Annotated in this window: 54 protein-coding genes (2 of these 54 cut by a window edge); 27 read left to right on the top strand and 27 right to left on the bottom strand. The window is 73.8% G+C overall.

Annotation, left to right across the window (positions count from 1 at the left end; translation table 11 throughout):
- Positions 1 to 1001, top strand: the 3' portion of a protein-coding gene (locus V2J85_RS10950) for an NUDIX hydrolase (RefSeq protein ID WP_261952664.1). 31 nt of this gene lie to the left of the window's left edge; the window shows 1001 of its 1032 coding nt (coding positions 32–1032); its start codon lies off the left edge, out of view; its stop codon occupies positions 999 to 1001.
- A 516-nt stretch (positions 1002 to 1517) separates the two neighbouring features.
- Here the strand turns inward: V2J85_RS10950 and V2J85_RS10945 are convergent.
- Positions 1518 to 2867 (bottom strand): dipeptidase, encoded by a 1350-nt coding sequence (locus V2J85_RS10945; protein ID WP_261952665.1) that lies wholly within the window; start codon positions 2865 to 2867, stop codon positions 1518 to 1520.
- Between the two features lie 184 nt (positions 2868 to 3051).
- Here V2J85_RS10945 and V2J85_RS10940 point away from each other — a divergent pair, with 184 nt between their 5' ends.
- Positions 3052 to 4275, top strand: coding sequence for a geranylgeranyl reductase family protein (locus V2J85_RS10940; protein ID WP_315975396.1), 1224 nt, complete (start codon positions 3052 to 3054; stop codon positions 4273 to 4275).
- A gap of 342 nt (positions 4276 to 4617) precedes the next feature.
- On the opposite strand, the gene V2J85_RS10935 is transcribed toward V2J85_RS10940, so the two are convergent.
- Positions 4618 to 5058 (bottom strand): nitroreductase family deazaflavin-dependent oxidoreductase, encoded by a 441-nt coding sequence (locus V2J85_RS10935; RefSeq protein WP_261952667.1) that lies wholly within the window; start codon positions 5056 to 5058, stop codon positions 4618 to 4620.
- Between the two features lie 201 nt (positions 5059 to 5259).
- On the opposite strand from V2J85_RS10935, the gene V2J85_RS10930 reads away from it, so the two are divergent.
- From V2J85_RS10930 to V2J85_RS10915, 4 genes are all read left to right on the top strand, one after another.
- Positions 5260 to 5967: a TetR/AcrR family transcriptional regulator gene (locus tag V2J85_RS10930; protein ID WP_261952668.1), complete on the top strand. Its 708-nt coding sequence runs from the start codon at positions 5260 to 5262 to the stop codon at positions 5965 to 5967.
- Positions 5968 to 6207: 240 nt separating this feature from the next.
- Positions 6208 to 6363 carry a hypothetical protein gene (locus V2J85_RS10925; RefSeq protein WP_330821493.1) on the top strand — a complete coding sequence of 52 codons (156 nt, stop codon included), beginning with the start codon at positions 6208 to 6210 and terminating at the stop codon, positions 6361 to 6363.
- 9 nt (positions 6364 to 6372) lie between these two features.
- Entirely contained in the window at positions 6373 to 7788 is a 1416-nt protein-coding gene (locus tag V2J85_RS10920) for a sensor histidine kinase (protein WP_330821492.1), read from the top strand.
- Positions 7785 to 8450 (top strand): response regulator transcription factor, encoded by a 666-nt coding sequence (locus V2J85_RS10915; protein ID WP_261952671.1) that lies wholly within the window; start codon positions 7785 to 7787, stop codon positions 8448 to 8450. The genes V2J85_RS10920 and V2J85_RS10915 overlap by 4 nt, the downstream gene beginning before the upstream one ends.
- Here V2J85_RS10915 and V2J85_RS10910 read toward each other — a convergent pair.
- The 3 genes from V2J85_RS10910 to V2J85_RS10900 all read right to left on the bottom strand — a co-directional run bounded on the left by V2J85_RS10910 (position 8411) and on the right by V2J85_RS10900 (position 10943).
- Entirely contained in the window at positions 8411 to 8728 is a 318-nt protein-coding gene (locus V2J85_RS10910; protein ID WP_261952672.1) for a DUF6332 family protein, read from the bottom strand. The genes V2J85_RS10915 and V2J85_RS10910 overlap by 40 nt on opposite strands.
- Before the next feature lie 17 nt (positions 8729 to 8745).
- Positions 8746 to 9522, bottom strand: coding sequence for a maleylpyruvate isomerase family mycothiol-dependent enzyme (locus tag V2J85_RS10905; RefSeq protein WP_330821491.1), 777 nt, complete (start codon positions 9520 to 9522; stop codon positions 8746 to 8748).
- 158 nt (positions 9523 to 9680) lie between these two features.
- The gene (locus V2J85_RS10900) at positions 9681 to 10943 is read right to left on the bottom strand and encodes an MFS transporter (protein WP_419836767.1); all 1263 of its coding nucleotides are present in this window, start codon (positions 10941 to 10943) and stop codon (positions 9681 to 9683) included.
- A gap of 17 nt (positions 10944 to 10960) precedes the next feature.
- On the opposite strand from V2J85_RS10900, the gene V2J85_RS10895 reads away from it, so the two are divergent.
- A complete protein-coding gene (locus V2J85_RS10895) occupies positions 10961 to 12181 on the top strand; it encodes an ROK family protein (RefSeq protein ID WP_261952674.1) in 1221 nt (406 codons plus the stop codon).
- A 418-nt stretch (positions 12182 to 12599) separates the two neighbouring features.
- Here V2J85_RS10895 and V2J85_RS10890 read toward each other — a convergent pair whose 3' ends face one another.
- From V2J85_RS10890 to V2J85_RS10880, 3 genes are read right to left on the bottom strand one after another with little or no spacing between them, the layout of a single operon-like run.
- A complete protein-coding gene (locus tag V2J85_RS10890; protein WP_419836766.1) occupies positions 12600 to 13538 on the bottom strand; it encodes a phosphotriesterase family protein in 939 nt (312 codons plus the stop codon).
- Positions 13535 to 14128, bottom strand: coding sequence for a DUF4865 family protein (locus tag V2J85_RS10885; protein WP_330821489.1), 594 nt, complete (start codon positions 14126 to 14128; stop codon positions 13535 to 13537). Before V2J85_RS10885 ends, V2J85_RS10890 begins: the two co-directional genes overlap by 4 nt.
- A gap of 49 nt (positions 14129 to 14177) precedes the next feature.
- Positions 14178 to 14849, bottom strand: coding sequence for a TetR/AcrR family transcriptional regulator (locus V2J85_RS10880; protein WP_330821488.1), 672 nt, complete (start codon positions 14847 to 14849; stop codon positions 14178 to 14180).
- A 249-nt stretch (positions 14850 to 15098) separates the two neighbouring features.
- On the opposite strand from V2J85_RS10880, the gene V2J85_RS10875 reads away from it, so the two are divergent.
- Entirely contained in the window at positions 15099 to 15437 is a 339-nt protein-coding gene (locus V2J85_RS10875; RefSeq protein ID WP_261952678.1) for an SHOCT domain-containing protein, read from the top strand.
- A gap of 198 nt (positions 15438 to 15635) precedes the next feature.
- On the opposite strand, the gene V2J85_RS10870 is transcribed toward V2J85_RS10875, so the two are convergent.
- Positions 15636 to 16154: an ATP-binding protein gene (locus V2J85_RS10870; RefSeq protein WP_261952679.1), complete on the bottom strand. Its 519-nt coding sequence runs from the start codon at positions 16152 to 16154 to the stop codon at positions 15636 to 15638.
- Between the two features lie 174 nt (positions 16155 to 16328).
- Positions 16329 to 16616 carry a hypothetical protein gene (locus V2J85_RS10865; RefSeq protein WP_261952680.1) on the bottom strand — a complete coding sequence of 96 codons (288 nt, stop codon included), beginning with the start codon at positions 16614 to 16616 and terminating at the stop codon, positions 16329 to 16331.
- Between the two features lie 403 nt (positions 16617 to 17019).
- Between V2J85_RS10865 and cds1 the strand changes: the two genes are divergently transcribed.
- Complete coding sequence (gene cds1 / locus V2J85_RS10860) at positions 17020 to 18117, top strand: L-cysteine desulfhydrase Cds1 (protein WP_261957217.1); 1098 nt, start codon at positions 17020 to 17022, stop codon at positions 18115 to 18117.
- 79 nt (positions 18118 to 18196) lie between these two features.
- On the opposite strand, the gene V2J85_RS10855 is transcribed toward cds1, so the two are convergent.
- Both V2J85_RS10855 and V2J85_RS10850 read right to left on the bottom strand, forming a co-directional pair.
- Positions 18197 to 18670, bottom strand: coding sequence for an SRPBCC family protein (locus tag V2J85_RS10855; RefSeq protein WP_330821487.1), 474 nt, complete (start codon positions 18668 to 18670; stop codon positions 18197 to 18199).
- Between the two features lie 171 nt (positions 18671 to 18841).
- Complete coding sequence (locus V2J85_RS10850; RefSeq protein WP_261952682.1) at positions 18842 to 19687, bottom strand: DeoR/GlpR family DNA-binding transcription regulator; 846 nt, start codon at positions 19685 to 19687, stop codon at positions 18842 to 18844.
- Positions 19688 to 20291: 604 nt separating this feature from the next.
- Between V2J85_RS10850 and V2J85_RS10845 the strand changes: the two genes are divergently transcribed.
- Positions 20292 to 22583, top strand: a complete 2292-nt coding sequence (locus V2J85_RS10845) for a hypothetical protein (RefSeq protein ID WP_330821546.1) — start codon at positions 20292 to 20294, stop codon at positions 22581 to 22583.
- Here V2J85_RS10845 and V2J85_RS10840 read toward each other — a convergent pair.
- From V2J85_RS10840 to V2J85_RS10815, 6 genes are all read right to left on the bottom strand, one after another.
- Positions 22553 to 24985, bottom strand: a complete 2433-nt coding sequence (locus tag V2J85_RS10840; RefSeq protein WP_330821486.1) for a right-handed parallel beta-helix repeat-containing protein — start codon at positions 24983 to 24985, stop codon at positions 22553 to 22555. The genes V2J85_RS10845 and V2J85_RS10840 overlap by 31 nt on opposite strands.
- Before the next feature lie 176 nt (positions 24986 to 25161).
- Positions 25162 to 25764, bottom strand: a complete 603-nt coding sequence (locus V2J85_RS10835; protein ID WP_330821485.1) for an Rv1733c family protein — start codon at positions 25762 to 25764, stop codon at positions 25162 to 25164.
- A 164-nt stretch (positions 25765 to 25928) separates the two neighbouring features.
- Positions 25929 to 26369, bottom strand: a complete 441-nt coding sequence (locus V2J85_RS10830; protein WP_410011177.1) for an ATP-binding protein — start codon at positions 26367 to 26369, stop codon at positions 25929 to 25931.
- Positions 26363 to 27259 carry an MEDS domain-containing protein gene (locus V2J85_RS10825; protein ID WP_261952685.1) on the bottom strand — a complete coding sequence of 299 codons (897 nt, stop codon included), beginning with the start codon at positions 27257 to 27259 and terminating at the stop codon, positions 26363 to 26365. The genes V2J85_RS10830 and V2J85_RS10825 overlap by 7 nt, the downstream gene beginning before the upstream one ends.
- A 68-nt stretch (positions 27260 to 27327) precedes the next feature.
- The gene (locus V2J85_RS10820) at positions 27328 to 28152 is read right to left on the bottom strand and encodes an MOSC domain-containing protein (RefSeq protein WP_261952686.1); all 825 of its coding nucleotides are present in this window, start codon (positions 28150 to 28152) and stop codon (positions 27328 to 27330) included.
- A 47-nt stretch (positions 28153 to 28199) separates the two neighbouring features.
- Complete coding sequence (locus tag V2J85_RS10815) at positions 28200 to 28661, bottom strand: DUF6643 family protein (RefSeq protein WP_261952687.1); 462 nt, start codon at positions 28659 to 28661, stop codon at positions 28200 to 28202.
- Between the two features lie 257 nt (positions 28662 to 28918).
- Between V2J85_RS10815 and V2J85_RS10810 the strand changes: the two genes are divergently transcribed.
- A complete protein-coding gene (locus V2J85_RS10810) occupies positions 28919 to 30310 on the top strand; it encodes a TerD family protein (RefSeq protein WP_330821484.1) in 1392 nt (463 codons plus the stop codon).
- A 21-nt stretch (positions 30311 to 30331) separates the two neighbouring features.
- Here V2J85_RS10810 and V2J85_RS10805 read toward each other — a convergent pair whose 3' ends face one another.
- Entirely contained in the window at positions 30332 to 31480 is a 1149-nt protein-coding gene (locus V2J85_RS10805) for a glycosyltransferase (RefSeq protein ID WP_261957220.1), read from the bottom strand.
- 160 nt (positions 31481 to 31640) lie between these two features.
- Between V2J85_RS10805 and V2J85_RS10800 the strand changes: the two genes are divergently transcribed.
- The 3 genes from V2J85_RS10800 to V2J85_RS10790 all read left to right on the top strand — a co-directional run bounded on the left by V2J85_RS10800 (position 31641) and on the right by V2J85_RS10790 (position 33695).
- Positions 31641 to 32444 (top strand): glutamate racemase, encoded by an 804-nt coding sequence (locus V2J85_RS10800; protein WP_261952689.1) that lies wholly within the window; start codon positions 31641 to 31643, stop codon positions 32442 to 32444.
- 53 nt (positions 32445 to 32497) lie between these two features.
- Complete coding sequence (locus V2J85_RS10795; RefSeq protein ID WP_261952690.1) at positions 32498 to 33136, top strand: hypothetical protein; 639 nt, start codon at positions 32498 to 32500, stop codon at positions 33134 to 33136.
- Positions 33137 to 33212: 76 nt separating this feature from the next.
- Positions 33213 to 33695, top strand: a complete 483-nt coding sequence (locus tag V2J85_RS10790) for an NUDIX hydrolase (RefSeq protein ID WP_330821483.1) — start codon at positions 33213 to 33215, stop codon at positions 33693 to 33695.
- A 48-nt stretch (positions 33696 to 33743) separates the two neighbouring features.
- Here the strand turns inward: V2J85_RS10790 and V2J85_RS10785 are convergent, their stop codons facing one another.
- The gene (locus V2J85_RS10785; RefSeq protein WP_261952692.1) at positions 33744 to 34289 is read right to left on the bottom strand and encodes a hypothetical protein; all 546 of its coding nucleotides are present in this window, start codon (positions 34287 to 34289) and stop codon (positions 33744 to 33746) included.
- 239 nt (positions 34290 to 34528) lie between these two features.
- Here V2J85_RS10785 and V2J85_RS10780 point away from each other — a divergent pair, with 239 nt between their 5' ends.
- The 3 genes from V2J85_RS10780 (at position 34529) to V2J85_RS10770 (ending at position 37770) form a co-directional block, all read left to right on the top strand.
- Positions 34529 to 35323 (top strand): 3-hydroxybutyrate dehydrogenase, encoded by a 795-nt coding sequence (locus V2J85_RS10780; protein ID WP_261952693.1) that lies wholly within the window; start codon positions 34529 to 34531, stop codon positions 35321 to 35323.
- Between the two features lie 83 nt (positions 35324 to 35406).
- The gene (locus V2J85_RS10775; RefSeq protein ID WP_330821482.1) at positions 35407 to 37362 is read left to right on the top strand and encodes a helix-turn-helix domain-containing protein; all 1956 of its coding nucleotides are present in this window, start codon (positions 35407 to 35409) and stop codon (positions 37360 to 37362) included.
- A 210-nt stretch (positions 37363 to 37572) separates the two neighbouring features.
- Positions 37573 to 37770, top strand: coding sequence for a CsbD family protein (locus tag V2J85_RS10770; RefSeq protein ID WP_261952695.1), 198 nt, complete (start codon positions 37573 to 37575; stop codon positions 37768 to 37770).
- A 78-nt stretch (positions 37771 to 37848) separates the two neighbouring features.
- On the opposite strand, the gene V2J85_RS10765 is transcribed toward V2J85_RS10770, so the two are convergent.
- Positions 37849 to 39240 (bottom strand): MFS transporter, encoded by a 1392-nt coding sequence (locus V2J85_RS10765; protein ID WP_261952696.1) that lies wholly within the window; start codon positions 39238 to 39240, stop codon positions 37849 to 37851.
- A 112-nt stretch (positions 39241 to 39352) separates the two neighbouring features.
- On the opposite strand from V2J85_RS10765, the gene V2J85_RS10760 reads away from it, so the two are divergent.
- The 8 genes from V2J85_RS10760 (at position 39353) to V2J85_RS10725 (ending at position 48533) form a co-directional block, all read left to right on the top strand.
- Positions 39353 to 39517, top strand: a complete 165-nt coding sequence (locus V2J85_RS10760) for a hypothetical protein (RefSeq protein WP_330821481.1) — start codon at positions 39353 to 39355, stop codon at positions 39515 to 39517.
- A gap of 121 nt (positions 39518 to 39638) precedes the next feature.
- Complete coding sequence (locus V2J85_RS10755; RefSeq protein WP_261952698.1) at positions 39639 to 40328, top strand: DUF6215 domain-containing protein; 690 nt, start codon at positions 39639 to 39641, stop codon at positions 40326 to 40328.
- 164 nt (positions 40329 to 40492) lie between these two features.
- Positions 40493 to 41407, top strand: a complete 915-nt coding sequence (locus V2J85_RS10750) for a cyclase family protein (RefSeq protein WP_330821545.1) — start codon at positions 40493 to 40495, stop codon at positions 41405 to 41407.
- A gap of 170 nt (positions 41408 to 41577) precedes the next feature.
- On the top strand, positions 41578 to 43158 hold the full coding sequence (locus tag V2J85_RS10745; protein WP_261952699.1) for a GMC oxidoreductase: 1581 nt from the start codon (positions 41578 to 41580) through the stop codon (positions 43156 to 43158).
- 166 nt (positions 43159 to 43324) lie between these two features.
- Positions 43325 to 44164: an SDR family oxidoreductase gene (locus V2J85_RS10740; RefSeq protein WP_261952700.1), complete on the top strand. Its 840-nt coding sequence runs from the start codon at positions 43325 to 43327 to the stop codon at positions 44162 to 44164.
- 51 nt (positions 44165 to 44215) lie between these two features.
- Entirely contained in the window at positions 44216 to 45664 is a 1449-nt protein-coding gene (locus V2J85_RS10735) for a cytochrome ubiquinol oxidase subunit I (RefSeq protein ID WP_261952701.1), read from the top strand.
- Positions 45661 to 46701, top strand: coding sequence for a cytochrome d ubiquinol oxidase subunit II (locus V2J85_RS10730; RefSeq protein WP_261952702.1), 1041 nt, complete (start codon positions 45661 to 45663; stop codon positions 46699 to 46701). The genes V2J85_RS10735 and V2J85_RS10730 overlap by 4 nt, the downstream gene beginning before the upstream one ends.
- 50 nt (positions 46702 to 46751) lie before the next feature.
- Positions 46752 to 48533 (top strand): cation:proton antiporter, encoded by a 1782-nt coding sequence (locus V2J85_RS10725; protein ID WP_330821480.1) that lies wholly within the window; start codon positions 46752 to 46754, stop codon positions 48531 to 48533.
- Positions 48534 to 48548: 15 nt separating this feature from the next.
- On the opposite strand, the gene V2J85_RS10720 is transcribed toward V2J85_RS10725, so the two are convergent.
- From V2J85_RS10720 to V2J85_RS10710, 3 genes are all read right to left on the bottom strand, one after another.
- Positions 48549 to 50387: a glycoside hydrolase family 15 protein gene (locus tag V2J85_RS10720; RefSeq protein ID WP_261952704.1), complete on the bottom strand. Its 1839-nt coding sequence runs from the start codon at positions 50385 to 50387 to the stop codon at positions 48549 to 48551.
- 126 nt (positions 50388 to 50513) lie between these two features.
- The gene (locus V2J85_RS10715; protein ID WP_261952705.1) at positions 50514 to 51464 is read right to left on the bottom strand and encodes a DUF389 domain-containing protein; all 951 of its coding nucleotides are present in this window, start codon (positions 51462 to 51464) and stop codon (positions 50514 to 50516) included.
- Between the two features lie 113 nt (positions 51465 to 51577).
- Positions 51578 to 52108 carry a hypothetical protein gene (locus V2J85_RS10710; RefSeq protein ID WP_330821479.1) on the bottom strand — a complete coding sequence of 177 codons (531 nt, stop codon included), beginning with the start codon at positions 52106 to 52108 and terminating at the stop codon, positions 51578 to 51580.
- 413 nt (positions 52109 to 52521) lie between these two features.
- Here V2J85_RS10710 and V2J85_RS10705 point away from each other — a divergent pair, with 413 nt between their 5' ends.
- Both V2J85_RS10705 and V2J85_RS10700 read left to right on the top strand, forming a co-directional pair.
- On the top strand, positions 52522 to 53085 hold the full coding sequence (locus tag V2J85_RS10705) for a hemerythrin domain-containing protein (protein WP_330821478.1): 564 nt from the start codon (positions 52522 to 52524) through the stop codon (positions 53083 to 53085).
- Between the two features lie 171 nt (positions 53086 to 53256).
- A complete protein-coding gene (locus V2J85_RS10700) occupies positions 53257 to 55413 on the top strand; it encodes a SpoIIE family protein phosphatase (RefSeq protein WP_330821544.1) in 2157 nt (718 codons plus the stop codon).
- Positions 55414 to 55441: 28 nt separating this feature from the next.
- Here the strand turns inward: V2J85_RS10700 and V2J85_RS10695 are convergent, their stop codons facing one another.
- From V2J85_RS10695 to V2J85_RS10685, 3 genes are all read right to left on the bottom strand, one after another.
- On the bottom strand, positions 55442 to 55642 hold the full coding sequence (locus V2J85_RS10695) for a hypothetical protein (RefSeq protein ID WP_261952708.1): 201 nt from the start codon (positions 55640 to 55642) through the stop codon (positions 55442 to 55444).
- 38 nt (positions 55643 to 55680) lie between these two features.
- Positions 55681 to 56118, bottom strand: coding sequence for a nuclear transport factor 2 family protein (locus tag V2J85_RS10690; protein WP_330821477.1), 438 nt, complete (start codon positions 56116 to 56118; stop codon positions 55681 to 55683).
- Positions 56119 to 56197: 79 nt separating this feature from the next.
- On the bottom strand, positions 56198 to 56236 hold the final stretch of the coding sequence (locus tag V2J85_RS10685; RefSeq protein ID WP_330821476.1) for a zinc-binding dehydrogenase. Its footprint extends 882 nt past the window's final position; 39 of the gene's 921 nt are visible here — the last part of the coding sequence; the start codon falls outside the window, past its right edge — the gene reads right to left on this strand; the stop codon is at positions 56198 to 56200.

Below are 56236 nucleotides of genomic sequence, written 5' to 3'. Positions count from 1 at the left end.
CGGGCAAGACCACTGCGGCTCATGAACTGCTCGACCTGCTTCCCGGAAGCACGCTCTACGACCCCGAACTCCTGGGTAGCGGGCTGCGGTTGATGCTGCCGGCCAAGCGGTTCGAGGAGGTCGACGACTACCAGGACCTGCCGTCCTGGCGCCGCATGGTCGTCGACACCGCGGCGGCGCTGCTCACCGAGGTCCCCGGCCCGCTGGTCACGCCCATGACGCTGCTGCGGCAGGAATACCGCGATGAGATCTTCGGTGCCCTCGCCGCCCGCCGAATACCCGTGCGGCACGTTCTCCTCCATGCGGAGGAAACGATCCTGCGTGCGCGGATAGCGCACCGGGAGGAAACCGGAGGAGACGACGCGGCCACTGCGTCCGTCCGCCGCTGGTGCCTGGCGCACCTCGGCCCGTACGCCGACGCGCTGCCCTGGCTGACGACCGACGCCCACGTCGTCGACACCACCCACCTGACGCCCCGGCAGACCGCCGAACGCGTCGCCGAGGCGCTCCGCACCGGCGCCGGCGCCTGCGACATCGTGCAGACCCCCGAACCGACCGCCGAGACCCTCGCCGCCGGCGTCCTGCTCTTCGACGACCAGGACCGGGTGCTGCTGGTCGACCCCACCTACAAGGCGGGCTGGGAATTCCCCGGCGGCATCGTGGAACGCGGCGAGGCCCCCACCCACGCCGGCGTCCGCGAGGTCGCCGAGGAACTCGGCATCGAACTCCCGTGCGCGCCCCGCCTGTTGGTGCTCGACTGGGAGGCACCCCGCCCGCCCGGATACGGCGGCCTGCGGCTGCTCTACGACGGCGGCATGCTGAGCGACGACCGGATCAGCAAGCTGCTGCTGCCCGGCGCGGAACTGCGCGCATGGCGCTTCGTCACCGAGGCCGAGGCGGAGACGCTGCTGCCCCCGGTCCGCTGGAACCGCCTCCGCTGGGCACTCCGGGCGCGGGAACGGGGGTGCCCGCTTCATCTCGAGGCGGGTGTTCCTGTTTGACCCCACGTACTCGGCTGCAGCGCCGTGGTGGTACCTCGCCGTTGTGCGCTTTGCGGCGCCTCCCACGTACTTGGCTGTCCCGCCGTGGTTGTTGTTCGCCGTTGCGCCTGCGGCGGGCTGGGTGGGTTGTTGGGTGCGGTGACGGGCCTCCGGGGCCGGTTGTGTGGACTGCTGACGCTTTACGTCCACACAACCGGCCCCTCCGGCCCGTCCCCTCCCGTGAGAGGGGAAGTTAAGGACGGTGGGGGTGCAGGTAATGCCCACCTGCGCGCAGGCAACAGATCAGGCCCGCCCCCAACCAGCTCTCACCTCCCACTCACGGGAGGGGCTGGACCGGAGGACGAAGTCTGGAGGGCCGGCACCGCACCCGACAACACCACGCCCGCCGCCAGGCGCAACGGCGAGACGACCCGCGGCGCCGCAGACAGGTACGTACGGGGCGCCGCAAAGCGCACAACGGCGAGCAACAACCGCGGCGGGACGGCCAGGTACGTGGGAGGCAAAAGCCAAGCGCAGCTACACGTACCGCTGGAGGAACAGCGCCTCAGCCAGGGTGAGGCGCTGCAGTTCCTCCGGCGACACGCTTTCGTTCACCGCGTGGATCTGCGCCTCCGGCTCGCTCAGTCCGATGAGGAGGATCTCCGCGTCGGGGTAGAGCCCGGCGAGGGTGTTGCACAGCGGGATGGAGCCACCCATGCCCGACGTCTGCATCTCCGTGCCGTCGTAGGCCTCCCGCAGCGCCGCCGCCATCGAGGCGTACGCCGGGCTGCTGGTGTCCGCGCGGAACGGCTGGCCCTGGCCGACCTGCTCCACCGCCACCCGCGCGCCCCACGGCGCGGCGTTCTCCAGATGCGCCGCCAGCAGCTTCGTGGCCGCCGCCGCGTCCGTGCCCGGCGGGACCCGCAGGCTCACCAGGGCCCGTGCCCCGGCATGGACGGACGGGGTGGCGCCGACCACCGGCGGGCAGTCGATGCCCAGCACCGTGACGGCCGGGCGGGCCCAGAGCCGGTCCGCGACCGACCCGTTGCCGATCAGCTCGACGCCGTCCAGGACCTTGGCGTCCCGGCGGAACTCCTCCTCCGGATACTGCAGGCCCTCCCAGGTCGCGTCCCCGGTCAGCCCGTTCACCGTCGTCGAGCCGTCCTCGGCGCGCAGCGAGTCCAGGATCCGGATCAGCGCCGCCAGCGCGTCCGGGGCCACGCCGCCGAACTGGCCGGAGTGCAGATTGCCCTCCAGGGTGTCGACCTGGACCTGCACCAGGGTCATCCCGCGCAGCGTCGCGGTCACCGTCGGCAGGCCGACCCGGAAGTTCCCGGCATCGCCGATGACGATGGCGTCCGCGGCCAGCAGCTCCGGGTGCGCCTCGGCGTACCGCTCCAGCCCGCCGGTGCCCTGCTCCTCGGAACCCTCCACGATCACCTTGACGTTGACCGGGACCCCGCCGTGCTCCTTCAGCGCGCGCAGCGCCGTCAGATGCATGATCAGGCCGCCCTTGCAGTCCGCGGCGCCGCGGCCGTACCAGCGGCCGTCCCGTTCGGTCAGCTCGAACGGCGGGGAGATCCAGGCGGCCTCGTCCAGCGGCGGCTGCACGTCGTAGTGGGCGTAGAGCAGGACGGTCTTCGCGCCCTCGGGGCCGGGCAGGTAGCCGTAGACGGACCGGGTGCCGTCCGGGGTGTCGAGCAGCGCCACGTCCTGGAAACCGTCCGCCCGCAGCGCCGCGGCGATCCACTCGGCGGCCGCCTCGCACTCGCTCGGGGGGAACTGGGCCGGATCGGCGACCGACTTGAAGGCCACCAGCTCGGCCAGTTCGGTCCTGGCGCGGGGCTGCAGTGCGGCGACGGTCTGCGCGAGCGGGCTGTCGGACATGGAACGCTCCTTGTGGGCGCGGCGTGTGGGGACCGGCCGCCCGGCCTCGTGAGCCGGCCGGGCCGGACGCAGGGCCCGGTGTCCCGTAGGGGCCCTGCGGGTGTGCATTCCACCGATCTTCCCACAGGCCCCGTGCGCAACAGCGGCCCGTAGGATGCGAGGGCGGAACGCAGCCAGGCATCGAATGGGAGCAGAAGCACAGGTGAGCAGCGAGCGGGCAGCCGAGGGCAACCAGCAGGTGTGGGACGTCGTGGTGGTGGGCGCGGGGCCGGCGGGCGCCTCGGCCGCACACGCCGCGGCGTGTACGGGGCGCCGGGTGCTCCTCCTGGAGAAGGCCGATCTGCCGCGCTACAAAACCTGCGGTGGCGGCATCATCGGCCCCTCGCGCGACTCCCTCCCGCCCGGTTTTGACCTGCCGCTGCGCGATCGCGTGCACGCCGTGACGTTCTCGCTGAACGGCCGGCTGAGCCGCACCCGACGCTCCAAGCACATGCTCTTCGGGCTGATCAACCGCCCCGAATTCGACGCCCGGCTGGTCGAGTCGGCCAAGGACGCCGGCGCCGAGGTCCGTACGGGCGTCACGGTGTCCCGGGTCGAGCAGCACGGCGCCGAGGTCCCGGACCGCCGTACGGTCGCGGTGGTCCTGGGCGACGGCGAGGTGGTGCTGGCGCGCGCCGTCGTGGGCGCGGACGGCAGCGCCGGGCGGATAGGAGCGCACGTCGGGGTCAAGCTCGACCAGGTCGACCTCGGGCTGGAGGCGGAGATTCCGGTGCCCGAGCCGGTCGCCGAGGACTGGGCGGGCCGGGTGCTCCTCGACTGGGGTCCGCTCCCCGGCAGCTACGGCTGGGTCTTCCCCAAGGGGGACACGCTCACCGTCGGCGTCATCTCGGCGCGCGGCGAGGGCGCGGCGACCAAGCGGTACCTGGAGGACTTCATCGGCCGGCTGGGCCTGGCGGGCTTCGAGCCGAGCATCTCCTCGGGCCATCTGACCCGCTGCCGCGCCGATGACTCGCCGCTCTCCCGCGGCCGGGTGCTGGTGTGCGGCGACGCGGCCGGCCTGCTGGAGCCGTGGACCCGGGAGGGCATCTCGTTCGCCCTGCGGTCCGGACGGCTCGCGGGGGAGTGGGCGGTCCGGGTCGCGGAGGCGCACGACGCGGTCGACGCCCGTCGCCAGGCGCTCAATTACGCCTTCGCGATCAAGGCGGGCCTCGGGGTGGAGATGGGCGTGGGCCGGCGCATGCTCCAGGTCTTCTCCCGCCGCCCCGGCCTGATGCACGCCGCGGTCACCGGCTTCCGCCCGGCCTGGCACGCCTTCGCGAAGATCACCCGTGGGACGACCACCCTCGCCGAGATCGTCCGCACGAACGGCGTGGCCCGCCGCGCGCTGGAGGCGCTGGACCGGGCGTGAGGCGGGCCGGATGAGTCCGTCCTGGGCGGTGTGCCGGGCTTGGGTGGGATCGCCGGGGGCGTCCCGGGGGGTCCCGGGGGGGCTGGGGGATTCGCGGGGGGCGTTCCGGGGGCCGGGTGGGATCCCCGCGGGAACGTTCCGGGGGCTGGGTGGGGTGCCCGGGAGTGCGTCATGGGCGGGATGCCCAAGGGTGCGTCCAGTGTGGGATGTCCAGGGGCGCGTCGCGGGCGGGATGCCCAGGGGTGCGTTCAGGGTGGGATGCTCAGGGGTGCGTCGCGGGCGGGATGTCCAGGGGCGCGTCGCGGGTGGGACGTCCGGGGGAGCCCGGGGTCCGCTTCAGGCTCAGGCTTCGGTGATGTGGAAGACGGGGTGGCGGAGCGCCGCGGCGCGGAGTTCGTCGTCGGTGGAGGTGGCGGTGACCTCGCCGAAGTACGCCTTCACCTCCCAGCCCCAGCGTTCCAGGTAGGCGCGCAGCAGCTCCGGGGTCTCGGCGGGCGGCAACTCGACCGCGGTGAACGGTCGGACCCGCCGTCCGAGCCGCAGTTCGCCGCCGCCGGCCGCGCGGAGGTTGCGCACCCATGCGGAGTTGCCGCGGGCCGAGACGAGATAGCGGCCGTTCCCGTACGTCATGGGGTTGACCGGGACTCGGCGCCATTCGCCGCTCTTCCGGCCCCGGACCGACAGGTCCGCCGAGCCGGCGAGGCTGATGCCGCGGCGCGCGAGCCAGCCGACGGCCCCGTTGAGACGGGCGGCGAGGCGGCTGGGCTTGAGGAAGCGGGACATGGGACGGGCTCCTCGGGCTCGGGGGACTCTGGTCGTGCGTGGGCGCATGGTGGGCGGCGTGGGAACCGCCAGGAAACGCTGATCTGATTCGAGAGCAGTGCTCTCGCTTCGCTCGTGAGCAGTGTGCACGTAATCGGTGCACCGAAGCAAGAGCACTGCTCTCGTTGGTGTGCGGTGATCTGAAGGTGGCACACTGCTCACATGACTGCGATCCGAGGAGCCAGGGAACGGGCCCGTAGCGAAATCACCGAGGCCATCAAGGCGGAGGCGCGCGCTCAGCTCGCCGCCGAGGGTGCCGCGAAGCTGTCCCTCCGCGCCGTCGCCCGCGAACTGGGCATGGCCTCTTCCGCCCTCTACCGCTACTTCCCCAGCCGCGACGACCTGCTCACGGCGCTGATCGTCGATGCCTACAACGCGATCGGTGAGGCCGCGGAGCGCGCCCGGGACCGCTGCGGTGCCGCGACCGCGAGCCCCGTGGACCGCTGGACCGCGATCTGTACGGGCGTCCGCGCGTGGGCGCTGGCCCATCCGCACGAGTACGCGCTGATCTACGGCTCACCCGTACCCGGCTACCGCGCCCCGCGCACCACCACGGAGCCCGCCGCCCGCGTCGGCCTTGCGCTGATCGGCGTGGTCCGCGACGCCCATGCCGCCGGTGCTCTGAAGGAGCCCGCCGAACCGCTGCCCGACCCGGTGGTGGCCGATGCCCTGGCGCTCGGTGCCGAGCTCGGGATCGAGCTGCCCGGCACGGTACTGGCCCGGCTGGTCGGGGCCTGGGCCCAGCTCTTCGGGCTGCTGAGCTTCGAACTGTTCGGCCAGTTCCGGAACGTCATCGAGGCCCGTACGGAATTCTTCGAGCAGGCCGCCCTCCAACTGGCCCGCAGCGTCGGCCTGACCACCCCGCGCTGAGCCGGCCGCACCCCCGTCTGACCCCGGCCCGCCGATGCCCGCTCACCACACCGCGGCGACCCGTCGTACGGCGACCCGTCGTACGGCGGTCCGTCGTGCGGCTGCGCCCGTCCCGGGGCCGTCGTACCGCTGCGGTCGTGCCGCGGCATGGGCCCTTCCGTCGCTGCGACGGTGCCGCCGGCGTCGCCCGTCCCCCCGCCGCGGTCGTGTCGCCGGAGCGTCGGCCGTTCCGTCGCGCTGTTGGCCGTCGCGCCGCTCGCCATGGCGTCAGTCGCCATCGCGCCGCTCGCCATCGCGCCGCACGCCATCGCACCGCTCGCCATTGCGTCGTACTCCCGCGGGAGTACGGCCGGTCACTGCGTCCGGCTGACGCCGCCGCGCCCCGCCGCGGTCTAGCGTTGCGGCATGGAGAACGCACGGCCGCCGTGGGCGCGGCGCTGCCTCGGCCCGGCGTGGGAGCGGTGGCTGTCGGCCCCGCCCGGCCCCGGGCACGACCGTCCCGTCGCCCGGCTGCCCTGGCTGTCGACGTTGGCCGTGACCGTTTTCGTGACCGTCGGTTCCGGCTTCGCCGCGCACCAGCAGCCGGATCGCGCCCCGCTGGACGCGTTCGGGCGCGCACTCCTGGTCGGCGGCGCGGTCCTGCTGCTGTTCCGGCATCGCGCCCCACGCACCGTCGCCCTCGGCACCGCAGCGGCCACCGCGGCCTACCTCGCCGCCGGTTACCCCTACGGGCCGGTCTTCCTCACGCTCGCCCTCGGTGCCTTCGCCGCGCTCGTCGCCGGGCACCGCGCGGTCGCCTGGTGCGCGCTGGGCGGGGTGTGGGCCACCCATCTCCTCGTCACCCACTGGCTCTACCGCTGGCTGCCGCCCCCGCACGACGGCCCCGCCCCCTGGGGCGACGAACTCTTCGTCACCGCTTGGGTGGTGGCCGTCGTGGCACTCTCCGAACTGGTCCGGGTACGCCGCGAGCAGCTCGCCAAGGCCCGGGCCGAGCGGGCCGCCGCGGAACGCCGCCGGGCCGACGAGGAGCGGCTGCGGATCGCCCGCGAGCTGCACGACGTCCTCGCCCACAGCATCTCCGTCATCAACGTCCAGGCGGGGGTCGGCCTGGCGCTGCTGGACCAGGATCCGGAGCAGGCGCGCACCGCGCTGACCACCATCAAGGCGGCGAGCAAGGAAGCGCTCGGCGAGGTCCGCCAGGTCCTCGACACCCTGCGCACCCGGGGTGCCGCGCCGCGCTCCCCGGCCCCCGGGCTGGACCGGCTGGCCGAACTCACCGAGCAGGCCCGGCACGCCGGCCTCGCCGTGGACGTCACCACCGAGGGCACTCCGCGCCCGCTGCCGCCCGGCACCGACCTCGCCGCCTTCCGCATCGTCCAGGAGGCGCTCACCAACATCGTCCGGCATTCCGGTTCGCGCGCCGCCCGGCTACGGCTCCGCTACGTGCCCGGGGAACTGGAGATCCGGGTCGACGACGACGGCCCGGCGACCTCCACCGCGGGTGAGCCGGCCGGCGGCGGCAACGGGCTGGTCGGCATGCGGGAGCGGGCCGCGGCACTCGGCGGCACCGTCGAGGCCGGCCCCCGCCCGGACGGCGGCTTCCGCGTCCGGTCCCGCATCCCGCTGCCCGATGATGCGGCGGAGGGCGCGCCCGCCACCATGTCCCCGGCCCCCACCGCGTCCCCGGCCCCCACCCCGGGACCGGCCCCCGACCCGGAGCCGACGCCGGACCAGAAGCCAGCCCCCGCCACGAAACCGCGCCCCACCCCGGAGCCGACGCCGGACCAGAAGTCGGCCCCCGCCACCGAGGAGGAGTCGTGATCCGCGTACTGCTCGCCGACGATCAGTTGCTGGTCCGGGCCGGCTTCAAGGTGCTGCTGGACGCCCAGCCCGGAATCGAGGTCGTCGCCGAGGCTGACGACGGGCAGCAGGCGCTGGCCGCGGTCCGCGAACACCGCCCGGACGTCGTCCTGATGGACATCCGGATGCCGGTGCTCGACGGGCTGGCCGCCACCCGGCGGATCACCGAGGACCGGCAACTGGCCGACGTCAAGGTGGTCATGCTGACCACCTTCGAGCTGGACGAGTACGTCTTCGAGGCCATCCGCTCGGGCGCCTCCGGCTTTCTGGTCAAGGACACCGAACCGGAAGAATTGCTGCGGGCCGTGCGGGCGGTCGTGGCCGGTGACGCGCTGCTCTCGCCCGGAGTCACCCGCCGGCTGATCGCGGAGTTCGCGGCCCGCTCCAAGGAACCGGCCGCCGCGGACGCCCTGTCCGCCCTGACCGAGCGGGAGCGCGAGGTGATGGCGCTGGTCGGCATCGGCCTCTCCAACGAGGAGATCGCGCGACGCCTGGTCGTCAGCCCGCTGACCGCCAAGACCCACGTCAGCCGCACCATGGTCAAACTGGGCGCCCGCGACCGCGCCCAACTCGTCGTGCTGGCCTACGAGTCGGGGCTGGTACGGCCCGGCTGGCTGGGCTGACCGGACCGCCACACGACGTCCCGGGCACTCGGCCGCCCGCCGGACGCGACGTACGGCCGGCGCAAGACCCGTACCACCTGGAAGACGAACAGCCCACCGCCGACCACGGCACCAGCCGTGAGCCACGGCCCCTTCCATGCGCCGGGCAAGCCGGCCCACAGCACCGCACTGCCCAGCACCAGGAATCCGGCGGCACCCAGGAACCCGCCGCTGACCAGTGCGAACATGATCTCGACGGTGATCGCGTCACGCTCGGCGCGGCTACGGGTGGGCGACATACCCTCCCCCTCCCCTCTCAGATGCCCCCCTTCTCGCGCCACAGCTCGGCCAGGGCCTGCTCGCCCGTGACCGTGAGGGCGTCCCACGGCAGGCGGTTCCACAGGGCCAGGTACAGCTCTTCGGCGGGGGCCTCGATCGTGCAGTCGGCGGGCTTGGCGTCGTCCGGCGGCTCGTTCACCGGGGCACCCGGGGCCGGGGCCGTACGGATCGCGCGCGGCGGGGCGTCGGAGAGGTGGACGGTCCAGTCGGCGCCGGGCACGTTCGTCGCGCGCACCCGAACCGTCCGCGGGACGTCCGTACGCAGCTTGCTGCGCTCCAGGGAGTGAATGCCCGTCAGGAGCTCGTCGACTCCGTCGGCGGCGAAGGCGGACGGCAGGGGCGTGAGGGAGGCGGCTGCCGCCTGCTGGGCGTCGACGCGGTGCACCGACGTCTCGTGCGCCTGCCGGCGGGCCCAGAACGCCAGCGGGGCGTCCGCCGGCAGGAGCGTCCAGGCCGCCAGATCGCGCGGGGCGCCGTGCAGCGCCAGGACGAGCTGGTGGTGACCCTCGCGGAGCCAGGGCACGAGTTCGTCGTCGGTCAGCTCCGGTGCCTCCGCGGGCCGTATGGGCTCCTGCAGCCCCTGCGTCACGATCTCCGTCGCCCAGCGGTGGACCCGCCCTACATGGACGACCAGGTCCCGCATCCGCCACTCGGGGCAGGCCGGAATGGCCGCGTCCGGGCCGGCTTCCTGGGCGGCGTCGGCGAGCAGGCCGCCGTCCAGACGCAGCGTTTCGACGAACTCAGTGATCTCCATGCCCACGAGTGTGCCAGCCGCCACTGACAACGGACCGGCGCGGGTCCACCGCCCCGAGCAGCGAGGAGTGCGTGGGAGGTGCGGTCCACGCACCGCACCCCCACACCCGGCCGACCGGGGCGCCCGCGCGGCCGGAGCCGCGCGGGCCGGGGGAGCTCCTAGCGGCCCGGGCGGTGCGCCCGCCGCGTCGCGTACGCGATTCCCGCGGCGACCGCGGCGAGCAGGGCGACCGTCGTGAGGGCGACCGGCAGCGTGCTGGTCTCGGCGAGGAATCCGATGGCGGGCGGGCCGAGCAGCATGCCGCCGTAGCCGACCGTGGAGGCCACCGCGACCCCGTCGGACCCGCCGGCCTCACCGGCCCGGGCGATGGCGATCGGGAAGATGTTGGCGAGCCCGATCCCGGCGACGGCGAAGCCGAGGCAGGCCGCCCAGGCGGTGGGGGCGAGCGCGCCGAGCAGCATGCCGGCGGCCGCCGTCGTACCGCCCGCGATCAGCGACCGGGCGGCCCCGAACCGCTGCACCACCGCGGTCCCCGACAGCCGCCCCGCGGTCATCGCCAGCGCGAACACCGCGTAGCCGGCGGCCGCGAGCCCCGGCCCGGCGGAGAGGTCCTGGGAGAGGTGCAGCGCACCCCAGTCGGCCATCGCGCCCTCCCCGTAGGCGGTGCAGAGCGCGATCAGCCCGAAGACGACGACGAGCCGGCGCCCGCGGGAGGGGCCGGCGCTCCGCGGGCGGTCCGTGGACGGCGGCAGCCGTTCGGGGACGACGGGGGCCGGGTGGGTGTGCAGGACGCGGCCCGCAACGGCCGTCACCAGCAGGCCGATCACGGCGAGCAGCAGCAGGTGCACGGTGGGGGAGAGGCGGCCCGCGATCAGGCCTCCCAGGCCCGCACCGAGCATGCCGCCGAGGCTGAAGGCCGCGTGGAAGCTCGACATCACGGGGCGGCGCAGTGCCTCGATCAGGTCGACGGCGGCACTGTTCATGGCGACGTTGAGCGAGCCGTAGGCGGCGCCGAAGACCAGCAGGACGAGGCCCAGGGCGGTCGCCGAGTGGGTGAGGGGCGGGAGCACGATGCTCAGCGCCATGGCGGCCCCGGAGGCGGTCGTCACGGCATGGCTGCCGAACCGGCGGCACAGGCGCCCGGTCAGCATCATGAATGCGACCGCGCCCGCCGACACGCCGAGCAGGGCGAGCCCGAGCGCACCGGCGCCGGCGCCGGTCTGCTGCTTGATCGCGGGGATCCGGACGACCCAGCCGGCGAACAGGAAGCCGTCCATGGCGAAGAACGCGGTGAGGGCGAGGCGGAGTCGGGTCAGGGCGGTGTGGGACGGATCGGAGGGGGACGGGGTCGGGTGACGATCGACGGGGGCGGGGCCGTGTTGCTTCCTCCAGGCCCACCGTATTTTGTTTAGCGTCGGCACAAAGTCAGAATAGGGGGGTGACCCAGATTCGGACAACCAGGTTGGAGCGGGGCCGTGGCGCCCTCGGACCCGCACTGGAGCTCGTACACACCGGACGCGCGCCCACCCGTGCCGTGCTGACCTCGGAACTCGGCGTGACCCGGGCGACCGCGGGCGCGGTGGCCGCCGAGCTCGAAGCGCTCGGCCTGATCACCGTCGACTCCCGGCCGACCGCCTCGGCCGGCTCCCAAGGGCGCCCGTCCCACCGGCTGTTCGTCAACGAGAACGGCCCGGTGGTGCTCGCCGCACAGATCCACGCCGACGGGTTCCGGGTCGCCCTGGTCGGCCTCGGCGGGCGCATCGTGGCGACGACGAGCGGCTGCGGCACCATCCCCGCCGATCCGGCCGTGGTGCTCGCCGAGGCCGTCGCGGCCGGCTCGGACCTGCTGCGGGAGACCGGGCGGCGCTGCCTGGGCGCCGGGTTGGCGGTGCCGTCCGCCGTCGCGGAACCGGACGGCGAGGCCCTCAACCCGCTGCACCTCGCGTGGCCTTCGGGCGCGCCGGTACGCGCACTCTTCCTCCAGGCGCTCGCCGATGCCGGCATCCCCGGCGTCACCGACGCGATCGGTTTCACCGGCAACGACGTCAACCTCATGGCGCTCGCCGAGCACCGGCACGGCGCCGGCCGGGGCGCCCGTGACCTGCTGTGCGTGGCCTCCGGCCACCGGGGCGTCGGCGGGGCGCTGGTGCTCGACGGGCGGCTGCACAGCGGCAGTTCGGGGCTGGCCCTGGAGGTCGGCCATCTGACCGTCAACCCCGAGGGCGCGCCGTGCCACTGCGGCAGCCGCGGCTGCCTGGACGTCGAGGCCGACCCGCTCGCCTTCCTCGTCGCGGCCGGCCGCGAACCGGGCCCCGAGGTCTCGCTGCTCCGGCAGGCCGCCGACCTGATCCGGGACGAGTACGCCGACCCGGGCGTACGCGCCGCCGCCGACCTCCTCGTCGACCGGCTCGGCCTCGGGATCGCCGGGCTCGTCAACATCCTCAACCCCGACCGCATCATCCTCGGCGGACTGCACCGCTCCCTGCTGGAGGCCGACCCGGAGCGGCTGCGCGCGGTGGTCGCCGACCGCAGCCTGTGGGGCCGCAGCGGCGGCGTACCGATCCTGCCGTGCAGCCTTGATTACAACAGCCTGGTGGGCGCGGCGGAACTGGCCTGGCAGCCGGTGCTGGACGATCCGCTGGTGGTGCTGGAGCGGTAGCGGTCGCCGTATCGGCGGCGACCGTGGTATCGGTGGCGATCGCGGTATCGGTAGCGATCCCCGTATCGGTCGCGCAGGGTCGCAACGGACGGGGGCTGCGGCGGCCGGGGGCGCAACGGCCGGAGGGGCCGCGGCGCGGAGGGGCCGCGGCGCGGAGGGGGACCACGACACCCCGGCCCCCCGAGGCGCGGAAGTGGACCACCACACCCGCCCACCCCCCGAAGGGGGGTGGGCGGCGGGGAAAAAATCGCAGCGGGAAGAAACGCGGAGCGGGAAGCGGGAAGAAACGCGGAGCGGGAAGCGGGAAGAAACGCGGAGCGGGAAGCGGGAAGAAACGCGGAGCGGGAAGCGGGAAGAAACGCAGAGCGGGAAAGCGGGAAGAAACGCGGCGGGAAAAATGCCGCCCGGCGCCGGAAAGCTAAGCCGAGGCCGCCGCCATCCCCGCCCCCCACTCCGCCGCGAACGCCCGCGCCGGGTTGTCCGTCAGGAAGCGGGTCACCAGGTCGGCGCCCAGGGCGAGTTCGAGCCGGGCCCGGTGGCGGCGCAGCAGATGCGGCATGCCGGGGCCGCCGTCGACCGAGCGCGCGGCGGCCGTCGTGGTGTCCCCGCCGAGCAGGATCCGGTCCCCGAAGCCCGCCTCCGCCAGCGCGGCCAGCGCCTCGGGCAGCCGCCAGTCCGTCGCGTGGTGCGCCCGCGACGGCCCGTCGAAGGCCAGATACGCGCCCGCCTCCGCGGCCGCCCGGTGGACCACGAGATCGGGTGAGCGGTTGAGGTGCCCGAGGATCACCCGGTCCGGCGGCACCGCCAACTGGCCGCAGAGGAGCTCCAGTACGTCCAGCGCCCCGGTGCCCAGCTCCAGATGGACCCCGATCGCCGCACCCGTTGCCCGCTGGGCCTCGGCGGCCGCGGCCATGGTGTACCGGGCGTGCGGGTCCAGCCCGTGGAACCCGCCGGCCACCTTGATCATCCCGGCCCGCGTCCCGGTGCCGCCGATCCCCTCGGTCAGCTCCGTGACGAACAACTCGGCCAGCCCCGGACGGACGCGTGCCACGATCTCCGGTGTGTAGTGCGCCGCCTGATGCAGCCCGGTGGCGGCGACCACCGTGACCCCCGACTCCCGTGCCAGCCGCGGCAGTTCCGCGGCTCCCCGGCCCATGCCGTACGGCGTCCACTGGACCACCGCGGCGCCGCCGGCCGCCCGGAACGCGGCCAGTTCCGCGGCCGCGGCACCGGCGTCGGCCAGCTCCTGCCCCGGCAGTTGGGGGCTGCGCAGGAACAGGTGGTCGTGTGCGTTGCAGACGCCGAGATCGGCGGGCGAGAGATCGCCCAGGACCGTACGGATCGCCGGGCCGGTCACCACTGCCGCCCCGCGCCGAGCCCGGCGATGTCCGGGGCGGACAGGTGCAGCACCTCGAAGCGATCGCCCGCGGACGGCGGAACGTCCGCCGCGGCGTCCACCCAGAGGGTGAAGCGGATCAGCTCCCAGTGCCGCGGATCGAGCGCCACCACGGCGCTGTGCACCCCGTCCGACGAGGCCAGCTCCTCCTGTTCGGCGGCCGCCTCCGCCACCACGGTGGCCAGGTCGGCGCCCTCGGGGAGGGTTTCGGCCCGCCGTGTGTACGCCCGGGGGACGGCACCCGCCGCCGGGCCGGGCCGGTGGAACAGCCCCCGCCAGTGCTGGACGACCGGCCGCCCGAAGTCCCGGACCACACCGCGGAACCCGTCGCCCAGCAGGAAGCGGTTCATCGCCTCCGGGTCCGCCCAGAGGTAGAACGGCGCGTACTGGTTGACCGGCGAGCCGTCGACCCCGCGCTCCCGCATCCCGTACGCCTTGAGGCCGAGCCCCTCGTAGCCGTCCAGAAGGTGGCCCTTGCACCGCACCCGCTCCCGGATGATCCCCATGTCGTAGTCCGCGGGCAGGGTGACGGCGTATTGCATGGCGTGCATCGGGTCTCCGGGGTCTCTGTACGGGCGGGGAGGGGTGGACGGCGGGAGGTCACCGGCCGTGGGGGGCCTGGGCGGGACCGGGGGCGGCCGGAGCGGGACCGGGGGCGCTCCCGGTGGCCTGGGACGCGAGCAGAGCCAGGACGCCGCGTACCGCCGCGTCGAACGGTGCCGTGTCGTCGGCCGCCCTGGCCAGCACGTATCCGCCCTGGACGACGGCCGCGACGGTGGCGGCGACGGCTTCCGGATCGAGTCCGGCGGCCAGCTCGCCGCCGCGCACCCCCTCGGTGAGGACCTCGGCGATCCGTTCCTGGAGCCAGCCGAACATCTCGTCCAACGGGGCCCGCAGTTCGGCGCTCCGCACCACGTCGCGGTCCTGCGTCATCCGCCCGATCGGGCAGCCGCGCAGCACCCGCCGCTCGCGCAGCAGATAGGCCGCCACCCGGTCGTACGCCGTACCGGGAGCGGCCAGGCACTCCTCGGCGGCCGCCTTCATGTCCTCCGCGGTCCGCCGGATGGCCGCCAGGGCGAGATCGGACTTGCCGGAGAAGTGGTGGTACATGCTGCCCTGTCCGACGCCGGCCCGCTCCAGGATCGCCTTCGGGCTGGTGCCGACATAGCCGCGCTCCCAGAGGAGCTCCTGGGTGCTGCGCACCAGCCGCTCCTGCGCGCCGAGCCGCTGCTGTCCTGCCGGCGGGGCGCTCGGGTGCTCCTGAGTGTCCATGATCAGGACTGTACATACCAGTAGTTACAGAAATCAAGGAGGGGGTTCGGGCGGGGGAGGGGGAAGGCCGGCGGGGCGCCGTTACCGCGACCGGCGGAGCAGCCTCGTCGCCCCCGCGTACTCCGCGCGTGGTACCGGCGAAGCCGCTGGCCGTACGACGACGGTCGGCCGCCGGGAGACCAGGCTCGGAAGGGAAACGACACCCGTCCCGCAAGGGGGCGGTCCCGTCCTCCCGAGGAGCTGATTGCGATGTTCGAGCTGGCCCACCCCTGGTCCGATGGCGGCCCCGGCCCCTGGATCCTCTTCGTCCCGTTCCTCTGGGCGCTGGCGGTCTTCGGCGTGGTCACCCTGCTGCGCCGCACGATCTGGCGCCACGGCGGACCCGGTCCGCGCTTCGGCGGTGGCCCGCGGTCCGCGGCCCGTACGGGCCGCACCACCGGCCCCTCCGGTGCGGACGTCCCGTCCCCGATCGCCGTACTGGGGCGCCGATTTGCGGCGGGCGAGATCGACGAGGAGGAGTACTGGCGCCGGCTGTCCGTCCTGGAGGAGCACTTCGCCACCGGCGGTCCCAAGGGCGGCGCGGCGTAACGCGCCCCGGTGCCTCCGCTCCCACCCTGGACGGCCGGCGGTCCGGCGCTCGGCGGCCGTCTCGGCCGGGCGCCGGTACGGGCCGCCGGGCGGCAGCGAGCGGACCGCCGTTTCCGCCCTTCCTTCAGGGCAGTTGACGGTTGTCGCCTTGGCTGGATCGGCTGGATCGGCTGGATCGGGCGGAGGGGCAGGATCGGGTCAGCCGACCCGTGCGCCCCGTACGCCGCTCCGGGGCGCGGCCTCGGCGGGCGTGCGGGCGGGGCCGCCGTCCAGCGGCAACGAGTCCCAACGGGAGCGGACCGCACGGACCTCCCCGGGTGCGGCGGTCAGGGCCGGAAGGGTGAACCAGACGACCTTCCCGCCGCCCTCCGCTCGCATCCCCCAGCTCTCGCTGAGCGCCGCGATCAGCGCCAGGCCGCGACCGCAGGTCTCCCAGTTGCCGGCGGTCCGGATCCGTGGCAGCCGGGGGTCGTCGTCGTGCACCGAGACCGTCAACTGGCCGAGGAGGACGCACAGTTCGACGGTGCAGCGTTTGCTGGGGCTCGCATGCCGGTGGACGTTGGCGAGGAGTTCGGTCACCCCGAGCGTCACGGGCTCTATCAGGGCGTCGAGATGCCAGCGCCGCAGCTGGGCGGAAACGATTCTTCGCACATGTCCGATGCGTGCCGGAACGGCGTGGAGCTCCACCGTGCAGTGCCTGCTGGGCTGCGTGATCACGACCGCGACTCCCTGATGAGGCCGGGCGCCCCCCGTTCCTGGCAGGGCGAAGATCGGATCCAGCGATGCCCGCTGCGCCACAGCGTCACCGCTGGTGAACCCTCAGTGATACGAGTCCAGGGTCAGTCAGACGGTGCGCTCCCGCAACCGCACCTCACCGGTCGCGGTGGCGGGTCAGGAACGCGGCGGCCGGGCCGTTTCCAGGGCCTTGAAGAAGAGTTCCGGGGTGTCGAGGGTGAGCGAATAGCGGTGGCCGTTGAGGGTGGCCAGCGCCCGGTCCCGCGCCGCGAACAGCGGTTTGTGGGCCTCGACCGACTGCAGCGGGGCGCTGTCGATCTCCGTGCCGTAGCTGGTCAACAAGACCAGCCGGCCGTCGCTGATGACCACTTGCCCGGCACGGGTCAGCGACCGCAGCGAGCGCTCGATCCGTACGCCGCTCGCGGTGAACTCCGGCTCCGCCATGGCCGGCACCTCCTCGGTGAGACGGGCGGCTCCCCTCCGCCGCCCCTAGTGGGCAGTTTGCCGGGACGGCGCCCGGCGCACCAGTGCCACTGGTCACCGGGCAGGAGCGCGGTCGATCGGGGGCGCCGGTCGCGGCGGTCCGTCGCTCACCGGATACCGGTGCCCCGGCTCCCCGAGACCGGACAATTCCGTCGGAAACTCCACCGCCCAAGACCCGCCCCAGGGCTGCCTTGGGGTCTCTCAAAGTGATGTTTATGCAGGTGAGAAGGGTACGGACGATGGCTATAGTCGGAATCAGGCCCGACGTCGTGCGCGGGCTCGCAACCGTCTGAGGAGTGCGCCGGTGAGTACCGCACAGCAGCCCACGGGCCGGCCCGGCGACACGGTCGCGGCCGAGGCCCCGATGCCGACCGTCGATGTCGACCGCTCGGATCCGGACTACCGTGCCTGGCTGAAAGAAGCCGTACGCAAGGTCCAGGCGGACGCCAACCGCACCGCCGACACCCACCTCCTGCGCTTCCCGCTGCCCGAGAAGTGGGGCATCGACCTCTACCTCAAGGACGAGTCGACGCACCCCACCGGCAGCCTCAAGCACCGACTGGCCCGATCGCTGTTCCTCTACGGGCTGTGCAATGGCTGGATCCGCCCGGGCAAGCCCGTCATCGAGGCGTCCAGCGGCTCCACGGCGGTCTCCGAGGCGTACTTCGCCAAGCTGATCGGCGTCCCCTTCATCGCGGTCATGCCGGCCACGACCAGCCGCGAGAAGACCCGGCTGATCGAGTTCCACGGCGGCCGCTGCCACCTCGTCCAGGACCCGCGGACGGTCTACGAGGTTTCCGCCCGCCTCGCGGCGGAGTCCGGCGGCCACTACATGGACCAGTTCACCTACGCCGAACGGGCCACGGACTGGCGCGGCAACAACAACATCGCCGAGTCGATCTACCAGCAGCTGCGGCTGGAGCGGTATCCCGAACCGGCCTGGATCGTGGCCACCGCGGGCACCGGCGGCACCTCCGCCACCATCGCGCGTTACGTCCACTACATGCAGTACGACACCCGGATCTGCGTCCCCGACCCGGAGAACTCCTGTTTCTTCGACGGCTGGCTCACCGGCGACGCCGGAACCGACTGCGCCACCGCCTCCCGCATCGAGGGCATCGGCCGGCCGCGTATGGAACCGAGCTTCGTACCCGGCGCGATAGACCGGATGATGAAGGTCCCGGACGCGGCCAGCATCGCCGCCGTACGCGCCCTGGAGGCGGCGATCGGCCGCAAGGCGGGCGGCTCGACCGGGACGGGGCTGTGGAGCGCCCTGAGGATCGTCGCCGAGATGGTCGCCGAGGGCCGTACGGGATCCGTCGTCACGCTCCTCTGCGACCCCGGCGACCGCTACCTCGACAAGTACTACTCCGACGACTGGCTGGCCGCCCAGGGCCTGGACATCACGCCCTACGCGCGCACCCTCGACGGGTTCCTGGCCACGGGACGCTGGCCTGACTGAGACCGCGCGGTGCGCGCCTCCTGAGCCCGCTCGCCGACGTCGGCCACGGAGCTGAGATCGGTCACGGCGCTGAGATCGGCTACGGGCGGGCCAGGCGGCGGTCCAGAGTCCGCGCCGACTCCCGGAAGGCCCGGCCCAGTCCGGGCCTGGCCAGCGCCATCAGCCAGCGGAACGGAGCCGGGCCGTCCGCCGCGAACGTCCACCGCACACGGGTGCCGCCGCCCGCCGGTGTCAGCCGCCAGTCCTCCAACAGGGCGCCCAGCCCGGGGGTGTTGGCGGTGTCGACCCGGTAGGCGTAGTGCTCGTCCGGCTCGGCGGCCAGCACCGTCTCGGTGAAACGGGTGCCTCCCGTGAGCCGCACCTCGCGGCCCCGGCCGTCGTGCGTCGACGTCGCCCACGCCACCCCCGTGAACCAGGAGGACCACCCGGCCACATCGTCCGCGAGTGCCGCATAGACCGCCTGGGGCGGCGCGGCGACCTCTCCGGTGAACACCAGCCGCAGCGGCGCGGACTCGACGAAGTCCAGCTCGACGGCGCGGAGTCGGCGTGCCATGGACGAGCACCCCCTGGGAGATGGGCGGGGCGGGTGGGACGAGGCAGGTGAAACGGGCGGGGCGGAGCGGCGTGATGCGGGTGAGGATGGGCGAGACGGCGGGGGCGCACACGATACTTGACGCCCCGTCAGGTGAACAGTCTTTCGCCGTCCCAGGCGAGACCACAGCCGTCAGAGGTCTCCGTCCTCCGGGAGCTCGCCCGCCACCACCAGCTCCGGCGGCAGCTCCGCGAACTCGGCGCGGGCTTCCGTGGGCAGCCCGGCGTCCGTCACCAGCACATCGACCTCGTCGAGCGTCGCGAACGAACTCAGCCCGACCGTGCCCCACTTGGTGTGGTCGGCGACCACCACGACCCGCCGCGCGGACCGCACGAAATGCCGGTTGGTCTCCGCTTCCGCCAGATTCGGGGTCGACAACCCGGCTTCCACCGATATGCCGTGTACTCCGAGGAACAGCACGTCGAAATGGAGCGAGCGGATCGCGGCATCGGCGACCGGCCCGACGAGCGTGTCCGACGGCGTCCGTACCCCGCCCGTCAGCACGACCGTCGCGGCCCCCGCACGGGGCGCCGCGCCGCCGCTGGCCGCTGCCCGCTGGGCGGTGTAGAACACATCGGCCACCCGGACCGAATTCGTGACCACCGTCAGATCGGGCACGTCCAGCAGCTGCTGCGCCAGAGCGAAGGCGGTCGTGCCGCCCGCGAGCGCGATCGCGCTGCCCGGCGCCGCCATCTGGGCCGCCGCCTTGGCGATGTCCTCCTTGGCGCTCAGCTCCAGCCCGGACTTCGCCTCGAACCCGGGCTCATGGGCGCTCGGCTCACTGACCGGCACCGCGCCGCCGTGCACCTTCTCCACCATGCCCTGGCGGGCCAGCGCGTCCAGATCGCGGCGGACCGTCATGTCGGACACGCTCAGCTTGCGGGTGAGCTCATTGACCCGCACCCCGCCGCGTCGCCTGACCTCGTCGAGAATCAGGGCCCGCCGCTGCTCCGCGAGGAGGTTCTGGTTGTCGCTCACCCCGCCCGTCCCTTCCGCCCGGCTCGCCATGTCGGGTCGTACGCGCCGGCTCCCGCCTGCGATCACTGATGCCCTCATCCTCGCACGAGCCACTGACACCACAGCCGCCCCGACGAACACCTTCCGGGCCGAGGCGGCCGGTGACGCGCCTGACGCGCCGCCTGCCGCCTGCCGCTCAAGGCGCACCCGCCCCACAGAACATGGCGCGGATGTGTCGTCGGCGGGTCGCCACGCCGGTCCGTGTCGGGGTTCGGGTGGATGTGCCCCCGCCGGAAAGGGACAATCCTTGGTGCGCCGCACCACGATCGCCGGCCAACAGGCACCACGCACCAGACCACGCACCACGCACCAGACCACGCACCACACCGCACACGCCAGACCACACCACACCGCACGCGCACCGCGCCCCGCCGCATCGCGGCCGGCCGCGCCACACGGACATCGGGGGACACCAGTGGAGACCGCGGAACCCACACCGACCGACCCGCTCGAACGCGATCCGTCAACCACCCACGCAGCCAAGCCGGTTGATTTACCGACAGACGCCCCCCAGCTCTCCCTGGAGCTGCTGGTGCACGGTGTGGGCGGTACCACCGCCCAGGACATGCTCGGTGATCCGCGGGTGCAGTTGATCACCGGGGACGACACCGCCGCCTGTTACCGGCGTACGGAGGATGCCGACGCCGAGGAGCGGCCCGGCGACTACCGGGGCGAGCCGGTGCGGGAGGCGTACTGCTGGTCCAACCTCACCTCGGGCAACGGGGCCCGCGCCCTGTGGCTGATCCTGGTGCCCTTCATGGTCGCCAACCTCGCGCACTGGATGCGCCCGGCCGCACCACCCGACCACCGGGCGCAGCGGATCTACGACCTGCTGGTGCGGATGCTCGCCCTCACCCTGACCGTCCTGCTCGCCGCCGCGGCCTGTGAGGTCGCCCTGGACCTCACGGCCTGGCAGTGCGCCGGAACCCCCGTGTGCGTGGCGGGGAAGTCCTGGCTCGGGTTCCTCAGCCCGGACAACGGCGGCTGGTGGAGCGCCCCCGGCCGGCGGCTGGCGCTCGCCTCGGTGGTGCCGCTGCTGGTCATCGGCTTCCTGTGGTGGCTCTCGCACCGCACCTGGAGCGCCTACGAATCCGCCTCGCCGCCCCCACGGGTGCCGGGCAGTTCCCGCTACACCCCGGACGCCGAACGCACCGCGCTGAGCCTGGAGGGCTTCTGGTACGGCCGCCGGCTGGTCGCCCGGCTGCGTGCCGCGCACACCACCGCGGGGGTGCTCACCATCGCGGCGGTGCTGCTCGCCGCCGGGGCGAAGGCGGACGGGGCCGGAGGTCACTATTCCGTTCTCGCGGTCACCGGGCGGGTGCTGACCGCCCTGGTCGTGCTGCTCGCCGCGGCCACCCTGGTGGTGGTCTGGCGCACCGCGCGCAGCGAGGCCGCGCCGGACGAGGAGTCCGACCGGCTCGTCGTCCGCGCGCTGCCCTACGCAGCCCTCGTGGTGCTCGGGCTGATCGCCGTGCACTCCGCCTGGGCGCGGCCCGGATCGCACAGTTACGGGCCGCTGCCGGGCGCCGCGGCCTTCGGCGGTATCGCCGTCTTCCAGGGCGTGCTGGTCCTCGCCCTCGCGCTGACCGCCTGGGTGCTGCAGCGCGCCGCCCGGGACGACGCGCGCACCGCCCTGCGCGGCATGGGCGGCCCGGCCGTCGCCCTGCTGGCCTGCGCGGTCGGCGGGGTGCTCTCCGGGGGAGTGGCCCAGCGCTTCGCCGACTGGATGGACGGCGGGGCGACGCCGGGTCAGGCGCACGCGCCCATCCCCGGCCCGCCGGTGCTGCTGTCCTGGCAGGCCTCGGTCATCCCGGCGCTGCTGGTCGTGTGCGCCGTCGTCGCGGTGCTCGCCGCCGTCCGCGTGCTGATCGTCCGCCGCCGGGTCGCCGAGGACGTGCCCGGCCTCTACGACCCGCGCGAACACCCCGACCACCGCCGTACCCGGGCGATCGCCGGCACCATCGCCCGGGCCGGGCTGACCGACGCGGCGCCCGTCCTGGTCGCCGCCACCTCCGCGGTCACCCTCGTCCTCGGCGCGGGCGCGGTGGCCGGTGCCTGGCTGACCGACCGTGCGCCCGGCCGCGCCACCGAGGGCGCACCGCCCGTCGTGCACGCCGCCGCCGAGACCGCCGAGTCCCTCGGCTCCTGGCTGATGAGCGCCGGCGTCATACTGCTGCTCGCCATGGGGCGGCGCGCCTACCGCGACCACTCCGCCCGCCGCACCATCGGCATCCTCTGGGACGTCGGCACGTTCTGGCCGCGCGCCGCCCACCCCTTCGCGCCGCCCTGTTACGCCGAGCGCGCCGTACCGGACCTCACCTGGCGGATGGCCACCTGGACCGAGCGGTTCGACGGCCGGCTGGTGATCTCCGGGCACTCCCAGGGCAGCGTGCTCGCGGCCGCCGCCGTCTGGCAGCTGGACCTGGTCACCCGCAGCCGGGTCGCCCTGCTGACGTACGGCAGCCCGCTGGAGCGGCTCTACGGACGCTGGTTCCCGGCGTTCTTCGGGCCGCCCGCGCTCACCGGACTCCACCGCGAGATGGACGACTGGCGCAATCTGTGGCGGTTCACCGACCCGATCGGCGGGCCGATCCGGCTCACCTGTGAGGACGGTCGCCGGGTCGACGAGGGGCCGCTGCGCGACCCGCTCGCCTTCGGCCGAACGCTGCAGAACCCGCTGCCCGCCCAGATACTGGGCCACGGCGACTACCAGGCCGACCCGGTCTTCGAGACCGTCCGGGCCGAGCTGATCGCCCGGCTCGGACCGGGGCTGCCGGGGATGCCGGAGCAGCGGCCGGCCGGCGGCCACCCGGACGGCCGCCCCGCTCAGGGCAGTTCGGGCAGGTCCTCGGCGTAGAGCAGGGTGAGGTCGTCGGTGCTCGGGTCGGTCAGCTGCGCCACCCGGCCCGCGTGCCGCTCGACCATCGCCTCGAACGTCTGCCGCGCGGTGCGGCCGTTGCCGAACGACGGGCCCTTCGGCAGCACGGTGAAGTACTTCAGCAGCGCCTCGCCGGCCCCCTCGGCGAGGTGGTACTCGTGCTCCTCGCCCTGCTGCTCGACGATCCGCAGCAGTTCCTCCGGGGCGTAGTCGCCGAACCTGATGGTGCGTGAGAAACGTGATGCCACACCGGGGTTGACCGCCAGGAAGCGCTCCATCTCGGCGGTGTAGCCGGCCACGATCACCACCACGGCGTCCCGGTGGTCCTCCATCAGCTTCACCAGGGTGTCGATGGCCTCCTTGCCGAAGTCCCGCCCGGAGTCCTCGGGGGAGAGGGCGTACGCCTCGTCGATGAACAGCACCCCGCCGCGCGCCCGGTCGAACGCCTCCTGGGTCCGGATCGCCGTCGACCCGATGTGCTCGCCGACCAGGTCCACCCGGGACACCTCGACCAGATGGCCGCGCTCCAGCACCCCGAGGGAGGCCAGGATCTCGCCGTAGAGCCGGGCCACCGTGGTCTTGCCGGTGCCGGGGGAGCCGGTGAAGACGAGGTGGCGGCGCACCGACGCGGCCTTCAGACCGGCCTCCTGGCGGCGGCGGCCCACCTCGATCATGTTGATCAGGCTGCGCACCTCCCGCTTGACGCTGTCCAGCCCCACGAGGGTGTCCAGTTCGCCCAGCACCTCGTCGGACGGCCGGCTCTGCACGGCCGGCTCCGGGGCCGGGGTGGTGGCGGCCGGCGGGGGGCTCTGCGCGGGGACGTTGCCCAGCAGTCCGGCGGTCTGCGTCGCGTGCTGCACGGTGGGCGGGGTGCCGGTTCCGGGCGCGGGGACGGCCCGGCTCTCGTCGCTGGTGCAGTCCTGGACCGTCGGCCCGTCGCCCTGCCCGGCGCCGCCCTCGGCGAACTCGTAGCCGCCGCGCGCGCACCGCTCCGTACGGCACCGGGTCAGCGTCGTACGGCAGCCGTCGATCACGTGGAAGCCGAAGCCGGAGCTGCCGGTGACCCGGCAGCCGTGGAACGTGCCGCGCCCCTCGGCGGAGACGTAGAACCCGGCTTCGGCCGGCGAACTGACCGTGCAGCCCTCGATGGTGGGGTCCGCGCCCTTGGTGACGATCACGCCGGTCTGGGCGCCGTCGATGGTGCAGTTGGCGAGCGTGCCGCCACTGCCGTGGTCGCGGAACCAGGCGCCGGTCGCGGCCTCCCGGATCCGGCAGTCGTCCAGCTGGACGGTGGCCCCGTCGCTCACCGACACCGCGGTGTTCCGCACCTGGGCGAGGTCGCAGTCCACCACGTCGGCCCGGGAGCCGCGGTCCAGGACGAACAGCGCGTCCGGTACGTCGTGGACCCGGGTCGCGTCCAGTACGGCGGTGGCGCCGTCGCTGACCCACACCGCCGGGTAGTCGCCCGTACTGTCGTGGATCTCGCACTGGTTGGCGTCCACCCGCGTGCCCGGGTCCCATACGGACAGGCCGTTCCGCCCGAAGTGGCGCACCGTGCTGCGGGTCAGCGTCAGCACCGAACGGGACCGCAGATCGACCGCGTTCTCCGGGATGTCGTGGATGTCGCAGTCGGCGAGGGTGAGCACCGCGTCGGTGTCCAGGGTGACGCCGTCGGCGGAGGTGCGGTGGACCGTGCAGTCGGTGAGGTGGCCGGTGGCCCGCGCCGCCACCTGGATCCCGGTGCCCTTGATCTCGTACAGCTCGCAGCCCACCGCCTCGACCGCGCTGCCCTCGCCGTTCACCGCCAGGCCCGCGCCCGAGGCGTGGTGGACCTTGCAGTTCTCCAGGCGGGGGTGGGCCCCGTCGCGGACCGTGACGCCCGCCTGGCCGGCGGCCATCACCTCGCAGTCCTCGAAGAGCCCGCCGGCGCCGTCCAGGACGCTGATGCCCACGCCGCCCGCGTTGTCGACGGTGCAGCGGCGCACCGTCGGGCGGGCGCCGCCGCGCACCTCGATACCGGACGCGGACCGGGTCACCACCCGCAGCCCGGACAGCTCGGGGGCGCCGTCCTCCACCAGCAGCGCGGGCGCGGCCGAATCGGTGGCCTCCAGATGGAGGTCGTGCACGCTCGCCGACGCCCGTATCGTCAGCGCCACCCCGTCGGGCGGCGCGATCCGCACCGAGCCGCGCGACCCGTCCGCGCCGCGCAGCGTCACCGCGCGCGCCAGGACCAGGTTCTCGCGGTACGTACCGGCCGGGACGGTGAGCACATCACCGTCCCCGGCGGCCTCCAGGGCTGCGGCGAGCGAGCTGTACTCCCCTGTACGGCGCCGCCACCGCGACGTGCCGGAGTGCGTCACCTGGACCGAGCCCTGTGCCATGGCGCTGTCGTGTCCCCACTTCGTGCGGCTGATGTCGGCCCGGCACCCTCCGTCCGCGGATGTCCGCATTCGGGTCCGCCGGGCCCCAGCCGGGAGGCTGGCGCCACCACCGTAGCGCGCCCGGAGGGCGGCAGTTGACACGGTCAGATGCTGGTCAGCCGCCGCGGCCGGGAGCCTCAACTCCCGGCGTCCGCCCGGCCCCAGGTCTGGCCCGCGCGCTCCCACTCCTCGTCCCACCGGCGGAAGCGACGCGCCATCAGCTGCCCGACGATCAGTCGCCGGGCGGCCTCGATCAGTCCGCCGGCCGCGGCGGCGGTGCCCAGACCGGCCAGCACCGCATGCGTACCGGCCGTGCTGACGTCCATCGGGCGCGGCATCACCCGGCCCCGGCCGTCCGTCCAGATCCGGAACCCTTCGCCGGGCTCCACCGGATGCGGCGCCGCGATCTGCCCGATGTGTGGACTGCCGTCGACGGCGGTCCAGCGGGCGATGACCCGGAGGTGCGCATCGCGCTGCGACGACGTCTCGGGATCGGGGTCGAGCGGGGCGCCGGAGACCAGCCGGTCGACCGTGACCCGGACCAGATGCCGCTGCTGGTGCTGCAGCCGTACGGTCTCCAGCAGCGCGCCGTGCGCGGCCCGACCGGTGAACCAGCCCGCCAGGGGCGCCGCGAGGACGATCAGGAGCGCGGCCGTCAGGGCCGCCCAGGCCTCGATCCGGTCCGTGCGGCGCCGCAGCGGATTCCGCCGCCAGCGCCAGACTCCTGTCGTCGCGCGCATCGTCGCCCCCTCTCGTGTCCGTTGAATACCGCATCCGGGGCGGTCCACGCGAGGGTTGTGCGAAGAGAGAGCAACATCACGCCCAACGGAAAGCAACGTCCGGCCGCGGACGGAAGGGTGGGTGCGGCCCTGCGGCACGGGCCCGCCGTACGGCGCCGGCGGGGTCAGCGCAGCCGGACGGCCAGGGTCACCTCGGCCCCCGGCATGCCCGTCCCGGCCGGCCCCGAGGCGACCGAGAAGCGGTCCGCCACCAGGCGCGCCAGCCACAGCCCGCGCCCCTTCGGTGCGCCGTCCAGACCGGGCAGCAGCTCGGGGATCACCGCCTCGCTGAACCCGGGGCCGGTATCGCTGATCCGGCACTCCAGTTCGTCGCCGATCCGGCGCAGGACCAGCCGTCCCGAGCCGCCCGCGTGCTCCACGGCATTGCCCGCGATCTCGTCGACGGCGAGCACGAATTCGCCCCGCCGGGGCTCGCCCAGGCCCTCCCGGGCGGCGCACTCCTCGACCAGCAGCCGCAACTGCGGCAGCAGCCGGGCGGTGAACCGCCGCTGGAGCAGCCGGCGCCCGGACCCCTCGGCCGGGTCCGCCGGATCCGTGTTCACCACGGCCGTACCACCTCCTCCCAGGCCAGCCGCGGCAGTTCGTCGCCGCCCAGCCGGCGCAGCATCCGGCGCTGCCCGCCGTCGCAGCGCACCTCGACCACATCGTGGCCCACGGCGCCGCGGGCCAGCACGAGCAGGCCGACGGCGCAGCCCACCGACAGGAAGTGCAGCCCGGTCAGATCCACCGTCAGCCGCCGGGCCGGTGCGGTGTGCGCCAGCGCGAGCTGCAGCGCCCGGGTGAAGGCGTCCTGCTGGGCGCCGTCCGCCTCGCCGATGAAGCGCAGCGCGCCGTCCGGCTCACGCTCCCAGCGCAGGCTGCCCAGCCGCTCCAGCAGCGCGCGCGGATGCGCCCGTTCCATGGCGGTGAGCACCGCGGGGTCGAACCGGCGGCGGTCGTAGGCGCAGATCTCGGTGTACGGGCGGCCGGCGAAGAGCGCCTCGGCGCCGGTTTCGCGGTGCATCATCGCCTCGACGCCGGCGCCGAGCGCGCGTACCCAGCCCATGTCGATGAACGCCCGCAGTCCGGCGTACCCCTCGGCCGTCGCGCGGTCCGTCTCGGCGTGCAGCCGGCCCATCTGGCGGGCGGCGGTGAACTCCGCGTCGGGGTGGATCACCTCGCGCATACAGCTCACCACCAACTGCCCGCGCCGGCGGGCGCGTAACGTGCTGCGGCTGGGGAAGTCGATGCGGGCCAGCACCTCTTCCTCGGGCACCTCGGGGCAGGGCAGCACCAGGACCTTCTCGCCGCGGGCCAGCCCGAGCCGTACGAACGCCGTGACCACGTCCCAGCGCACCTCGTCATTGCCGTAACTCACAAAGGCGTGGTCCCCGGGGCGCAGCTGCTGGACGGGAAGGAGATGGTCGCTCCAAGGGTCGTTCGCAGGCGTCGACACGCAGTTCTTCGTCTCCCGTCGCCCTCCGCCGGCGGCGGGCGCGACCGGGTGAGGGCCGCGCCGGCCCGTCAGTCGAGTATCTCGAACGGGTCGCCGATCCGGATCGTGCCGACGCCGCGGGGTATCAGGTTCTGGCCGAAGACCAGGCGGTCACCGAAGCGGCGGTGCCGGGCGAGGGTGCGCAGCGGTTCCTTGCCGCGCTCCGCGGTGAGCTGGTCGGTGGTGGTGACGACACAGCGGGAGCAGGGCTTGACGACCTGGAACTCCACCTCGCCGATCCGGACCCGGCGCCAGTCGTCCTCCGCCCAGGGAGCCGTGCCGTCCACCACCACATTGGGCCGGAAACGGTTCATGGGCAGGGGGCCCTCGTCGGCGTGGTCGCCCTGCGCGATGAGGGAGTTGAGGGCGTCGAGCGAGGACGTCGTGGTCAGCAGCAGCGGGAAGCCGTCCGCGAAGCTGACCGTGTCACCGGGCGCGGAGTACTTCGGATCGACCGGCCGGCGCTTCTCGGGCAGGTCGAGGTACATCAGCCGGCACTCGACGCCCAGATACGCGCTGAACCACTCCGCGGCGGCGGCACCCGCGGGCACCGCCTCGACCACGTCCCGCCAGACCTCCACCGGGAGGGTCCCGGTGTACTCGGGCACCTCGACCGTCAGCGGCTCCCTGCCGGGCGCGGTGAGGCGGAGGCCGCCGCCCGGCAGCCCCTCGGCATGCGCCAACGCCAGCGTCGGCTGCTGCCGCTGGGTGATCTGCCGGCGCTCGGCGTCCACCAGCAGCCACCGTCGGTCCCCGGCGAGCCCCCACGGCTCCACGACCGCCTCGCCGGGACCGGACCCCGCAATGGATTTGACCGGATAGAGATGGATCGACTGGAGCGCAGGCTTGAGCATGCGTTCCATCCTGCCAGGCACCTCTGACAGCGGATCCGGTGACCGGGTCAGTACCCGCGCGGGTACTGCCGGCCGTACGGATCGTCGTACGCCGGGGCCGGCCGGGGCGCGACCGGGGCGGCCGGCCGCATGGCCTCGTAGCCCGTGCCCATGCCCGGGGCCGGGCGCTGGGGTTGCGGCGCCTGCTGCGGCTGGTAGCCGCCGCGGGCACCCGCCTGCTGGGGGATGTAGGGCGCCGGCGCCTGCTGCAGCGGGGCGACCGGATGCGAGGCGGCAGCCGGGTAGCCCTGCGCGGGCGAGGAGTGGGACGGAGCGGCCGGGAGCGCCGGCAGCGCCGAGGGCAGCGCCGGCAGATACGACGAGCCCGTGTCGTAGGGCGAGGGGTTCACCCTGATCGGCGCGATCTGCGGCGTGCCGCGCTCGGCCACGAGGCTGTCGTAGATCGGGGTGTCGGGGAAGGAGGGCGAAGCGTAGTAGCCGCCGCCGTAGGTAGAGCGGGGGGAGGTCATGCGTCATAAGTTAAGCCCACGATGTGTCGATTGGGGAGCCTGAAAAGAAGGTTGTTTTACGTGTGCGGAGTGGCCATGGATCCCCAATGCGAGCGAACTTGGGAAAATCGGTCGCGATCGCCCGTTGGAATCGTGTAAAGACCTCGCTTCTCGCGGGTGAACAACGGACGTTCGGCGCGGTTCGGGGCACGTTAGGTTGAGGGACGCCACCGGGTGCCCCCACGCACGCGGCACGGCGGACGAGAGGAAGGCGCAGCATGTCGATGCCCAAAGGCGGCAACGTTCCGGTCCCGGCCCCGGCGGTCCGGGTGGAACTGGGCTGGCGGGCCGGCCCCGGCACACCGGACGTCGATGCCTCCGCGCTCCTCCTTTCGTCCGGAAAGGTCCGTGACGATGGCGACTTCGTGTTCTACAACCAGCCCGTGCACGCCTCCGGCGCGGTGCGCCACGAGGGCAAGCGCGGCGCGGACGGCGCTCTGACGGACGGCCTGACCGTGACCCTCGGCGCCGTGGAGCCGGCCGTCGACAGGGTGGTGCTGGCCGCCTCCGCCGACGGCGGCACCTTCGGGAACGTCCCCGGATTGCACATCCGCGTACGGGACGCGGCCGACGGCACCGAGCTCGCGCGGTTCGACAGCCAGGACGCCACCACGGAGACCGCCTTCGTGCTCGGGGAGCTCTACCGGCGCCAAGGGGCGTGGAAGTTCCGCGCGGTCGGGCAGGGTTACGACAGCGGACTCGCCGGTCTGGCCACCGACTTCGGCATCAGCGTCGAGGAGCCGCCTGGGGCTCCGGCCGCTGCCCCGGCCGCCCCCGCGGCGCCCGTCCCGCCGCCCGCCGCGCCCCCGGCCGCGGCGCCCGCGCCCCCGGTCGCGCCGCCTCCGGCGGCCTTCGCGCCCCCGTTGCCGGCCGGTCAACCGGCGGCGTCAAGGGCGCACCCGCCGGGGCAGCCCGCGCCGGTCCCCACGCCCCCTGCCGTTCGTCTGACAAAAGTCACCCTCACGAAGGAGGCCCCCGCCGTCTCGTTGACGAAACAGGGCGGCACCTCCGGGGTGATGCGGGTGAACCTCAACTGGAGCGGCGTCAGCGCCGGCAAGCGGCTGACCCAGAAGCTCGGCCGCAAGGCGATGCAGGCCATGGGGGCGCGCGGGGCCCTGCTGCCCCCGTCCGGCGAGCTGGACCTCGACCTGTGCGCGCTGTACGAACTCACCGACGGCGCGGCCGGGGTGATCCACCCGCTGGGCAACAACTTCGGCGCCCTGCACGCCCCGCCGTACATCCAGCTCGACGGCGACGACCGCACCGGCGCGGTCGCGGCCGGCGAGAACATGACCATCAACCTCGACCACCAGGCGCGCATCAAGCGCATCCTGATCTTCGTCACCGTCTATGCCGGCGCCCGCACCTTCGAGGGCCTCGACGCGACGGTCACCCTCCAGCCCCAGCACGGCGCCCCCGTCGACTTCACGCTCGACGCCTGCACGGTCCCGTCCAACGTCTGCGCACTGGCCCTTATCACCCACACCGGCGGCGAACTCGTCGTCCAGCGCGAGGCCCGCTACCTCGTCCCCCAGCCCGGCGTCAGCCCGCAGCGCACCGTCGACCACGCCTACGGCTGGGGGCTCAACTGGTCGCCGGCCAGCAAGTGACCGCACACCGGCGGGCGCGGCTCACGGCGCCCCGTACGTCCGGCCCTTCCAGGCCGCTCCGCGCCCCCGGTAGTGCTGTACCGCCGAGTCCACGGTCATCAGGAGGTAGAGCAGCGCGGTGAACGGCAGCAGGGGCGCGGTCCACGGCGGCTGACCGTAGTAGCGCAGCATCGGCAGGTAGGTCCCGCACATCACCGCCCAGGCCGCCCCGCCCAGTACCGCGAGCACCGTCCCACCGCCGGCCAGCCCGGCCACCAGCGCGACCGGCGGCGCGAGATAGACCAGGGCCAGCCCCAGGACCGTGCCGAGCAGCAGCAGCGGCTGGTGCAGCAGCTGGGCGTACGCGCTGCGCGAGACCATCCGCCACAGCTCGGCCAGCCGCGGATACGGCCGCACGCTGTCCACCCGGTCCGCCAGCCCCAGCCAGATGGCGCCGCCCGACCGCTGCACCGCCCGCGCCAGCGTCACGTCGTCGATCACCGCGTGCCGGATCGCCTCCGGCACGCCCGCCCGCTCCGCCGCCTCCCGCCGCAGCAGCACACAGCCGCCGGCCGCCGCCGCGGTCCGCGCCCCCGGCCGGTTGACCCGGCGGAACGGGTACAGCTGCCCGAAGAAGTACACGAACGCCGGCACGATCAGCCGCTCCCAGCACGTCACCACCCGCAGCCGCGCCATCTGGGACACCAGGTCCAGGTCCGCCGACCGGGCCGCCGCCACCAACTCCCGCAGGCTGTCCGGGGCGTGGGCGATGTCCGCGTCGGTCAGCAGGAGGTAGTCCGGCCCGATCCGCTCCCGCGCGAGCGCGATCCCGTGCCGCAGGGCCCACAGCTTCCCCGTCCACCCCGGCCCGGGCTCCCCGGGCGAGGTGACCGTCAGCGGCAGCCCGCCGCGCGCGGCCGCCAGCTCCCGCGCCAGCGCACCGGTCCCGTCGCTGCTGCCGTCGTCGACCAGGAACACCTCCGCCCGGCCCGGGTACTTCTGGCCGAGCAGCGAGGGCAGGCTCTCCGGCAGCACCGCGGCCTCGTCCCGCGCCGGCACCACCACCGCGACCGACGGCCAGCGGTCCGGGTCCCGGCGCTCCGGCAGCCGGACGTCGGTCCGCCAGAAGAAGCCCTGGCACAGCAGCAGCCACACCCAGGCCAGCAGCGACCCGGCACCGATCCACTCCATCGCTCCCACGGCCGCAGTCTGCCCCACCGGCCCCCGCGCCGGACGTCCCCGGCGCCGCCCCGCCCGGACGTGTCCCGCCCCGGACGGGCCCGCCCCGGCGGGCCACCCGCTCGCCGGGCCGGTATGACAAGTCGGACCCGCCGCCCGCTAAAGTGTCCGGGTGAAGATCGCGCTGATGGACTCCGGAACCGGCCTGCTCGCGGCGGCCGCGGCCGTACGGCGACTGCGGCCGGACGCCGATCTGGTCCTCTCCTCCGATCCCGACGGCATGCCCTGGGGCCCGCGCACGCCCGAGGACGTCACGGCACACGCCCTCGCGGTGGCCCGGGCGGCCGCCGCGCACCGCCCCGACGCGCTGATCGTCGCCTGCAACACCGCGTCCGTCCACGCCCTGCCCGCGCTGCGCGCCGAACTGGAACCGGCCGTCCCGGTCATCGGCACGGTCCCGGCCATCAAGCCCGCCGCGACCGGCGGCGGCCCGGTCGCCATCTGGGCCACCCCCGCCACCACGGGCAGCCCCTACCAGCGGGACCTGATCGAACGCTTCGCGCGCGGCGTGGACGTCACCGGCGTCGCCTGCCCGGGGCTCGCCGACGCGGTCGAGCAGGCCGACGAGGCCGCCATCGACGCGGCCATCGCCGTCGCCGCCGGCCGCACCCCGCGCGACGTACGGGCCGTCGTCCTGGGCTGCACCCACTACGAGCTGGTCGCCGAACGCATCCGCGCCGCCCTCCAGCAGCCCGGCGCCCCGGCCCTCGTCCTGCACGGCTCGGCCGAGGCGGTCGCCGCCCAGGCGCTGCGCCGTATCGGTGCCGAGCCGGCGCCCGCGGCCACCCCGGTCGGCGGACTCACCGTGCTCCTCAGCGGCCGTACGGAGGACCTCCCCGCCGCCACGCTCGCCTACGCCGAGGGCCGGCTGCTGGCGCGGTCCCGTACGGACACCGCCGGGGCGCTGAGCGGCTGAACGGGGCGTTCGACACCCTGCCGCAGCGTGTGAAGACGCGTACGCTGCGTCTCATGAGGGACCACCCCCACGAGGGGGCAGCAGCCCCCGGCGCAGACGGCAGCACCGACGGCGGTACCGAGGACACCGGCCGGCCGGCGGGGCCGGGACGCGTGCCCGGTGGCGCGCACGCGGAGATCCCCGAGGTCTGGCACGGCAGCGCCAGCAACCGCATCCAGTGGCTGCTGGCCGCGATCGGGGCGGCCTGTCTGGCGCTCGGAATCGAGCTGGCCGTCGAGAGCAGCTGGACCTCCGGTCTGGCGCCGCTGGTGATGGCGGTGGTCGGCTGTGTCGCGGCCGGCCTCCTGGTGCTGTTCGGCACGCTCGCCTTCGTCCACGTCGGGGTGCGGGTCGACAAGGAATGCCTGGAAGTGCGCTGCGGCTACATCGGTGTGCCGCGCCGCCGGATCCCCCTCGACACCGTCGTGGGGGCCGAGTTCGCGCCCCAGGTCACGCCTCGCCACTGGGGCGGCTGGGGCTATCGCTGGCGCCCGGAGCAGGGCACGGCGGTGGTCGTCCGCCGCGGGGAGGCCGTGGTCCTCCGGCTCGGCGACGGGTGCACCTTCACCATCACCGTCGACGACGCCGAGGGCGCGGTCCGGGCCGTCCGCGGCCGGCTGCGGCCGCGGAAGGGGAGCCCGGCGGGCGCCTGAGCGCGCGGTGGGGCGTGCGGAGCGGACCGTGCCGCGGGACCGGGGAGCTCTCCGGGACGTCCCGTAGGGTCGGAGCATGGCAACCCCCGAATTCATCCGTGACCTCCGGAACTCCATCGGCCGGCAGCTGCTGTGGCTGCCCGGGGTGACCGCGGTCGTCTTCGACGACGAGGGACGGGTCCTGCTGGGCAAGCGGGCCGACACCGGTGGCTGGTCGGTGATCGGAGGCATCCCCGAGCCCGGTGAGCAGCCCGCCGAGACCGCGGTGCGCGAGGTCTACGAGGAGACCGCGGTACGGGTCGTCCCCGAGGGGGTGGTGCTCGTCGAGGCCATGCCGCCCACGCGGTACCCCAACGGCGACATCTGCCAGTTCATGGACGTGACGCTGCGCTGCCGCGCGATCGGCGGCCGGGCCCGGGTCAACGACGACGAGTCGCTGGAGGTCGGCTGGTTCGCCATGGACGCCCTGCCGGAGCTGGACACGTACGCGCTGACCCGCATCCGCCGGGCCGTCGCGGCCGGCCCGACGTGGTTCCACGGCATGGAAGAAGAGGACTAGAAGAGGGCTGGAAGAGGACTGGAAGGGCCCGCCCGGGAGACCGGCCCCCTACAGCTCCTCCGTCGAGGGGTCGTCCATCGGGGCGGAGGGATCACCGGGCAGCGGGGGCAGCTGCGAGCCGTCCGGGGCGTCGGGCTCGTCTGGCCCGCCGGGGGCGTCCGGTCCGGTGCCCTGGTCGTCCGCCTCCTCCGTGTGCATCTCCCGTTTGTTCTTGCTGCAGGCCGAGATCCAGGTGCCGGTCGGCCCGCTCTCGTAGTGGCAGAACCAGCCCCGTACGGACAGCGTGCCGCGGTCGTCGCCGGCCTCCCGCGGCGCCCGCAGGAAGAACTCGGTCATCACGTCCCGGGCCTCCGTGCAGGGCACCGTGCCCGCGGCCGTCGGATCCGCGTACAGCGCCACGTCGCCCTCCTGGCCCAGCGCGTCCTGGAGCCGCCCGCAGCTCACCGGCTGACCGGGCACGGCCGGGGAGCCCTCCCCGGTGCGCCGCGGCCCGGGCCCGGTGGACGACGAGCGGGTCCCGCCGTCGTCCCCGTCCGCGCAGCCCGCCGCGGTCAGCGCGAGCAGCACGGTCGGCACGGCGATCAGCCTCCGCATGTGGGACTCCCTCGTGGCGGCGGTGCAGGCGGCGCGCTGCGTCGTACGACGCTAGGAGCCCGGCGGGGGCGCGGCGAACCGGGGCGGCCGATCAGGTGACCCGGCGCGTCGCGCCCATCGCCCGCTTCCCGGCTCGCCGTCCCGCGCCGCGCCACCCGGGTGGCCGGCCCATATCCCGCCCACGAACTGTGGTGCCGCGGCACATCGGTGCCCCGCCGGCCCGTGCCTAAGGTGCGGGCATGACCACGATCGGCACCCCGGGCCCGGTATCCCTCGACCTCGCCGGCCGCACCGCCCTCGTCACCGGCGCGGCCGGCGGCATCGGACGCGCCTGCGCCCTGCGGCTGGCGGCGGCCGGCGCCACGGTGCGGGCGGTCGACCGGGACGCCGCCGGCCTGGCCGCGCTGGCCGCGGACCTCCCGGACGGCACCGGCGGCACCATCGAGCCGCGGGTCCTCGACCTGACCGACCTCGACGCCGCCGAGCGGGCCGCGGCCGGCACCGACCTGCTGGTCAACAATGCCGGCCTGCAACTCGTCCGCCCCATCGAGGAGTTCCCGCCCGAGGTCTTCCACCAGGTGCTGACCGTGATGCTGGAGGCACCCTTCCGGCTGCTGCGCGGCGCCCTGCCGCACATGTACGAGCGGGGGTGGGGCCGGATCGTCAACATCTCGTCCGTGCACGGGCTGCGGGCCTCACCGTTCAAGTCCGCCTATGTGGCGGCCAAACACGGTCTGGAGGGCCTGTCGAAGACCGCCGCCCTGGAGGGCGCCCCGCACGGTGTCACCAGCAACTGCGTCAACCCCGGCTACGTCCGCACCCCGCTCGTCGAACGGCAGATCGCCGACCAGGCCGCCGCGCACGGCATCCCCGAGGAGCGGGTGCTGGCCGACGTCCTGCTCGCCGACGCGGCCGTCAAGCGGCTGCTCGAACCGGAGGAGGTCGCCGAGGCCGTCGCCTACCTCTGCACCCCGCAGGCGTCCTTCGTGACGGGGGCCTCGCTCACCCTGGACGGCGGCTGGACCGCGCACTGACGATCCAGGGGCGCCGAGCGGCACCAGGGGAGACACTCCGCGCCCCTGGCGCACGGCGACGACCCGAAGGTATCCCTGTGACCATGCCCACCGATCCGTCCCCGTCCGCGCCCGCCACCGATCCGTCCCCCTCCGCGCCCGCCACCGATCCGGCCGAGGCCCCCTTCCTCGCCCTGCTCGCCGCCGACGCGCCCGCCGAGGACTACGAGCGGCCGGTGCTGCGCGCCCGTGCCGAGGGTGCCGCGCCCGGCCGGCTCGCCGCCCTGGAGCGGGCCAAGCGCCAGGCGCTGCGGATACGCACCGAACTGGAGGGCCGCCGGCGGCGCGAGGCCGAACTGTCCGCGCTCTACGCCACCGCGCACGACCTGGCCGGGCTGCGCGACCTGGACGCCGTCCTGCGGGCCATCGTGCGCCGGGCCCGCTCCCTGCTGGGCACCGAGGTCGCCTACCTCACCCTCAACGACCCGGCCGCCGGCGACACCTACATGCGGGTCACCGACGGTTCGGTCTCCGCGCGGTTCCAGCAACTGCGGCTCGGCATGGGCGAGGGACTGGGCGGCCTGGTCGCGCAGACCGCCCGCCCGTACGTGACCGACAGCTACTTCCACGACGAGCGGTTCCGGCACACCGGCACCATCGACGCCGGCGTCCGCGACGAGGGCCTGGTGGCGATCCTGGGCGTACCGCTGATGCTGGGCAGCGGGGTCATCGGGGTGCTCTTCGCCGCCGACCGCCGCGAGCGGGTCTTCGAACCCGGCCAGATCGCCCTGCTCGCCGCCCACGCGGCGCACGCCGCGGTCGCCCTGGACACCGCCCGCCTGCTCGCCGAGACCCGTAAGGCGCTCACCGAACTGGAGGCGGCCAACGAGATCATCCGCGACCGCAGCGCGGTCATCGAGCGCGCCTCGGACATCCACGACCGGCTGACGGAACTGGTGCTGCGCGGCGGCGGGGTGCAGGACGTCGCGGCCGCGGTGGCCGAAGTGCTGCACGGCGAGGTGGAGTTCACCGAACCCGCCGACACCCCGGCCGCCGCCCTGGACCGCTCCCGCGCCGACGGGCACGCCGTACGGGACGGTGCCGACTGGGTCGCGGCCGTAGCGGCGGGCGGGGAGGTCCTCGGCGCGCTGGTGCTGCGCGGCCACCCGGCCCTGGACCCGGTCGACCAGCGGACCCTGGAGCGGGCCGCCGTGGTCACCTCGCTGCTGCTGCTCGCCCGCCGGACCGCGGGCGAGGCCGAACAGCGGGTCCGCGGCGAGCTGTTGGACGACCTCCTGGACGCCTCCGGGCGCGACCCCCGGCTGCTGCGGGAACGCGCCGCCCGGGTCGGCGCCGACCTCGACGCACCGCAGGTCGTCCTGGCCGCCCGGGTCGACGCGCCCGCCGCCCAGGACGCCGCCGGCGACCGGCGGCGCCTGTGGTCGGCGGCCTCCCACCTCGCCGCCACCCGGCACGGCCTGGCCGCGGTCCGCGACGGCGGGGCCGTCCTGCTGCTGCCGCTCGGGCCCGACGGCGATCCGGCGCGGCAGGCCCGGGAGATCGCCGCCCGGCTGGGCGCCGCGCTCCACGTACCGGTCACGGTCGGCGCCTCGGCCCCGGTCCCGGCTCCCGCCGGACGGCCCGCGGCGGTCGCCGACGCGTACGCGGAGGCCCGGCGCTGCCGGGAGGCGCTGCGGGTGCTGGGCCGGGCCGGTCAGGGCGCGGCCGCCGCAGACTTCGGTTTCCTGGGACTGCTGCTCGCCGACACCCGCGACGTCGACGGCTTCGTGCGCCGTACGCTCGGCGTGGTCGCCGACTACGACGCCCGGCGCGGGACGGAGCTGCTGCGCACCCTCCAGGCGTACTTCGCCTGCGGGATGAGCCCGGGCCGCACCAAGGACGAGCTGCACGTCCACGTGAACACCGTCGCGCAGCGCCTGGAACGGGTGGGCCGGCTGCTGGGACCCGACTGGCAGAGCCCGGCGCGCGCCCTGGAGCTCCAACTGGCGCTGCGACTGCATCAGCTCTCGTCCGCGGTGGAGCACGGCAGCGAGCGGTAGCGGCCCGGCGAAACGGTGGCGGCACGGCGAACGGGCCGGTGGCGCGGGCGAAACGGAGGAGTAACGGGCCCGTCGCTCCGGGTGCGCGCCGGTGGGGCGTGCGGCAGCCTGGATGCGGAGCCCTCCATTCCGCGAGTGCTCCGTACGTCCCGTGGCTTCTCCGTCCCTACGTGGACCACGGGCCACAGATCACGCACGAAGGAGTTGGACATGGCCGGCAAGGGCGCCAAGGACAAGATGAAGGGCAAGGCCAAGCAGGCCACCGGCAAGATCACCGGTGACGACCGCCTGAAGGCCGAAGGCCGGATGGAAGAGGCCAAGGGCAAGGCCAAGGACACCATGGGCGAAGCCGGGGAGAACATCCGCGGCACCAAGGAGTCCCTGAAGCGCAGGACCGAGCGGTCCTGACGTCCGGCGGGGGCGCGGCGGGCGAGCTTGCCCCGTCTCCCGGGAGCGTCCTACGGCCCGCCGCGCCCCCGCCGCACATCAGACACCCACCTGCTGCCCGTCCCCGGCCCTGCCGGAGGCGGGCCGCGGCCCGTCCTCCGCCACCGCCGCCAGGTCCCGGCTGCGGGTCTCCCGGGCCGCGCCCACCGCGACCAGGGTCAGCAGCGCGGCCGCGATGACGTACAGCGCGATCGGCGCCGGGCCGCCGAAGTCGGCGAGCAGCGCGGTCGCGATCAGCGGGGCCGGCGCACCGGCGGCGACCGACGCGAACTGGGCCCCGATCGAGGCGCCCGAATACCGCATCCGGGTCGCGAACATCTCCGCGAAGAAGGCCGCCTGGGGTGCGTACATCGCGCCGTGGAAGAACAGCCCGACGCCCACCGCGAGCAGCAGCGGACCGAACCGGCCGGAGTCCACCAGCGCGAAGAACGGGAACGCCCAGGCGCCGACGCCGGCCGCGCCCAGCAGATAGACCGGCCGGCGTCCGATCCGGTCCGACAGCGCGCCCCAGGCGGGGATCACCGCGAAGTGCAGGGCCGAGGCGATCAGCACCGCGTTCAGCGCGGTCTGCTGCGCCACCCCGGCGTGCGAGGTCGCGTAGACCAGCACGAACGCCGTGAGGACGTAGTACGAGATGTTCTCGGCCATCCGCGCGCCCATCGCGATCAGCACCTCGCGCCAGTGGTGCCGGAGCACCGCGAGCAGCGGCAGCTTCTCCGCGCGGGTGGCCGCTCCCTGCGCCCGGCGGGCCTCGGCACGCTCCAACGCCGCCCGGAACACGGGCGATTCGTCCACCGACAGCCGCATCCACAGCCCGACCAGGACCAGTACGCCGGACAGCAGGAACGGCACCCGCCACCCCCAGGCGGCGAACGCCGCGGCCGGCAGCAGCGCCGTCATCAGCGAGAGCACGCCGGTGGCCAGCAACTGCCCGGCGGGCGCCCCGGTCTGCGGCCACGAGGCCCAGAACCCGCGCCGCCGCGCGTCACCGTGCTCCGACACCAGCAGCACCGCGCCGCCCCACTCACCGCCCAGCGCGAACCCCTGGACCAGCCGCAGCACGGTCAGCAGCACCGGCGCCGCCGTACCGATCGTGGCGTGCGTCGGCAGCAGCCCGATCGCGAACGTGGCACCGCCCATCATCACCAGGCTCAGCACCAGCAGCTTCTTCCGGCCCAGCCGGTCGCCGAAGTGCCCGAAGACCAGCGCCCCGACGGGCCGCGCGGCGAACCCCACCGCGTACGTCAGGAACGCCAGCAGGGTCCCGACGAGCGGATCGGAACCGGGGAAGAACAGCTTGTTGAAGACCAGCGCGGCGGCGGATCCGTAGAGGAAGAAGTCGTACCACTCGATGGTGGTCCCGATGAGGCTGGCGGCGACGATGCGCTTGAGGTCGGCCGGTGGTGGGGGAGCGGTTGCTGCGCGGGCCATGTGCACCACTTCCGAAAGGCTACGGGGACGTCGATGTGTCGCCACACCGTAGGAACGCGCAGGTCAGTGGCACATGTGGTGGGACGCCATAGTTCCGGGCGCGGGGGTGCGCGTGCGCACCATGACGGCCCGGAGCGTCCTGACCGTGCTGGACTTCGCGCTCGACGATGACCACGACCTGCCGGAGGGCCCCGATGTCGCGAAGCCGGTGCCTCAGGTGACGGACCACCTCGATGCTGCCCGGGCCGCGCACGACCGCGGAACGATCACCGGTTAGGCTCCCCCGGCGCGCAGGGGACGCGAATCGGCAGCTGGGGGAAGTGGGGGACATGGACGGCGAATTCGACAGATCCGGGGCCGGATCCGCGACCGTATCCAGGACCGGACCCGAGAAGGGCATGAACGCGGGGGCCCAGGTGGTCGCGGCGGTGGTGCTGGTCGGGGGACTCGCGGGGGGCATGTGGGTCATGGCGAAGGACTCGGGGCAGGAGGTCGCCGAGGCCAAGCCGGCTGCCTGCTCGGCCGGCCACGAGGACGCCCGGCCGTCGAAGCGTGTTTCGGGGGCGCAGCTGTGCACGGCGCTGAACCGTGCGGACCTGCCGGAGCTCCTCGGTACGCCGGCGGAGCGCGCGGAGAGCGCTGACGGCAGCGAGAGCTCGACCAAGCTCGCCGGGGGAACGACGTTCGTCACGCCCGAGGCCAAGGTCACGCTGAAGACCTACACCGTGCAGCTCTCGGCGTCCTACGACGACTTCACGGTGGCCCGGATGGCCGGGCTCCTGGGCAGTGCCGCGGAGAGGCGAACGGTTCTGGGGCGTCCCGCGCTCCTCTCCTCGGACCGGACCATCGCCATCCGGTTCCGGTTCGACGGTGGCAGGCCCGGCAAGGCCGACACCGCGCCCGGCGGTATCGCCCGCCGCCTGCAGGTCGCCAGGAACGCGAAGGACGGCGGCGGCTCCTTCGAGGTCGTCGTCTGGCGGCAGGACGAGGGGATGCCCGATGACGCGGCGCTGCTCCGCGTCGCCGAGAAGGTGCTGCCGACGATTCCTGGCTGGGACGCCCGGCTGACGAAGCCGCGGCACGGTTGACGAAGCCGCGGCACCGCTTCCGGGATGCGGGGGGAGCGGGGGAGGCCGACCCTGGGACCAGGGCCCGGAGCCGGACGAGGAGCGGCGAGGGGAGCTAAGGAGGAGCTCACGTGGCGGATCGTGCGCAGCACGGCGCGACGTCGCCGCCCGGGGCTCGGACCCGCATGTCCGAGGAAGCCTTCCGCTCCCTGTACCGCCGACTGCGCGAGCAGGCGCGGGACGGCACGGATCCCGGGCGCGGAGCGCTGGGCCACCTCACCCCCGAGCGGGTGGTGGCCGCCGCCACCGAGGTGCGGGCCGGCCGGACCGTGTCACTGGCCGCCCCCATCGAGACCACACCGGGGCCGGACAACCCGCAGCCCGCCTCCCACCGGATGACCGCATCCGCCCCCGGCGCGGCCGACGCCCCGGGACTGCACTTCGCCCTCGACCGGTTCGCCATGAACGTCCACGGGGACGCCGACAGCCACCTCGACGCGCTGTGCCATGTGATGTACGACGGCGAGCTCTACGGCGGTGTCCCGGCGAGCAGCGTGACACCGGACGGGGCCGGCGCGCTCACGTCGGAGCTGGTGCGCGACGGCATCGTCGGCCGCGGTGTGCTGCTGGACGTCCCGCGCCTGCGCGGGGTGCCGTGGCTGGAGCCCGGCGACCACGTGACCGCCGACGACCTCGTGGCGGCCGAGGAGGCGCAGGGCGTCACGGTCGGGCCGGGCGACCTGCTGTTCGTGCGGGTCGGGCACCGCCGCCGGCGCCGGAGCCTCGGCCCCTGGAACGCGGCGCAGCAGCGGGCCGGCCTGCACCCGGCGGCGATGGCCTTCCTCGCCGAGCGGCGGGTGGCCGCCCTCGGGTCGGACGGCAACAACGACACGGCCCCCGGCGCGGTCGCCGAGGTCCCGTTTCCGGTGCACGTACTGGCCATGAACGCCCTGGGGCTGCACCTGATGGACTACCTGAACTTCGAGGAACTGCTACCGGTGTGCGAGCAGCTGCGCCGCTGGCACTTCCTCTGCGTGATCGCCCCGCTGCGGTTCCCGGCGGCCACCGGGTCCCCGGTGAACCCGATCGCCGTCCTGTGAACCCGATCGCCGTCCGGTGACCGTGCCGGGACGCGGCCCTGCCGGCGGCCCTTCGGGCGACCCGCTCCAGGTGCCGCGACGCTCCCGGGCGTATACGTTCGAAGAAGCGGAGAGGCTACCGGCAGGTCCCGGCGGCGGCCGGGGACCGCAACGGCAAGGACGGTGGTCGCGTGAGCGGCTCCTCCCACTACGACGTCATCATCATCGGCACCGGCGCCGGCGGCGGCACGCTCGCCCACCGGCTCGCCCCCTCCGGCAAGCGGGTGCTGCTCCTCGAACGCGGCGGCTACCTGCCGCGCGAACGCGACAACTGGGACTCCACCGCCGTGTTCGTCAAGGCGAAGTACCGGGCTCCGGAGTTCTGGCTCGACCGGCACGGCAACGCGTTCCCGCCCGAGGTCAACTACTACGTCGGCGGCAACACCAAGTTCTACGGCGCGGCGCTGTTCCGGCTGCGCCCCGAGGACTTCGGTGAGCTGCGCCATCACGACGGCCTCTCGCCCGCCTGGCCGCTCCGCTACGAGGACCTGGAGCCGTACTACACCCAGGCGGAACACCTCTACCTGGTGCACGGCCGGCACGGCGAGGACCCCTGGGAAGGGCCGTGCAGCGCACCGTACGCCTACCCGCCGGTCGAACACGAGCCGCGCATCCAGCAGTTGAGCGACGACCTGGAGAAGCGCGGACTGCACCCCTTCCACCTGCCCATCGGGGTCGACCTCACCCAGGACGAGAACGGGCGGGCGACGCACTCCAGCGTCTGCATCCGCTGCAACCGGGTGGACGGCTTCCCGTGCCTGGTCCGGGGCAAGTCCGACGCCCAGGTCATCTGCGTCGAACCGGCACTGCGACACCCCGGTGTCGAGCTGCTCACCCACGCCCGGGTGACGAGGCTGGAGACCGATCCGACGGGGTCCAGCGTCACCGCGGTCGTCGCCGAGCTCCCGGACGGGGAGCAACCCCGCTTCTCGGCCGACATCGTGGTCGTGGCCTGCGGGGCGGTCAACTCCGCGGCCCTGTTGCTCGCTTCGGCCAACGACCGGCACCCGCACGGGCTGGCCAACAGCTCCGACGTGGTCGGCCGCCACTACATGCGGCACAACAACCTCGCGCTGATGGCGATTTCCAAGGAGCCGAACGACACCCAGTTCCAGAAGACCCTCGCCCTGCACGACTGGTACCTGGGCGCGGACGACTGGGACTACCCCCTCGGCGGCATCCAGATGCTCGGCAAGTCGGACGCCGAGCAGATCCACGGCGAGGCCCCGCGCTGGGCCGGCGCGGTGGCACCGGACATGCCCTTCGAGGTCCTGGCCCACCACGCCGTCGACTTCTGGCTGTGCGGGGAGGACCTGCCGCGGCCGGACAACCGGGTCACCCTGGACGCCGACGGCCGCATCCACCTCGCCCTCGACGAGACCAACAACATCGCCGGCCTGACCCGTCTGCGGCACAAGCTCCAGCACATGCTCGGCCACCTGGGCATGCACGAGCACCAGCTGCTGTCCCACAGCATCTACCTGCACAAGGGCATGCCGATCGGCGCCACCGCCCACCAGGCGGGCACCGTGCGGTTCGGCGACGACCCGGCCTCCTCGGCCCTGGACATTCACTGCAAGGCCCACGACCTGGACAATCTCTACGTCGTCGACACGAGCTTCTTCCCGAGCATCGGCGCGGTCAATCCGTCCCTGACGGCGATCGCGAACGCCCTGCGGGTGGGCGACCACCTCCTCGCGCGGCTCGGCTGACCGGCCCACGGCGACGCGCCTCCGACCGGGCGAAGATCGTCAGTCGGGCAGCGCAAAGCGGCCCCTTCCGCCGCGCCGTCGCCCCTCTCCGGTGATTGTGTGACGCCTGCACCTCCGGGCCACGGCCCGGCCGATTCCGGGTCACGCAGTGGAGGAGAGAGTCATCGTGAGTTCCCCCGAGGGCGCACCCCAGGACGTGATCCCCGGCAATCTGCTGAAGGGCCAGAAGGCGCTGGTCACCGGAGCGAATTCGGGGATCGGCCGGGCCACGGCCATCGCCCTGGGCCGGGCCGGCGCCGATGTGGTCGTGAACTACGTGGCCGGCCGCGAGGAGGCCGAGAAGGTGGTCGGGGAGATCGCGTCCTTCGGGGTGCGGGCCGCGGCCTACGAGGCGGACGTCTCCGACGAGGAGCAGGTCGTCGCCATGACGGACCGGATGGTCAAGGAGTTCGGCACCGTCGACATCCTCGTGGCCAACGCCGGACTGCAGCGGGACGCCCCGTTCACCGACATGACCCTCGCCCAGTGGCAGAAGGTCCTGGACGTCAACCTCACCGGGCAGTTCCTCTGCGCCCGCGAGGCGACCAAGGAGTTCCTGCGGCGCGGGGTCGTCCCGGAGGTGTCGCGGGCGGCGGGCAAGATCATCTGCATGAGCTCGGTGCACCAGATCATCCCGTGGGCCGGGCACGTCAACTACGCGTCGTCCAAGGGCGGTGTGCAGATGATGATGGAGACGCTGGCGCAGGAACTCGCCCCGAAGAAGATCCGCGTCAACGCGATCGCCCCCGGCGCCATCAAGACCCCCATCAACCGCGACGCCTGGGACACCCCCGAGGCCCAGCAGGACCTCCTGCGGCTGATCCCCTACGACCGCGTCGGTGCCCCCGAGGACATCGCCCACGCGGCCGTCGCGCTCGCCTCCGACCTCCTGGACTACGTCGTGGGCGCCACCCTCTACGTGGACGGCGGGATGACCCTCTTCCCCGGTTTCGCCACCGGCGGCTGACCGACCCCGCGCACGCCGGCCCTCGCGCACGTCGGTCCCGAGGAGAACCCCATGCACACCGCGGTTTCGTTGCTGGCGGACGCGCCGGCGCAGATGCTCCCGGCCAGATCGCTGATGGCCTTCACCCTCGCCTCGCACATCATCCTGGTGCCCCTGGGCGTGGCGCTGCCGCTGATCACGCTCATCATGCACGGCTACGGACTGCGCCGGAACGACCCGACCGCGCTGCTGCTGGCCCGGCGCTGGTCCGCGGTCATGGCGGTCCAGTTCGCGATCGGCGTCGTCACCGGCACCGTGCTGTCCTTCGAGTTCGGGCTGCTGTGGCCGGGCATGATGGGCCGGTGGGGCGATGTCTTCGGCATCGGCTTCGGTGTCGAGGCCTGGGCCTTCTTCCTGGAAGCCGTGCTGATCGCCATCTATCTCTACGGCTGGCGCAGACTGTCCTCCCGGACCCACTTCCTGCTCGGCCTGCCGCTGCCCGCCGCCGCCCTGCTCGGCGCCTTCGGGATCCTGGCCGCCAACTCCTGGATGAACACCCCGCGGGGCTTCTCCCTCGACCCGGCCGGCAACCCCGTCGACGTGAAGATCTGGAAGGCGATCTTCACGCCCATGTTCGGCCCGCAGTACTGGCACTTCGTCGTGGCGATGCTCGTGACGGCGGGCTACGTCGTCGCCGGCGTCTACGCCGTCGGCTGGCTGCGCGGCCGCCGGGACCGCTACCACCGGCTCGGGTTCACGATCCCCTTCACGCTCGCCGCGGTCTTCACCCCGGTGCAGTTCGTGCTGGGCGACTCCATCGCCCGGCAGGTCTTCCACAAGCAGCCGGTGAAGTTCGCCGCGATGGAGATCGTCTGGAAGACCGACACCCATGTGCCGGAGTACCTCTTCGGGCGGATGCACCCGGACGGCAGCATCTCCGGCGGCATCCGCATCCCGCAGCTGGACTCCATCCTCGCCGGCTTCCGCCCGGACACCGAGGTGACCGGTCTGACCTCCGTCCCGGCGGCCGACCGGCCGACGGCCACTCAGGCCACCCTCATCCACTGGACCTTCGACATCATGGTCGGCATCGGCTCCCTGCTGGTGCTGCTCGCCCTCTGGTACGCCCTGATCTGGCTGCGCCGCCGCAGGCTGCCGGCCTCCCCGTGGTTCTTCCGCTGCGCCGCCGTGGCCGGTCTCGCCTCCGTCGTCGCCGTCGAATGCGGCTGGATCACCACCGAAGTGGGCCGCCAGCCGTGGATCGTCTACCAGAACATGCGGGTCGCCGAAGCCGTGACGTCGACCCGCTCCACCAGCCTGTGGATCATGTTCGGCCTGGTCGTCGTGGTGTACCTGGTCGTCTTCGGCTCGTTCCTCGCGGTGCTGCTGAAGATGCGCACCCGCTGGCGGCTCGCCGACGGGACGACGGGCGAGGGACCGCCGCCGGAGCAGGGACCGGAGACGGAGACACCGGAGACGGACACGCCGTACGGGCCGCGCTCCGCGGGGAGCCGGACGTGATCGCCGGGGTCATCGCCGTCGTGCTGCTGCTCGCGGTCGCCGCCTACGCCTGCGCCGGCGGCACCGACTACGGAGCCGGGTTCTGGGACCTGGCCGCGGGCGGCGCGGCACGCGGCGAGCGCCCGCGCCGGCTGATCGACCATGCGATGGCTCCCGTGTGGGAGGTCAACAACGTCTGGCTGATCTTCGTGCTGGTCATCATGTGGACGGGGTTCCCGGTCTTCTTCCAGCGCGCGTTCACGGCCATGTGGCTGCCCCTGGCGCTGGCCGCCGTCGGCATCGTGCTGCGCGGCGCCGGCTTCGCCCTGCGCAAGCCCGCCAGACGGCTGGCCGGACGGCGCCTGTACGGCGCGATGTTCGCCGTCTCCTCGCTGCTGACGCCGTTCTTCCTCGGCGCCGCGGTCGGCGGGGTCGCCTCGGGGCGGGTCACCGCGGCGACCACGGCATCGACGGACGCCTGGGCGAACCCCACCTCGGTTCTCTTCGGCCTGCTCGCCGTCGCGACCACGGCGCTGCTCGGCGCGGTCTTCCTCGCGGCGGACGCCCGCCGGTTCGCCGCGCCCGATCTCGACGGCTACTTCCGGCGGCGGGCGCTGGCCGCCCTGGCGGTCGTCGCCGTCCTCGCCGTGATCACCCTGTTCGTCACCCACGGGGACGCGCCCCATGTCTGGCACGGGCTCACCCACGGCGTGGGGCTCGTCTTCGTCGTCGTGTCGGCGCTGGCCACGCTCGCCACCGCATGGCTGCTGATCCGCCCCTCCGGGGCCTGGTCCCGGGTCACGGCGGCCGGTGTGGTCGTGTCCGCCGTCCTCGGCTGGGGCATGGCCCAGCGCCCGTACCTCATCCCGACCTCGCTGACCGTCGCCGACGGCGCGGGTGCGCACACCACGCTCCGCTGGCTCGGGCTCGTCACCCTGGTGGCCCTCGTGCTGATCGTCCCCGCGGTCGCCCTGCTCTACTGGCTGGACACCCGTGGCGAGCTGGAGGGCCTCACCGACGCCGACCTGCGGCGCCCTGGCGCCGGTGACGAGGGCTGACCCCGTGGCGGCCGGGTACCGCGGGGCGCCCGCCCAGGGGTGAGGGCGCGTTGAGCGCGGACGAGATCCTGCTGGGCGTCGGCCTGACCGTGGCCCTCGCCGTCGGTTCCCAGATCCTCGCGAGCCGGCTGCGGATCCCCTCGCTGATCGTGCTGCTGCCGGCCGGGTTCGCCGCCGGAGCGGTCACCGACGCCGTCCGTCCCGACAGACTCATGGGCCCGGCCTTCTCGCCCCTGGTGTCGCTGTCGGTGGCGCTCATCCTCTACGACGCCGGCCTCGGACTGGACCTGCGCCACCTCAAGGGCGCGACGCGGAGCGTCGTCGTGCGCCTCATCGTGCTGGGCGTGCCGCTCACCGCGGGGACCGTCATGGCCCTGGGGCCGGCCCTGTACGGCGTGCCGTTCGCCATCGCCTGCATGATCGGCGTGATCCTCGTCGTGTCCGGGCCGACCGTCGTCGCTCCGCTGCTCGACCACGTCAGGCCGTCGGACAAGGTGCGCCGGGTGCTGATGTGGGAGGGGTCCCTGGTGGATCCCGTGGGCGGCATCCTCGGTGCCGTCGTCTTCCACTCGCTGATCTCCGGCGGCTTCCGGACCGGCCACGGCTTCCGGTCCGCCTACTTCTTCGCCGGGCTCGCCCTGGGGCTCGCGGGCGGGATCGTCGGCGCCGCACTGCTGTGGTTCACCCTCCGCCGGCTCCGGCTCGGCGAGACGCTCGGCACGCTCGCCCAACTGGCGACCGTCGTCGTGGTGGCCGCGGGCTGCGACCTGGTCTTCGACGACACCGGGCTGATCGCCGCGGTCGTCACCGGGCTGATCGTCGCGAACCTGCCCGGCTTCGACATGCCCGCCCGCCGGCCGTTCTTCGAGACGCTCGTCCAGCTCATCATCGGCCTGCTGTTCGTCTCCATCTCGGCGACCGTGACGCCGAAGTCCGTCGTCCCCGTGCTGCTGCCCACCCTCGCCCTCGTCGCCGTGCTCGTCCTGCTGGTCAGACCCCTGATCGCGGTGCTGTCCACCGCCCGGACGGAACTCGCCGCCCCGGAACGGGCCTTCCTCGGCTGGATGGCCCCGCGCGGCATCGTCGCCGCGTCCACCGCCACGACGTTCTCCGCCTCGCTCACCGCCGCGGGGCTGCGCGGCGCCGGCACGATCCTCCCCGTCACCTTCCTGGTGATCGTCGGAACGGTCCTGGTCTACGCGCTGACGGCCGAGCCGGTGGCCGCCGGGCTGGGCCTCACCCGCCCCACCCGGGCCCGTCCGCTCCTGGTGGGCGGCGAGCCCTGGGTCGTCGACCTCGCCCGGTCGCTGCGCACCGCCGGCCTCGACGTGCTGATGTGGGCCGGCCTCGCCCACGAGAGGGACCGGATCACGGAAGCCGGTATCGAGCTGGCGGCCGGCGAGCTGATGGCCGCGGCCACCGATCCGCAGGCCCGGCTGGAGGGGGTCACCGCGGCCTTCCTGCTGACCGACGACGACGACTTCAACGCCCTCGCCTCGATCGTCATGCGGGACAGCGTCGACGGTCCCGTCTACCGCATCGGCCCGCCCCCGGACGGTCGCGGCGTCGTCGCCCCCTACGCGGCCGGCGACACCCTCTTCGGCGCCGGACTCCTCCGCCACGTCCTGGCGGCCCGCCACGGTCAGGGCGCCCGCTTCCTCGTACAGCCCGCCTCGGTCCCGCCCCCGCCGGGGTACGAGACCCTGTTCGTCGTCCGCCGTGACGGCCGGCTGGCACCGGTCACCGCGGCCCTGCCGGTCACCGCGAAGGAGGGCGACACGCTGATCCTCCTCGGGCCCGGGTCCGCGACGGGGGCGGAACCGGCCGGCTGAAGCGTTTCCGACCGGCTACCGGCGGTCGAGCGCCGCGTTCAGGGTGAGGGCCGCGTCGATGAGGGCGAGGTGGGTGAACGCCTGGGGGAAATTGCCGAGGTGACGCCCCGTCAGGTCGATCTCCTCGGAGTACAGGCCCAGGTGGTTGGCGTAGCCCAGCATCTTCTCGAACACCAGCCGCGCCCGGTCGGTGCGTCCGGCGCGGGCCAGGGCGTCGACGTACATGAACGTGCACAGCGAGAAGGTCCCCTCGGAGCCGCGCAGGCCGTCGGGGGAGGCCCCGGGGTCGTAGCGGTAGACCAGGCTGTCGCTGACCAGTTCCCGCTCCATGGCGTCCAGGGTCGATGTCCAGATCGGATCCTCGGAGCTGAGGAACCCGACCGTCGCCATGCGCAGCAGCGAGGAGTCCAGTACGTCACTGCCGTAGTGCTGGACGAAGGCTTGCCGTTCCTCGCTCCACCCCTTGGCCATGACCTGTTCGTAGACGGCGTCCCGCTCGGTCCGCCACCGTCCGGCCGCCGACGGCCAGCCCTTCGACTCGGCGAGGCGCAGGGCGCGGTCGAACGCCACCCATGACATGACCCGGCCGTAGGTGAAGTCCTGGCGCCCGCCGCGGGTCTCCCAGATACCCTCCTCCGCCTGGTCCCAGTTGTCGGCCAGCCAGTCCAGGTCCTCCCGCATCGAGGTCCATCCCCCGTGCCCGACCTGGAAACCGTGTTGGTGCGCGAAGTAGATGCTGTCCAGCGCCTCGCCGTAGATGTCCAGTTGGAGCTGCGTCGCGGCGCCGTTGCCGATCCGTACCGGCGCGGAGCCCGCATAGCCCTCCCAGTGGTCGAGGATCTGCTCGTCCAGGTCGGCCGAGCCGTCGACCTTGTACATGATGTTGAGCGGGCCCGTGGTCCCACCGCTGCCGGCCCGCTCCTTGACCCGGTTGCTCAGCCAGACGATGAACGCCCGGGCCTCCTCCGTGAAGCCCAGTCCCAGCAGGGCGTACACGGAGAAGGAGGCGTCACGGATCCAGGTGAAGCGGTAGTCCCAGTTGCGTTCGCCGCCCAGTTGCTCCGGGAGGGCCGCCGTCGGGGCGGCCACCACGGCACCGCTGGGTGCGAAGGTCATGAGCTTCAGCGTGATCGCGGAACGCTCCACCACTTCCCGCCAGCGCCCGGTGTAGCGCGACTGTCCCAGCCAGGAGCGCCAGAACGCCACGGTGTCCTCGAAGAACTGCTGGTACTCGGCGAGCCGGATCTCCCTGGGCGGCCCGTCCGCGGCCGACGCCAGCACCAGCCCGCGCTGCTGGCCCGCCCGCAGGCTCAGCGTGAAGTGCAGGTCGTTTTCCCGGTCCGGCCGGATGTCGACCAGCTGCTCGTCCTCCGGTTCGCGGATCGGGTGCACGGTGAGTTCCGTGCCGTCGTCCGCGGCGAACACCGCTCCGTGGTCCGTGATGTGCAACTGGTGGGCCGTGCGCCCGTAGTTGAAGCGCGGGGCGATCTCGACCTCGAAGGACATGCTGCCGCGCACGCAGCGGACCATGCGCACCAGTTGGTGGCGGTCCGTGACCGTCGTCCCCGTCACGGGCATGAAGTCGAGCACCTCACCGGCGCCCGCCTCGGTCATGAACCGGGTGACCAGGATCGCCGTGTCGGGAAGGTACAACTGCTTGGTCGTGTGCGTCGTGTGCAGCGGCCGGACCGTGCAGTGCCCGCCCTTGTCCTTGTCCAGCAGCGCCCCGAAGACGCTGGGCGAGTCGAACCGCGGGAGGCAGAGCCAGTCGACCGTCCCGTCCGTCGCCACCAGTGCCGCGGTCTGCAGATCGCCCAGGAGGCCGTGGTTCTCGATCAGTGGGTAGTCGTCCATCGGGGCGCCCCTTTCGGCCTGCGATCGGCCCGGATGCCGTCCCCTCGCCCAGCGTAAGGCGGGGCCCCGGCCGAGGCGCGCCGAGCCCGGCCCGCCCGCGGAACGCCGGCCGCGGAGCCACGGGCCCTACGGCCCGGGTTTCGCCGTCGCGCGCCGGGCCGCGCGGCGCCACAGACGTCGCTGCATGCGGAGGGTGAGGACGCCGACCACGACGAGCACGACGACGTTCAGCAGGAGCTGGAGCAGCGAGCCCCAGGCCTCGTGCCAGTCGGCGAAGGCCAGCGAGACGGCGACGTCCGAGGCGGCGGGGATCGTGGTCACGGAGATGAAGACGCCGAGCAGGGCACTGCCGCGCGCCTCGGTGAGCGAGACGATGCCGACCACGCCGGCGAGGAAGGCGACGACGACCGAGAAGAAGTCCGGTGTGTCGATGAGGTGGGAGACCGGCCGCAGGCCCAGGTCGAAGGCCTCGGACTGCAGGTGTGCGCCCCGCGCCAGCGCGGCGAAACCCAGCGTGACCACGATGGCCAGCAGGAAGCCGACGGTCAGCGCGCGGACCCCGTCCCGGACCCGGCGCCGGTTACCCCGGTCGAGGCCGAGGGCGATGCTGGTGATCGCGTTGTACTCGGGGCCGACGACCATGGCCGCCACGATGAGGATCTGCGAGTTCGTCATGATGCCGACCGCGCTGATCAGGCCGGCGATCACCAGGAACAGGTAGAACGACGGCAGGTAGGTGCCCTCCGACCGGATGTGCGCCTCGACCGTGGCCCACAGCGGTGCGTGGACCAGCACGCTCGGCTGGTCGGCCTCGACCTGCTCGGCGCGGTGCGAGAACATCATCTCGACGCCGTCGACGGCGATCGAGCCCGTGCGGTCGACGCCCAGCCGGCGCAGGTCGCCCAGCACGCCGTTCGCGGCGCCCTTCATCACGTCGCATTCGAGCGCGTCGCCCTCCGGCACGTGCGCCGACCTCACGACCATGAGGTTGAGGACGCGGTCGTCCGAGCTGAGCAGGTCGACGGCCGACTGGGTGAGTGCGGGCGGCATGACCATGCGCAAGTGGATCAAGTCCATCCGGACCTCCGGCGGCAGTCGGGCACCGGCACACGTCCACTATCGCCCGCCGGTCCGTCAGGCGCCGCGCGGGCGCTCGCCACCGCGCGGGCCGGGAGGCCCGGGGCCGTCCGCTAGGCGCAGTCCGCGTCGAGCCGGTCGCCGTCGAAGTGCCGTACGAGCGCGGCGCGGTGCAGATCGGCGACCGGGGCGAGCAGGTCGGGGTGGCGCAGCAGGGCCGCGGCCCGCCGGTCGCGTTCGTCGGGGTGGGTCAGCCGGCGGAAGTCGGGGGACACCTCCGTGACGTGCTCACCGTCCGCGAGGGCGGCCACCGCGTCCTCGGCGAGCCCGGGGGCGGTGAGCAGGCAGGCCGCCCAGCTGGCCACGACCTCGTCGACCCAGCTCCGCCAGGCCTCCTCGGGAGCGTCCGGACCGGACGCGTCGGCACCGGTGAGCCAGTCCAGCCGGGCCGCGCCGCCGGGGCCGACCAGCGCGACCAGTGCGGCGTCCGCCGCCGTGGGGTAGCGCAGCCAGGCGGCGACCGTGACGGCCTGCCGCGCCTGGGCCTGCGCGAGGGCCGTGTCGAAGGCGCCGCCGGTGACGGGGTAGGAGCGCAGCAGCCACTGCGCGGTGGCGGCTATGACCGGCGAGATATCGGCGGACAACGGCACGAGGTCCCTTCTCTGGCGACGGCGGCAGCGCCGGCGTCTCGGGCGGCTGTGGCGTCCCCGGCGCGGAACGGGGCGGGGACGCGGCCCGCGGAACAGGGCCTCCGGAAGCCTAGGGGCCCGGCCAATCGGGCGAAATGACGCAGCTCACGCGAAAGCCTCGAAGTTCCGCCCCTCGCCATGACGGCACCCCGCCGCCCTCGCCGTCGGCGTCCCCACCGCTCCGGGCCGGCCGCCTCCCCGCCGCTCCGGGCCGGCCGCCTCCCTGTCCCCGCCTCCGGGTGACAACGCGGCGCCAACCAGGGGCAAGGCGCCCGTCCGATCGTTACGGAGCGAGACGCCCGGGAACCCGTGGTGAGGCCCGCCGCACGGTGCGCGGGCGGCACGGCCCACCGTTTCAGGAGGCACTCATGGGACACGGCGGCAACATCATCGACGAACTGACCACCGACCACCGCGAGGTCGAGGACCTCTTCCGGCGGATCGAGGCCGTGCCCAGCGGCCACAAGGACCGCAAGAACCTCCTCGACCAGGTCACCATCGAGCTCGTACGGCACTCCGTCGCCGAGGAGCAGTACCTGTATCCGGCGGTCCGCGAGCACGTGGCCGACGGCGGCGCGCTGGCCGACAAGGAGATCAAGGACCACGCCGAGGTCGAGAAGATCCTCAAGAAGCTCGAAGGCTGCTCCGCCGACGATCCGCAGCTGGACCAGCTCTTCATGACCCTGAAGGACGCGGTCACCCGCCACGTCCAGGACGAGGAGGCCACCCTCTTCCCCCGGCTGCGCGCGGCCTGCTCCGCCGACGCCCTGGACACCCTCGGCGACCGGATCCGCACCGCGAAGAAGCTGGCCCCCACCCGCCCACACCCCTCCGCGCCCACCACCCCGCCGGCGAACAAGCTGCTCGCGCCGGGGCTCGGGCTGGTGGACCGGGCCAGGGACTTCATCACCAGCCGTGGGAAGAGCCTGTAGCGGCGCCGTGGAACGGCGCCGGCAGCACGCCCGGCCGGACGCAGACGCACGACCGATCACGGGCGTATCGTCCCGATATGGTCCATGCGCGGGGCGCAGCGGCGGCAACCGGCCGGGGAGGCTGACGCGGTGACGGAGGTCTTCGGGTCCGCTGCCGCCGGGGGCTCCGACATGTTGCTGGACGCCCCCCTGATCCAGGCCGTCCAGGAATCGGGGGCCTCCGCCGGAATGGTGTTCCTGCTGCCCCCGGGCGACAGCCGGCTGCACCTGACCGTCATGACGGGCATCTCCCAGCGGATCGTCGCCCCCTGGGAACGGATGCGGCTGGCCGGGTCGGTCCCGGTGTCGGACGCGGTCCGTGAGCGGCGCCTGGTGTGGGTCGCCGGACACGAGGAGATGGCCCGCCGCTACCCCCGGGCCGCCCTCGCCCTGCCGTACGCCTTCGCGGTGGCCACCGCGCCGATCACCGCCGACGGGACCGAATGGGGCGGCCTGGCGCTGCTCTGGCCCGGCTCGCACCCGCCGGAACTCTCCCCGCGCGAGCACGACAGCCTGCGCGCCTGCTGCCACCACCTGGGACTGCTGCTGCAGCACGCCGCCGACACCGGCCACCCGGTCCTCCCGGGGCCCGAGCCGCGGATCATCCCGGCACTGCGGACCCGCGCGCCCGGTACGGCCGAGGCGCTGGCCGCCTTCGACTTCGCCGAGCGGCTTCCCCAGGGCTGCTGCGCGCTGGACCTCGACGGCCGGATCACCTTCCTCACCGCCACCGCCGCGGAGCTCGTCGGCGCCACCGTCGGCGAGCTGCGCGGCGCGCTGCCGTGGGAGGCGCTGCCCTGGCTGCGCGACCCGGTCTTCGAGGACCACTACCGGGCCGCGGTCATCAGCCGGCAACCGGTGTCCTTCACCGCGCTGCGCCCGCCGGACCGGTGGCTGTCCTTCCACCTGCACCCGGACGACGGCGGCATCAGCGTCCTGATCACCCCGGCACCCACGGACCAGCCGGCGGACCTGCCGACGGACGGGCCCGCGGACCGGCCCACCGACGCGGACCGCCCCGCGGACGGCCCCGGGCAGAACCGGCCCGCCGGGCCCGCCGCACCGAGCCGGACGGACGTGCTCTACCACCTGCTGCACCTGGCCGCCGCGCTGACCGAAGCGGTCGGCGTGCAGGACGTGACCGAACGGGTCGCCAACCAGATCATGCCCGCCTTCGGCATCCAGGCCCTCGCCCTGACGACCGCCGCGGAGGGCCGGCTGCGCATCGTCGGCCACCGCGGCTTCACCACCGGCGTCCTGGACCACTTCGAGGGCCTGACGCTGACCGCCGACACCCCGGTCGTCCGCGTCCTGAGCAGCGGCGTCCCCAGCTTCTTCGACACGTTCGAGGACCTCAGACGGGCCTACCCCGACGCCGTCCTGCACGACGACATGGCCGCCTGGGCCTTCCTGCCGCTGATCGCCTCCGGCGCCCCCGTCGGCTCCCTGGTCCTCGCCTACGACCGGCCCTTCCCCTGGTCCCCGCAGGAGCGCGCCATGCTGACCTCCCTCGCCGGGCTGGTCGCCCAGGCCCTGGACCGCGCCCTGCTCTACGACACCAAACACCGGCTCGCCCGCAGCCTGCAGGCCGGTCTGCTGCCCACCGCCCTGCCCCGGATCCCCGGCCTGGACGTCGCCGCCCGTTACCTCCCGGCCGGCCGCGTCACCGACATCGGCGGCGACTTCTACGACCTCATCCGCCTCGGGGACCGCACCGCCGCCGCGGCCATCGGCGACGTCCAGGGCCACAACGTCAACGCCGCCGCCCTCATGGGCCAGGTCCGCACCGCCGTCCACGCCACCGCCGGCGCGTCCCCGGGCGAGGTCCTCGCCCGCACCAACCGCCTGCTCACCGACCTGGACGCCGGGCTGCTGACCAGCTGCCTCTACGTCCACCTCGACCTCGCCGAGCACCGCGCCCGGATGGCCAGCGCCGGCCATCCGCCCCCGCTGCTGCGCCACCCGGACGGGTACACCGAGATCCTCACCCTGCCGCCCGGTCTGCTGCTCGGCATCGACCCCGACACCGACTACCCGATGACCGAGATCACCCTCCGGCCCGGCAGTGTGCTCGCCCTGTACACGGACGGACTCGTCGAAACGCCCGGCGGCGACATCGAGGAGGAGATCGCCGTCCTCGCCGGCCACCTCGCACGCTCCGGGCCCCCGCCCATGGAGACCCTCGCCGACGACCTCCTCCGCCGCACCGGCCTCCCCTCCCCGCTCCACGACGACGTCGCGCTCCTCCTCATCGGCGCACAGGCGGACGACGACGGCGGCAACGACTGAGCGAGGCGGCCCGGCGGCCGGCTGCCCGTTACGCGGCCCGGCCGGCCAGGAACAGCGCCAACGGCCCCGCGGGCAGCAGGAATCGGCCCGCCGCCGCCTCGATCGCCGCGTCCATGAACCACCACGACAGCTTGCGGTCCGCTGCCGCGCCCCCGTCGGGCTCCCGCGCCCCGGAACTCAGGTCGCCCGCCTCGAAGAGATGCACCCGGGCCGCCGCGGCGGACGTCAACCTGTCCGCCCGGCGTTCCTCCGGTCGGTGGGCGCGACTCACGCGCCGCCGGCGGGGCGGGTGTCGGCATGGTCCGGGAAGAGGGTGCGGGCCACATGGTGGGTGTCGGCGTACTCGATGACCGAGGTGATCCGGCCGTCGCGGACGGTGAAGATGCCGAGGCAGCGGTTGTCGTACCGGTCGCCGTGCGCGGTCGTGGCCTTCGACGTCCATTCGGCGACCACGCGGTCGCCCTCGGCCACGGTGCCGACCAGCGCTATCTCCAGGGTGCCGGGGACGAAGGCGGGCCCCATGCCGCCGAGGAACTCATTGATGATCGCGTCGCGGCCCTGCCAGACCTTGGAGACCGGCAGGCTGCCCGGGTAGTGCCAGGTGGCGTCCTCGGCGAAGCTGTCGTGGATGACGTCCGCGTCGCCGTCGCGCACCGCCTCGACGTAGCGGATGACGACGGACCGGGGGTCGGAGAGGGTGCTCATGGTGGTGCTCCTTCGTTCGTGTGCGTGCGTCGGCCGGGGATTTCCGGCCGGCGGAGAGGGATTTCAGGGGGAGAGGGGTTCAGGACAGCGTGAGGACGGCCTTGCCGCGGATGCGGCG

The sequence above is a fragment of the Streptomyces bugieae genome (assembly GCF_036352915.1).
Classification (GTDB): domain Bacteria; phylum Actinomycetota; class Actinomycetes; order Streptomycetales; family Streptomycetaceae; genus Streptomyces; species Streptomyces endophytica.
This window is presented reverse-complemented; position numbering and strand designations above follow the sequence as displayed.

Coding starts and splice junctions, on each gene's coding strand:
- V2J85_RS10755 (WP_261952698.1), top strand. CDS start 39,639: ATGAACGCGGGGGCCCAGGTGGTCGCGGCGGTGGTGCTGGTCGGGGGA.
- V2J85_RS10750 (WP_330821545.1), top strand. CDS start 40,493: ATGTCCGAGGAAGCCTTCCGCTCCCTGTACCGCCGACTGCGCGAGCAG.
- V2J85_RS10805 (WP_261957220.1), bottom strand. CDS start 31,480: ATGGAGTGGATCGGTGCCGGGTCGCTGCTGGCCTGGGTGTGGCTGCTG.
- V2J85_RS10735 (WP_261952701.1), top strand. CDS start 44,216: ATGCACACCGCGGTTTCGTTGCTGGCGGACGCGCCGGCGCAGATGCTC.
- cds1 (WP_261957217.1), top strand. CDS start 17,020: ATGCCGACCGTCGATGTCGACCGCTCGGATCCGGACTACCGTGCCTGG.
- V2J85_RS10845 (WP_330821546.1), top strand. CDS start 20,292: ATGCTCGGTGATCCGCGGGTGCAGTTGATCACCGGGGACGACACCGCC.
- V2J85_RS10720 (WP_261952704.1), bottom strand. CDS start 50,387: ATGGACGACTACCCACTGATCGAGAACCACGGCCTCCTGGGCGATCTG.
- V2J85_RS10885 (WP_330821489.1), bottom strand. CDS start 14,128: ATGCACGCCATGCAATACGCCGTCACCCTGCCCGCGGACTACGACATG.
- V2J85_RS10840 (WP_330821486.1), bottom strand. CDS start 24,985: ATGGCACAGGGCTCGGTCCAGGTGACGCACTCCGGCACGTCGCGGTGG.
- V2J85_RS10945 (WP_261952665.1), bottom strand. CDS start 2,867: ATGTCCGACAGCCCGCTCGCGCAGACCGTCGCCGCACTGCAGCCCCGC.
- V2J85_RS10875 (WP_261952678.1), top strand. CDS start 15,099: ATGTTCGAGCTGGCCCACCCCTGGTCCGATGGCGGCCCCGGCCCCTGG.
- V2J85_RS10775 (WP_330821482.1), top strand. CDS start 35,407: ATGCCCACCGATCCGTCCCCGTCCGCGCCCGCCACCGATCCGTCCCCC.
- V2J85_RS10920 (WP_330821492.1), top strand. CDS start 6,373: ATGGAGAACGCACGGCCGCCGTGGGCGCGGCGCTGCCTCGGCCCGGCG.
- V2J85_RS10930 (WP_261952668.1), top strand. CDS start 5,260: ATGACTGCGATCCGAGGAGCCAGGGAACGGGCCCGTAGCGAAATCACC.
- V2J85_RS10855 (WP_330821487.1), bottom strand. CDS start 18,670: ATGGCACGCCGACTCCGCGCCGTCGAGCTGGACTTCGTCGAGTCCGCG.
- V2J85_RS10795 (WP_261952690.1), top strand. CDS start 32,498: ATGAGGGACCACCCCCACGAGGGGGCAGCAGCCCCCGGCGCAGACGGC.
- V2J85_RS10705 (WP_330821478.1), top strand. CDS start 52,522: ATGGGACACGGCGGCAACATCATCGACGAACTGACCACCGACCACCGC.
- V2J85_RS10935 (WP_261952667.1), bottom strand. CDS start 5,058: ATGTCCCGCTTCCTCAAGCCCAGCCGCCTCGCCGCCCGTCTCAACGGG.
- V2J85_RS10790 (WP_330821483.1), top strand. CDS start 33,213: ATGGCAACCCCCGAATTCATCCGTGACCTCCGGAACTCCATCGGCCGG.
- V2J85_RS10765 (WP_261952696.1), bottom strand. CDS start 39,240: ATGGCCCGCGCAGCAACCGCTCCCCCACCACCGGCCGACCTCAAGCGC.
- V2J85_RS10910 (WP_261952672.1), bottom strand. CDS start 8,728: ATGTCGCCCACCCGTAGCCGCGCCGAGCGTGACGCGATCACCGTCGAG.
- V2J85_RS10690 (WP_330821477.1), bottom strand. CDS start 56,118: ATGAGCACCCTCTCCGACCCCCGGTCCGTCGTCATCCGCTACGTCGAG.
- V2J85_RS10780 (WP_261952693.1), top strand. CDS start 34,529: ATGACCACGATCGGCACCCCGGGCCCGGTATCCCTCGACCTCGCCGGC.
- V2J85_RS10810 (WP_330821484.1), top strand. CDS start 28,919: ATGTCGATGCCCAAAGGCGGCAACGTTCCGGTCCCGGCCCCGGCGGTC.
- V2J85_RS10820 (WP_261952686.1), bottom strand. CDS start 28,152: ATGCTCAAGCCTGCGCTCCAGTCGATCCATCTCTATCCGGTCAAATCC.
- V2J85_RS10700 (WP_330821544.1), top strand. CDS start 53,257: ATGTTGCTGGACGCCCCCCTGATCCAGGCCGTCCAGGAATCGGGGGCC.
- V2J85_RS10770 (WP_261952695.1), top strand. CDS start 37,573: ATGGCCGGCAAGGGCGCCAAGGACAAGATGAAGGGCAAGGCCAAGCAG.
- V2J85_RS10715 (WP_261952705.1), bottom strand. CDS start 51,464: ATGGACTTGATCCACTTGCGCATGGTCATGCCGCCCGCACTCACCCAG.
- V2J85_RS10835 (WP_330821485.1), bottom strand. CDS start 25,764: ATGCGCGCGACGACAGGAGTCTGGCGCTGGCGGCGGAATCCGCTGCGG.
- V2J85_RS10865 (WP_261952680.1), bottom strand. CDS start 16,616: ATGGCGGAGCCGGAGTTCACCGCGAGCGGCGTACGGATCGAGCGCTCG.
- V2J85_RS10880 (WP_330821488.1), bottom strand. CDS start 14,849: ATGGACACTCAGGAGCACCCGAGCGCCCCGCCGGCAGGACAGCAGCGG.
- V2J85_RS10785 (WP_261952692.1), bottom strand. CDS start 34,289: ATGCGGAGGCTGATCGCCGTGCCGACCGTGCTGCTCGCGCTGACCGCG.
- V2J85_RS10940 (WP_315975396.1), top strand. CDS start 3,052: ATGGGAGCAGAAGCACAGGTGAGCAGCGAGCGGGCAGCCGAGGGCAAC.
- V2J85_RS10815 (WP_261952687.1), bottom strand. CDS start 28,661: ATGACCTCCCCCCGCTCTACCTACGGCGGCGGCTACTACGCTTCGCCC.
- V2J85_RS10905 (WP_330821491.1), bottom strand. CDS start 9,522: ATGGAGATCACTGAGTTCGTCGAAACGCTGCGTCTGGACGGCGGCCTG.